The organism is Janthinobacterium sp. TPC_1, assembly GCF_056037845.1.
Window position 1 is genome coordinate 4,567,563 of the sequence record NZ_CP195157.1, and the last position, 57,671, is coordinate 4,625,233.

Consider the following 57,671-nt stretch of genomic DNA (forward strand, 5'->3'; position numbering starts at 1 on the left):
CCCGTGTCGGGGAATTCGGGCTTGTCCGCTTGCCACACATAATATCCCTTGGCATAGCGGCTGGGCCAGGCGGCGGCCGTGATGGCGACGCCGGACACGGCATTGCCGGCGCTGTCGGACACGAACACGGCAAAGTCCTTTTGCAGCACGCCGGCCGAATATTCGCGCAGCAGGCTGCCCGTGCCCAGCTTGATCGACAGCGCTTGCCGCGCCACCGTCAGGCGCACGAGGGCCGCGGCTGCCGCTTGCGCGGCGCCTTCGATGCGGGCCTGGATCAGCACGCCGTCGCGGCCGCTGTCGGCCGGACCCGCCACATACGCGGCCCGCGCCAGGCCGTCGCTGCCCGTCAGCACCCGGCCCGCCTGCCGCAGGTAGCCGCCGCTGGGGTCGCTCAAGATGGTGAACACGACGGGCGCATTCTTGACCAGGTTGTTCGCCGCGCCGTCGCGCACCACGGCGCTGATTGTGCTGATACTGGTGCTGGCGTTGTCGGCCGGGGCCGCCGAAGTGCCCGTATTTGCGCGCAGCACGGCCGGCTCCGCCTGCACGGCCAGCTTGCTTGCTGGGCTCAATGGCGCGACGAATTCCAGCCGCGTCTGCGCCGAAGGGCCGCCCGCCACGGCGGCCGTGACGGTGGCCACGCCCGCGTTGGCCGACTGAATATAGCTGCGCGGCAAGTTGCCGTTGCTAAAGATCAAGCTGGCGGGCAAGGCCTGGCTGCAGGCGCTGTCCGCAAACAGGCTGCCGCGCGTGGTGGACAGGCTGGCGCTGCCCGTTTGCGCCACGCCCGCCTTGTCGTAGCGCACGTCAATGGCCTGGCACGCCAGGGTGGCGATCTCCGGCAGCACGTCCGCGCCGCTGGCGTCCTGGCCCACGGCCGGACTCAGGCGCAAGTCGCTGCCGGCCACGGCATACGCTTGCGTGGCGGCGGCGCCCAGCGCGCTGACGGACACGGCATCCTTGCCCAGGCTGTTTGCCGTCAGGCGCAGCACCAGCTGGCCCTGTGCATTGCTGAGCGCGGCGCCGCCATCCCTGACACGCAGGCCGTTGCCGGTGCCCGTGCTGTAGGCGATGGCGGCGCCGGCCACGGGCCGCTTTGCCGAGTCGCGCACGGTGACGGTGAGGTCGGCGCCCTGGCCCAGCATCAAGGCGGCCGGCCCCAGCAGTTCCACGCTGCTGCCCGTCACCGCCACCGTGCCCTTGCCGCTGCGCGTGCCGACATTCGCCGTCACGGTGATGCTGCGGTTGCCGTTGGCGCCACCGGTGCCCAGCAGCGCGCGCGCCTGGCCATTCTTGTCCGTCACGGCATCGACGCTGCCGAGGATGCCGGAATCGGCGGCAAAGGAAATTTTTGCGTTTGGCAAGGCCAGGTTGGCGCCATCCTTGACGAGGGCCGTGACGGCCACTTCGCTGCCGGCCAGGCCCGCCGAGGCCAGTTCCGTGCTGGAAAACACCAGGTTGACGGCGCTGGCCAGGCTGGCCGGTTCGGGCGGCGTGACGGGCGGAATCACGGGTGGCGTCACGGGCGGGGTGACTGGCGGTTTCACTGGAGGCACGGTGGGCGGCGGGCTGCCGCCGCAGCCTGCCGTGCTGTGCAGCGAGCAGCCGGCGCCGGCCTGGGTATCGGTGCCGCCTCCGCCGCCGCAGCCGGCCAGGAACACGAGGAAGGCAGCCAGCCAGGCGGCGGGCAGGCGGGGCAGTTGGCGCACGGGGGCGTAGGGCACGATGGGTCTCCGGAAGCTTGCCGAGTTGCTCGGCATCAATTTCCCAAGAGTAGCTTTTGCACGCGGCCAGTACTTGATGCAAAGCAAGCTTATGCTGTTGACCGAGCCGAACGGGTTTTTCTGGTGCAATGGCCTGCGTTCTGATAACATAACGCCCCTTTATTCAGGGAAGGGTCGACATGGCCAATGCTTGCGGCGTCGATTTCGGCACGTCAAATTCCACGGTAGGCTGGGCGCGTCCCGGGCAGAGCACCATGCTCGGCCTGGAAGATGGCAAGACGACCCTACCGTCCGTCGTCTTCTTCAATGCGGAAGACGAGGAAGTCAGTTTTGGCCGCGCGGCGCTGGCCGGCTATCTGGCCGGTTACGAGGGGCGCTTGATGCGCTCGCTGAAAAGCTTGCTGGGCACCAGTCTCATCGATGGCCAGACGGAAGTGGGCGGCCGCGCCTTGCCCTTCCGCATGTTACTGGCCCAATTCATCGGCGAAGTGAAGCGCCGCGCCGAGCAGTCCGCCGGCCGCGAATTCACGTCCGCCGTGTTCGGCCGTCCCGTCTTCTTTATCGACGACAATGCGCAAGCCGACCAGCTGGCGCAGGATACCCTGGCCGAAGTGGCCCGTTCCGTCGGTTTCAAGGACGTCGCCTTCCAGTTCGAGCCGATCGCCGCCGCCTTCGACTACGAGTCGCAAATCGACAGGGAAGAGCTGGTGCTGATCGCCGACATCGGCGGCGGCACGTCCGACTTTTCGCTGGTCCGGCTGTCGCCGGAGCGGGCGAAAAAGACGGAGCGCCGCGACGACATCCTCGCCACGGGCGGCGTGCACATCGGTGGCACGGACTTCGATAAATACCTGAGCCTGTCTTCCGTCATGCCTTTGCTCGGCTATGGCAGCCGTCTGCACAACAATAGCGAAGTGCCGTCCAGCTACTATTTCAACCTGGCGACCTGGCACACGATCAACCTGGCCTATACCAAGAAGATCTGGGTGCAGCTGGCCGACGTGTGCCGCGATGCGCGCGAGCAAGATAAAGTGAAACGGCTGCAAACGCTGATCGACGAGCGGGCCGGCCACTGGCTGGCCATGAAGGTGGAAGAGGGCAAGATTGCCCTGTCCGACGCGGCCGAAGTGCAGCTGGAACTGGACCGTTTGTCGCCCGCGCAAAGCTTGTTGCTCAAACGCACGCAATTCGACGACGCCATCGGCCATTTGTGCGGTTCCGTGGAAGAAACCGTGCTGCGGCTGCTGCGCGATGCGGGCGTGGCGCCGCAAGACGTCGACACCGTGTTCTTCACGGGCGGTTCCAGCGGCGTGCGCTTGCTGCGCGAAAAGATCGCCGCCCTGGTGCCGGCCGCGCGCAAGGTCGAGGGCGACCTGTTCGGCAGCATCGGCGCGGGTTTGGCGCTGCTGGACGCGGTACGTAAATTTGGTTGATAATCAGCACCCATTGAGTATCACCCATTGCTGTAGCCACGAAAGCGCCCCATGAATGTGTTTGACAAACCGATCGTCATGATCGACTTCGAGACGACCGGTTTATCTCCCGACATGGGCGACCGCATCACGGAAGTGGCGGCCTTGCGCATCGAGGGCGGGCGGATCACGGACCGCTATGTGACCCTGATCAACTGCAATGCCCGCATTCCCGCGTTCATCACGGGCTTGACGGGCATTACGCAGGCCATGGTGGACAAGGCGCCGCCCGTGGCCGAGGTAGTGCCGCAGCTGCTGGATTTTATCGGCAGCGATGCCTTGTCGGCGCACAATGCCAGCTTCGATGAAAAATTCCTGCGCGCGGAAAGCGCCAGGCTGAACCTGACGCCGGCGCACCAGTCGCTCGTGTGTTCCTTGAAACTGTCGCGCCGCGTGTTTCCCGGCCTGTCCAGCTACAAGCTGGGGCTGCTGTCGAGCCAGTTGGGCATCGCCTTCAAGAGCGCCGCCCACAGGGCCGAGTCCGATGCGGAAGTGGCGGCGCAAGTGCTGATCCATATCGGCCGCCATTTGCGCAGCAGCTACGGCATCGCCGATGTCGACGCGGATTTGCTGGTGTCGCTGAACAAGCTGGCCGCCGCCAAGGTACCGCAATTCCTGCAAAAGCACCCATCACGCCGCTGATCTCCGCATCGCCTATAGGCGGGCTCATCAGAACGATATAATTTTGTTATTTCCTTTGAGCCTGCTCAAGTCCTTTCCCCGCATCGAATTTAAAATTTAAGCAACACACGATTTCGCCGCCCTGGGCCGCCGTTTTGCGCGTGCTGCCGGCAAGCGCAATGTGGATGGGGGCGCACATGGACAAGCACCAGACTGCCAGAGATAGCCACCAGGCGTATATCTGGTTCCGCACGGCTGCCGAGCAGGGCAATGCCTACGCCCAGTTCAACCTGGGCCTGATGTACAAGAAGGGCGAGGGAGGGCGTGGCGCAGGACGATGCGCGCGCCTTTGTCTGGCTGCGCCTGGCCGCGCTGCAGGGCCTGGCTTTCGCGCAAAACCACCTGGGCGCCCTGTATTACCACGGCCGCGGCGTGGCGCAGAGCGACGAGGACGCCGTGCTGTGGTTTCGCCGCGCGGCCGCGCAGGGCGACGCCTCGGCGCAGCAAAACCTGGGACAGATGTACCGCAAGGGACGCGGTGTGCTGCAGAGCGACGAGCTGGCCCTGGCGTGGTTTTACCGCGCCTCCGAGCAGGGCGTGGCCAGCGCGCAATCCTTGCTGGGCGAAGCCTATGCGCAAGGGCTGGGCGCGAAAAAGAACGATGCGCTGGCCCTGGCCTGGTTCCGCAAGGCCGCCTTGCAGGGCGATGCGCAGGCGCAGCTGAACCTGGGTCTCGTCTACAAGCGGGGCCAGGGCGTGGCGCAAAGCGATGCGCAGGCGCTGGCCTGGTTCCGCCAGGCCGCTGCGCAAGGCCTGGCTGTGGCGCAGCGGCAGCTTGGCGTGGCGTATGCGGAAGGCCTGGGCGTGGCGCCCGATCAGTTGCGCGCCTACGCCTGGCTGCAGCGGGCGGCCGAGCAGGATGACGCCGACGCCCAGTTCAACCTGGGCCTGATGCTGGCGCGGGGCCAGGGCGTGGACCGGGACGAGGCGCGCGCCGTCGCCTGGTACCGGCGCGCCGCCCTGCAGGGCCATTGCATGGCGCAATACAATCTGGGCGGCATGTTTGCGGGCGGACGCGGCGTCGCCCGCGACTTGCGCCAGGCGCTGGACTGGTATGCCCGGGCGGCGGACCAGGGCGCGTCGAATGCGCAGTTCAACCTGGGCGTGATGTATGCGAATGGCCAGGGCGTGGCGCGCGACGCGTTGTGCGCCGTGCGCTGGTATCGCACGGCCGCCGAGCAGGGCGATGCCAGCGCGCAAAACAACCTGGGCGTCATGTATGCGAACGGCCATGGCGTGCCGCAAGACGATGGCCTGGCCGTGCAATGGTATGCGCGCGCGGCCGGCCAGGGCCATGCGCTGGCGCAGTACAACCTGGGCGGCATGTACAACAGCGGGCGCGGCGTGGAGAAAGATCCCGTCTGCGGCTACATGTGGCTGGCGCTGGCTGCCGAGGGCGGCGACAGCGGCGCGGCCCGGGCCAGGGAAGCGGCTGCCGCCAGGCTGGAGCCGGCGCAGCTGCAAGAGGCGCAGCAGCGCATGCGGCAATGGCACCAGGTGCGCTTCCCGCCGCTGCCGCCGAGCGACTGAGGCACGGGTGCCGCGCGCGCAGCGATGCGCACCGCATGCGATAATTGCCGAAGAGCATGTCGCGCAGGCGGCGCGGGTGTTGGACACAGTGAAAGGTGGAACATGGTAAGGCAGGCAGGCGAGGATGCATCCGAGCAAAAAGTCATCGACGACATCGCCACGCATGGCTGGCATGGCGTGCATATCAGTGCCGATGAAGAAGGTCCCGGCTATGCCTTCACCATAGGCGCCGGCCACAGCTTCGGCCAGCCTGAATTTCTCATCATGGGCTTGCCGCGCTCCACTGCTCATCAGATACTCGACGTGGCGCTCGATGCCGTGCGCAGCGGCGCCATCACGGATTTTACTGCCACCACGGACGCCTTGCTGGAAGGTCATCCATGCGCCTTCGTGCGCGTGCCCGTCGAGCAATACCGCAACTACGTCGGCTATGCGCGCTGGTATTACCAGGGCGATGATTTTACCGTGTACCAGATCGTCTGGCCTTCGCGCGATGGCCATTTTCCATGGCAGGCGCAAGCGAGCGCGCAGTACGTGGAGAGCCAGCCCCTGCTGGGACCGGCGCCGCTGGCCGCATGACGAGAATCGCAACCGGCACGGCCACCCTGTGCGTGTTCGACCCGGCCCTTCTGCGCCACAAGCTCGGCGATGACTGCGACTGGTGGAGCCTCCCCAGTGCGGAACTGGCGGCCGTGAATGCGGGGCACGTGGCGTTTTTCAACGTGGGCGGCGACGGCGCGTATGACATCGCCTTGCACGCCGAACTTGCCGAGCCCCAGGTAACCGTGCATCTGACTGTCGCCTCGGGCCGCGTCTTCATCGGCGCCGGCGAAGATGTCACGGGTGGCGGCCTGGAACCGGACACGGCTTATGGCGGCCTGTTCCTGGACGTTCCCGTGGGCAATTGCCGCGTGCAGGCGCGCCGCGATGGCGAGCGCATCAGCCTGGCATTCGTGCCCGATGCGCGCGGCAGCAATGCGTTTGACGACCTCGTGCGTATTTGATGCCCCGTTGAGCCCTGGCTAGGCATCCATGCGGGCCACGCCCGTGCCTTGCCGCCGGTCCAGAAACAGGCTGTTGCCGTGGATTTTCTTCGCTTGCTTCTTCGCTTCGGCCGCCTGCGTGGCGATCTGATGGTGCGTGTAGTACTGGTGCGCCTCGACCTTGATCACGCCCAGCGACAGGCTGATCAAGGAATAAAACACTTTCTTGCCTTGCCGGTCTTCGCTGATGTAGCCGCCCCGTTCGCAGTCGCCCGTGCTGTAGTAGGCGAGGATGGCGGCAGCGAAGTCGTCCAGCATGGCGTGGCAGCGCGTTTCCCAGTCTTCGCTCTGGAACAGGATCATGAAATCGTCGCCGCCGATGTGGCCGATGAAGTCGCGGTTCGGGTCGCAATGGCTGCTGAGGATTTCTCCCGTCAACTGGATCACGTCGTCGCCCTTGCGGTAGCCGTACACGTCGTTGAAGGGCTTGAAGTGGTCGAGGTCGCAATAGCAGACCCAGAAGCGGCTGCCGCTGTGCAATAAGCGGTCGATATGCTCGTTGATGGGCACGTTGCCGGGCAGTTGCGTCAGCGGGTTGGCGTAGCGGGCCGCATTGATCTGCATTTGCGTGATTTCGCGCATCAGGTCGTGTCCCGTGCCCATGCCCAGGTAGCGGCCGTGTTCGGTGATGATGAAACCGTTGAACAGGTGGTGGGCGCTCGATTGCACCATGGTGTAGCTGAGTTCCTGCAAGCTCGTTTCGTGGTCGGCGATCAGGGGATTGGCATCCATGAACAGGCTGCACGATTTCTTGCCATACAGTTCGCGCTGGTAGGGACGGGCGAAGTGGTCGATCATTTCGAAGCGGCTGATCAGGCCCAGCGGCACGCCGTCGTCGACGACGGGGATGATCATCAGCTTTGGTTCCTTCAGGAAGATATCGTACACCTCGTTATTGTTTTTCTCGGGCGAGACGGCTGCCACGCGGTGCAGCAGCTTGCGGATGCTGGCGCCGTTCTTTTCCAGGCTGCTGCGCTGCGGATACACGGCCACGCCGTTGCGCCCCAGCGCCTGCACCACTTCGGCCGGCAGCGCCCGCGCCGGCACCGCATTGGGGCGGCCCAGGTGATAGCCCTGGCCGAACGCCACGCCCAGGTCGCGCAAGACCAGCAATTCCGTCTGCGCTTCGATGCCTTCGGCGATCACCAGGGTGCCCGATTTTTCCGCGATTTCCTGGATCGAGCGCACGAATTGCAGTTTCACGGGGTCATTATTGATGCCCTGGATGAAATGCATGTCGATTTTCACGTATTCGGGGCGCAATTCCGACCACAGGCGCAGGCTGGAAAAGCCTTCGCCCAGGTCGTCAATGGCGATCTGGAAACCCATGTTGCGGTAATGCAGCACCGCCTCGCGCATCAGCTCGTAGTCATACGTGGGCTGGTTTTCCGTCAGCTCGATGATGACCCTGTCCGGGTTGATGCCGATGTGCTCGATGTATTCCAGGGTTTCGCCATGGCGCGCATTGCGTAGCAGCAAGCATTCCGGGCTGACGTTGAGAAACAGTTTTCCTGGCAGCTGCAGTTCCGCAAAGCGTTCCAGCACGACTTGCCGGCACAAATGTTCCACTTCCAGCGTCAGGTCATGCGCGCGCGCCACCTTGAACAGATTCATCGGCGCGTGCAGGGGGCTGTCGGACGGCCCCCGTATCAAGCCTTCGTAGCCGATGATGTCGCCGCTGTGCATGTGGATGATGGGCTGGAACAGCGCGCTGAGCTTGCGGCCCGCCAGGATATCGTGCAAGGCATCCGTTCCTTCGATGGTCATGGCGGCCGATGGCGGTTTCAGGTAAGCCACATTCGATGGCATCGCGCCGGGCGGCACGGCGGTGGCGGAAGGGAGGGCGAGAGTGTGCATAGGCGGCTGTGGCGGCACGGCCTCTGGACGGGCCATGAACAAGTTGCCTATGGTAAGGACTATTTATGACGGCTTGATGAAACGTATTTGCTTTTGATAATGTTTCTTGCATGAACGTCAGTTTGCCGATTCCGGCGAAAGCGAGATTTATCACGGCAATTCCTTGGAATTGTCCAAATAAAAGACGGCAAATCCACCGGATAACTGTGCTTTAAAAGTGGCAATCCGCGCTATGATTTCTCTTGGCGAAAGTCAACATGGGCAGCCGCGGCGTGCGTTCGAGCGGCTTGCTTTCCTCGACATCCAACAATGAGACAACAACCCATGCAATTACGTAGTGCAACCCTCATATTCAGCTTGCTGGCCGCTTTCGGTGGCAATGCCCTGGCGCAAAACGCCGCGATGCCAGCGTGCCCGGCCGGCGATGGCGCCCCCGTGACGTATCCGGTCAGCAAAAAAGTCGACCAGCAAGACAGCTATTTCGGCACCACCATCGCTGACCCCTACCGCTGGCTGGAAGACGCCAACAGCGCGGAAACGGGCGAATGGGTCACGGCGCAAAACAAGCTGACGCAGTCGTACCTGGGCACCATCCCCGAGCGCGCCGCGATCAAGCAGCGCCTGACCAAGCTGTGGAATTATGAGCGTTTCTCTACGCCAACGAAGCAGGGCGGCCGCTATTTCTACAGCCGCAATGACGGCTTGCAGAACCAGGCCGTGCTGTACACGGTGAAAAAACTGTCCGACGAGCCGCGTTTGCTGCTCGATCCGAACACCCTGTCCACCGACGGCACGGTGGCGCTGGCCGGCACCTCGATCAGCCCGAACGGCAAATACCTGGCGTATGCCACGTCCGCTTCCGGTTCCGACTGGAACGAGTGGAAAGTACGCGACATCGAATCGGGCAAGGATTTGACGGATCACATCAAGTGGGCCAAGTTCTCGGGCGCTTCGTGGACCAAGGACAATAAAGGTTTCTTTTACAGCCGCTATGACGCGCCGAATGAAGCGACCAAGCTGGCCGATATCAATTACTTCCAGAAATTGTATTTCCACAAGATCGGCACGCCGCAAAGCGACGACGTGCTGGTCTTCGACCGTCCCGACCAGAAGGAATGGGCGTTTGGCGGCAGCACCGTCAGCGACGACGGCAATTATTTGATCATCACGGCCACGCAGGGCACGGAACGCAAGAACCGCGTGTTTTATAAGGACTTGCGCCAGAAGAATGCCAAGGTCGTGGGCTTGCTGGAAGAATTCGACGCATCGTACTCGTTCATCGACAATGACGGCCCCGTGTTCTTCTTCAAGACGGACAACAAGGCGCCGAAAAATCGCGCGTGATCGCCATCGATACGCGCAAACCTGCGCCTGCCGACTGGAAAGAGATCGTGCCGCAAAGCGCGGAAACCCTCGTCGCCGTCAATCTGATCAACAACCAGCTGGTGCTCGATTACTTGAAAGATGCGCAAACGCAAATCAAGATCGTCGGCCTGAACGGCAAGCTGGTGCGCGAAGTGGCCTTGCCGGGCATCGGTTCGGCCGGCGGTTTCGCGGGCAAGCGTGGCGACACGGAAACGTTTTATTCGTTCACCAGCTTCACGACGCCGGCGACCATCTACCGCTACGACATGAAGTCGGGCAAGAGCACGGTGTACCGCCAGCCGAAGGTCGATTTCGACCCGAACGCCTTTGAAACGCGCCAGCAATTCTTCACCAGCCGCGACGGTACCAAGGTGCCGATGTTCATCGTCTCGAAAAAAGGCATGAAGCTCGATGGCACGAATCCGACCTACCTGTACGGTTATGGCGGCTTCAATATTTCGCTGACGCCGAGTTTCTCCGTGGCAAATCTTGCCTGGGTGGAAATGGGCGGCGTCTATGTGATGGCCAACCTGCGCGGCGGCGGAGAGTACGGCGAAGCCTGGCACCAGGCTGGTACCAAGCTGAACAAGCAAAATGTGTTCGACGATTTCATTGGCGCGGCGCAATGGCTGGTGGACAACAAGGTCACCTCGCCATCGAAGCTGGCGATCGGCGGCGGCAGCAATGGCGGCCTGCTGGTCGGTGCGGCCATGACGCAGCGTCCGGACCTGTTCGCCGCGGCGATTCCGCAGGTCGGCGTGCTCGACATGTTGCGTTTCCACAAGTTCACCGTGGGCTGGGGCTGGGTGCCTGACTACGGCTCGTCGGACGACGCCGAGCAGTTCAAGGCGCTGGTGAAATACTCGCCGCTGCACAACCTGAAGGCGGGCGGCTGCTACCCGGCCACCATGATCACGACGGCTGATCACGACGACCGCGTCGTGCCTGCCCACAGCTTCAAGTTCGCCGCCGCCGCCCAGGCAGCGCAAGGCGGCCCGGCGCCCGTGCTGATCCGCATCGACAGCAAGGCCGGCCATGGCGCCGGCAAGCCGACGACCAAGCAGATCGAAGAAGTGGCCGACCGCTGGGGCTTCCTCAGCCGTTCGTTGAAGATGGCGCCGGTAGTGGCGGAGCCGGCCAAGGTGGCGGCGCAGTAAGTCTTATTTAAACCCCAAGACAGACACTGGGGTCGGTCGCATCTCGATCGGAATGTGTCCCATTGGGACACATTCCCCCGTCGGGTCCGACCCCGGCCCTTGTCTCTGGGGCTATTCTAGCCAATACCCCCTCCCCAAACACGGCCTGAAACGGCAAATCCTTGCGCTGCGCATAGCCGATATAGCAATCGCACTTGAAGCGCGGGCAGGAGCGTTCCCGCAGCATCTCAGCCAGATCATCCACATACAGATTCCCCAGCCGCTCGGGCACGAAATGGCAGCGCGCCAGTTCGCCGTCGCCATCGACGGACAGCGACGCCTCGCCCGCCAGGCACGGTTTATTGCGCGAGGGAGACGGGCGGCGGTTTTGCGCAAACCACGGATCGATGGCGTCCAGTTCGGCCAGCTCTGGTTCGCTGTAGTAGCCGGGTCCGCGCCGGTCATAGGCGTTCAGCCACAGGTAGACGTGGGCGGGCAGCGCCGCGCGCAGGGCGCGGATGGCGTCCAGGTGTTCATTCATCGCCACGACGCCGACGGAATAGCGCACGCCCATGGCGTCCAGGCGCGCGCAGCGGGCGAGAAAGCGGGACAAAGTCGTCTGGTCCGGGTGGTAGGTGCACCACAGGCCGACCTTGTCCAGCCCGTCCATCTTATCCAGCCAGTCCAGGGGGCCGGACAGATTCGTCTGCAGCGCCACCTGGTGCACGTGGGGCAGCGCCGCCAGTGTCTGCATCGCGCTCCGGTAGTGGCGCCGCACCAGCGCTTCGCCCCAGGGCGTGAACAGCACGCCAATGGGGCGCGCTTGCGCCGCCACCCAGTCCGTAAAACGCGCCACTTCGCGCGCATCGCGGGCCAGCGCGGCGCGGCTGTCGCGCTTCTTGGCAAACGGGCAGTAGCCGCAGGCATAGTTGCAGCTCGATAGCGTACCGCGGTACAGCAGGGACAGCGTTGCCGCTTGCGCCGTCAGCACGCCTGGCCGCCTTCGGCCATCAGTGCGCGCACCGTCTCGGACGCCAGCCACGGGCCGATGGTGTCGGCGTAGCTGTAGCCCCGCTCGTTCAGCCGCAGCAGCGGACCATTTTCTTCCACCAATTCCAGCGCGTGCAGCTCGGCCAGCTGCGGCAGATCAATCTCGCAGCGCGTGCCGAAGCGGGCCGTGTAGGCGTCGCGGTCCAGGCCCGGTTCCGTCAGCAGCGACTGGATCACGTAGCGGCGGCGCTGTTCTTCGCCATCGAGCTGGTAACCGTGTTCGGCCTGCGCGAAGCGCGCCTCGTCGAGCGCCAGGTAGTTGTCGATGATGTTGATGGTATCAAGCCGCGCCACCGCGTATTCGCTCGAGTAATGGAGGCTGGCCGTGTACGAGCGGGCGCCCGCACCCAGGCCCACCATGCCGTCATTCTGGCAGCAGTACGAAGGCCCGTCTTGTTCCGGCGCATGGGGGGCGCGGAACATGCGCATCGACACCTGCTCGTAGCCCTGGGCGCGCAAATGATCGCGGGCGGCCGCGTACAGGGCCAGGCGGCTGTCGCCGTCCTGCGCCAGCATGATGGGGTTGAGCGATTGCGCGCCCTGGCGGCGCGCCACTTTTCCAAGGCCCGTCTGTTCGCGCACGTACAGCGGATACAGATAGATTTCCTCGGGCCGGAAGGCCAGCGCGCTGTCGATGGAAGCGAGCAGGCTGGCGACGGTTTGCCCCGCGATGCCGTAGATCAGGTCCAGGTTCAGGGTGGGGAAGCCGGCCGCGCGTATCAGGCCGATGGCGTGATGGACGGTGGCGTTTTGCTGGGGGCGGGCCAGCGCGCGCATTTCGCCGGCGGCAAAGCTCTGGATGCCCAGGCTGACGCGGTCGATACCGTGCGCGCGGCAGACGGCAAGGCGTTCGGCCGTGATGGTTTCTGGCGACGCCTCAATGCCGGCCGGCGTTTGTTGCAGGTCAATGCCGAGGATGTCGCGCGCGCCGCACAGCAGGGTGTCCAGCTGCGCGGGCGACAGGTAGGTGGGCGTGCCGCCGCCCAGCGCGAAGCGGGCAAAGCGCCGTTCGCCCAGCGCGCCGGCCAGGGCACGCATCTGCACCAGCACTTGCCGCACATAGCGTTCGACCATGTCGGCGCTGGGGCGGGCCATGGCGAACAGGTTGCAAAAGCCGCAGCGCATCTCGCAAAACGGAATATGGATATACGCGAACAGGGCGGAGCGGTCTTGCCGCGCCCACAGTGGCGCCAGCGGCGCCGCCTGCGGCAAGGCGCGGTAGGCCGCCTTGTGCGGATACGAATAGGAATAGGCCTGGTAGGGCGTGTGGCGCATGCGCTGCGCCAGGGTGCCCGGTTGTTCGGAAGGGTTCACGGTGGGGATTCCTTGGGAAGTGTATCGGGGGCGATGAAGAAGTGCGCGTACGGCACGTTCCACACGCTATCATGGGCCACCCTGTGGCCACGGTAGCCGTCTTCGCCATAGGCGCTGCCGTGGTCCGAGCAGACGATGGCGAACGTGGGCGCGCGCGCGGCGCAGGCGGCAAACAGGGGCGCCAGCGCGCCGTCGACATAGCGCAGGGCGGCAGCATGGCTGTCCAGGCAATCGGCGCGGCAGCCGGGCAGGTAGGCGCGGTTCGGCGTATGCAGGGCGGCCACGTTGATGAATAAAAAGGTGCGCTGCGCACCGTCCGCAAGGCGGTCGATGGCCAGCGCCACCTGCTTTTGCGTCGAGTGGCGGCTGGCCACGCCCATGCCCGCGCTCCAGTGGCTTTCCTGGAACAGCGACGGCAGCACGCAGCCCAGCGCCGTTTGCTTGTTGAAAAAGCCCACGCCGCCGATGCAGATGGTGCGGTAGCCGCGCGCGGCCAGCGCGGCGGGAAGGTCGGCTTCTTCGAACGCAAACGTGTGCGGCGACGTCGTTTCGCTGCCCGCAAAAGCACTGGCGAACAGGCGCGGATGGCGGCCCGGCGCGGCCGGCGTGGGCAAGAAGCCCGCGAAGAAGGCCTGGTGCGCCGCATAGGTGAAAGTGGCGGGCGAGTGCCGGCGTTCCCAGCCTCCCGGCGGCAAGAAGCGCCCCAGCACGGGCAATTCGCCCGCCTCGTACAGCGCTTGCGCTACATCAAAGCGCAGGGTATCGAGCGTGAGGAAGACGATATCGTGGCTGCCGACGACGGCGTGCATGTCGGGGATGGCCGGGGTGTTGTTAAACATGGGTCAGTTGCGCCGTGTAAGTATCGATGCCTTGCCACAGCAAGCCTGGCAGCAGGTCGCCGAAGGCGTTCGCTTCCAGCACATGGGCCTGGCCGTGGCGCACGACGAGGTCGTAGCCCGTCACGTGGCTATGGGGGAAGGCGCGCGCGGCCAGGGCGGCGGTCTGTTCCAGCGCGGCCAGGTCGGCGTCGTCCAGCAGGCCGGACGCGTCGCCGCGCCGGTTGTCGAGGTGCAGATTCGTCATCATGCGGTCGCCTATGCGCGCCACGCGGTGCGCGGGCTGGCCTGCCACGGTCACGACGCGCAGGTCGTAGTGGCTGTCGCCGCAGCGGGGCTTGTTCAGCCACGCTTCCGCGTACAGTTCCTGCGCGGCCAACGCATCGACGAGGGCGGCGATGTCGTGTTCGGATTCGTAGCGCGCCATACGTTTGCTGTTCATCAGGCGCGTTATGCCCTCCGTGCGGTGCAAGGTTGCCGAGGTGGTGGCTTGCTGGCGTCCTGCCTTGTTGCGGCGGTAGGCGACGACGCCGGACGCGGACGAGCCGTAGCGCGGCTTTAAATACACGCGGTCAAGGTGGCGTTCATGCAGCAGCGCCTGCAGATGGTCGTAGCCTTGCACGGGTCCCAGCAAGGCCGGTATGGGCACGCCGTGCGCGGCCAGGTGGCGCTGGCAGGCCAGCTTGTCCGTCATGACGGTGATTTCGCCCGGCGCATTGAATACGCGCGTTTGCGGCAGGTCAAGCAGTTGCGCCACCAGGGCAGTCATGGCGGCCGTAAAACCGGCGAACCACGCATCCATGGCCAGCAGTTCGCCGTGTTCGGGCGCAGCGACCGGCGGACGCTCCAGCAGCCTGCAGCCTGCCTGCAGCAACAGCCGGTGGGCGGCAGGATCGTCGCCGGGCGGTTCGATTTTGAAGATGCCTGGCTGGCGCAATGCTTCATGCAGCAGGGCCGGCTGCGCCAGCCAGTCGCGCCATTCCAGCACCTGCGCGGGCGGCAGGCGCAGTTGCGCGCGCGCCGCCTGCATCAGGCGCACGCGCTTGCTGCCCTGTGTCGCCAGCAGGGTGAGAGGCGTGTGCAAAGGGGGAATCCGCTTATTCGCCGACCGCCACGTAGCGGTAGCTTTCGCCGTCGTCCTCGTCCGCTTCCTGCGGGTCGTCCAGCACCACCTCGAAGGGCAGCGCCTTCAGTTTTTCCTGGTTTTCCTCGGAAATGTAGTGGTGCGACAGGTCCAGGCGCTTCAAGCCGCCCAGTTGCGTGTGATTGAGCACGGCCACGGCGCCCAGGTCGCCGATGGTGCCCAGCGACAGGTCGAGCGTGTCGAGCTGCGCCACCAGCGGTTCCTCGGCCAGCCAGACGGCCAGGTCGTCGGCGATTTCCGCGTCGCGCAAGCCCAGATATTTCAGGGTGGGCACGGTCAGCTGCGCCAGCACCTTGCGGTACAGGTCGACGTCGCCCGAGAAGCCATATTCCTCGGTGCCCAGCCACAGTTCCAGGTGTTCCAGCTGCGGCATGCTCGATTGCGCCAGCGCTTCGGCGATCTTTTGATCGAGGCCGCCCGCTTCGATGGTGAAGCGGCGCAGATGCTGGTGCGCGAACGGTTCGATGACGAGCTCATTGCCGCCGCGGATGCGCAATTCTTCCAGCTGCGGGAAAGCGTCCAGCAGGGGCTTGTAGCTGCCTTGCACGATCCACGAGATTTCGCATTCCTCGTACGTCATGTCGCCGATGAACAGGGCGCGCAAGTTGGGCAGCTGCGGCGCGTGGGCGATCAGCGCGGCCATCACCTCGTCGGCGCCCGATTCGTACGGGTCGCCCCACATGCCGATGATCAGCGCTGCAAGCGCGCCCTTGTCGGCCTTGCCGAGAAAGCCGGCGATCAGCTCGTCCATCTTGCGCTTGTCGTCGTATTCGAGCGACAGGCGGTAGACGATGCCGGGCGAGGCGTCGAAGGGCAGGTCAGGGTCGTACTGGACGACTTTCTTGTTGTGGAAGGTGGTGGTGCTGTCGGAAATGGTCATCGCGTGGGCTCCGTTAAAAACAGTTGGGGCCTGGATGCCGCGCAGGGGCGTAGCAAGGATGGGGCGAGCCGGGATGTGCTGCGGCGCTCTGCAAAGACATCCAGGCCTGGAAATCTTGTCTATTGCGAAATCTTAGCATGGACAAAAGGACTTATTGCGCACGGCTGCGCGGCAACGCCGTGACCGAAAATGCCTTGCAAACAACAATGTTGTCAAATAAGTTTACATTTTTGATATTTAATCGTATCGTGCATTTTTCTTGGAGGGAATAATGAAAATAATCCGGAGAATCGCGCTGCCCTTGTTTTGCGCTTGCGTCAGCACGACAGCGCTCGCACAGGGGGCGCCGGCATCGCCGCCCCGGTTTTCGGTCACGGTGTTCGAGAATGCATCGCTGGCCAGTCTGAGCGTGGGCAGCATCAGCGCCATGGGGCAGATTTACGGCGTGGGCCGGCTCGACGGCGTCGACATGGTGTATGCCACGGCGGGCAGCCAATTGACGGTGGCGCCGAAGGCCGCGGTGAGTAATCTGGTGTTTGCCAGCAATGCGGCAGGGGACAGCCTGATACGCTCGGCCGGCAGCAATGGCAATGCGCTGGTGCACATCCTGTCGGGCGGCGTGGCGACTTCGCTCAATATCGCCGGGCAAACGACCTGGTCCGGCACAATGAATGCTGCAGGGCAAGTTGCCTTCAATGCGGGGTTTGGCAGCTATGCCACCTTCGACTACACGACGAAAGCCTATCTGTACGACCCGCAAACGGGCATACGGGCGCTGGGCACCCTGGGCGGCAAGGACAGCTATGTCACGGGCATCAACGACGATGGCGTCGTCGTCGGCGCTTCCGCGATGGCGCCGACGCCAGGCGGCGCGCAAGGCTTCATGTACAAGGATGGCGTGATGACCAGCGCGACGGGCTGGGGCGGTTACCAGAGCGCGATTTCGGGCATCAACAATGCGGGCCAGATGGTGGGCCATGTCACCCCCGACTGGAACCAGGACCGGACGCGCGGTTTTCTCAAGACCGACGGCAACAACACGTTCCTGAAATCCATCTCCACACCGATCGGCGTGGATGGCTTGGGCCAAGTGCTGGGGGCAAACGCCATGTTCTACAGCAATGGGGTGACTTACAGCCTGGAAAGTCTGGTGCAGGGCGAGGCGGGCTGGAGTTACATGGCCGTCGGCGGCATCAACGAGGCGGGACAGATTTCCGCGCGCCGTTGCCAGTCGCTCATTTGCGAGATTGTCCGCCTCGATCCCGTCAGCGCCGTGCCCGAGCCGCAAACCTATGCCATGTTGCTGGCTGGCATGGCCTTGCTGGGCTTTGCGGGGCGCCGGCGCCGGCAGCGCCCGTGTGATGCCGTAACGTAATACTTTCTGTCATACAGGGTGGAGGATGGGCCGGCGCGCTAGCGGTGGATCACCACCAGCAGCGCCTTGCCCTCCGTTTTTCCCAGATTCCTGATGATATGCGGCTGGTCCGCCGGATAGCGCGCCGTGCCGCCATTCTTGACCTTTTTCTTTGCCGTCCCCACTTCCAGTTCCAGGTTGCCGTGGATCACCGTCAAATGCTCGGTGGTGCCGGGATCGTGCGGCTGCGACGCCAGTTCGCCGCCGGGCGCCAGCGTCACTTCATACCATTCATATTTGCCCGCCAGTTCCATCGGCCCCAGGATGCGCAGCACGTAGCCCGCATGGTCGCCGGGCAGGGTGGGGGTTTCGTGGGCGTCCGTGATGCGGATGGTTTCCACGGCTTTTTCTGCGCTGGACAGCAATTCGCCGATCTGCACGCCCAGGGCGTTGGCCAGGCGCCAGGTGATGGCGATGGTGGGATTGGCTTTTTCGCGCTCGATTTGCGACAGCATGGACTTCGATACGCCCGCGATGCGCGACAAATCCTCGAGTGTCAGGCCGCGCGCCAGGCGCAGCCGTTGCAGGGTGGCACCCACTTCAGGGGGAGAATTGGTCGAAACGCTGGTTTTCATCGGCAGGTGGCTTGCAAAGTTCAATAGGCTTGGGTAATATCCACTATATTGAATTTCAGTTCGAAATAGTGGATTTTGAGGAAAAACACGGAAACGTGTAGACTTCAAACAGCGCTTCACGGTACAGCATTGTGCGCGCACCGGTCAAGCGGCGGCTTTTCCCCTATGGCGGCTGAAACCACACGCACACCACACGCATACATCAGGGACACAAGGAATATCATGAGCGAGCAAGCGAAGAACACCTTTTTCAGCGGTCTGCAACAGAATCTCGATCAACTGCGCCAGCAAGGCTTGTACAAGCCCGAGCGCGTGATCGCCTCGCGCCAGGGCGCCGAAGTGGTGTGCGACGATGGCCGTACCCTGATCAATATGTGTGCAAACAACTACCTGGGCCTGTCCGGCGACCTGCAGACGCAGGAAGCGTCTATTGCCGCCACGCAAAAATACGGCTACGGCCTGTCGTCCGTGCGCTTCATCTGCGGCACGCAAACCGTGCATAAAGAACTGGAACAGGCCATTTCCGCCTTCCTGGGCACCGAAGACACGATTTTGTACGCGGCCGCCTTCGACGCCAACGGCGGCGTGTTCGAACCGCTGTTCGATGAAAACGACGCCATCATCTCCGACGCGCTGAACCACGCCTCCATCATCGACGGCATCCGCCTGTGCAAGGCTGGCCGCTACCGCTATGCGCACAACGACATGGCCGACCTGGAAGTGCAGCTGCAGGCGGCGATTGCCGCCGGCAAGCGCCACAAGGTCATCGTCACGGACGGCGTGTTCTCGATGGATGGCACGATCGCGCAACTCGACAAGATCTGCGATCTGGCCGACAAATATGGCGCGCTGGTGATGATCGACGAATGCCACGCTTCCGGCTTCATGGGCGCGACGGGCCGCGGCACGCACGAACACCATAATGTGATGGGCCGCATCGACATCATCACGGGCACGCTGGGCAAGGCCCTGGGCGGCGCCATGGGCGGTTTTACGTCGGCGCGCAAGGAAGTCATCGACACCCTGCGCCAGAAATCGCGTCCTTATCTGTTCTCGAACACCCTGGCGCCATCGATCGCCGGCGCTTCGCTGTCGGTGCTGGAACGCCTGGCCAAGTCGACGGAACTGCGCGACCGCCTGCATGACAACACGGCCTTCTTCCGCAGCGAGATCGAGCGCATCGGCTTCACCATCAAGCCGGGCACGCATCCGGTGGTTCCCGTGATGCTGTTCGACGCCCCCGTGGCGCAGAAATTCGCCGCCCGCCTGTATGAACTGGGCGTGCTGGTGACGGGCTTCTTCTACCCGGTCGTGCCAATGGGCCAGGCCAGGGTCCGCGTGCAGCTGTCCGCTGCCCACACCCGCGAGCAGCTGGTGCAAGTGCTGGCCGCCTTCGAGCAGGCCGGCAAGGAACTCGGTTTGCTGACCACCACTACCACGACCAATTAACAAGAATTCAGGAAAATAGCATGGAACGCATCTTAGTCATTGGCGCAAACGGCCAAATCGGTAGTGAACTGGTGGGCGCGCTGGCGCAGCAGCACGGCGCGGACAACGTCATCGCCGGCGACATCGGCACGAACAATCTGTACCAGGCCAAGCGCTATGCGCAATTGAATGTGCTGGACAAGGACGGCCTGGCGAAGATCATCGCCGACGAAGGCATCACCCAGGTGTACCAGCTGGCGGCCATGCTGTCGGCCACGGGCGAAGCGGCGCCGTTGAAGGCGTGGAGCCTGAACATGGATGGCTTGCTGAATATCCTGGAACTGGCGCGCGAGCGCGGCGAGGCGGGCAAACCGCTGCGCATCTTCTGGCCATCGTCGATCGCCGCCTTCGGTCCGAACACGCCGCAGGTGAACACGCCGCAAATGACGGTGATGGATCCGACGTCGATGTACGGCATCAGCAAGCTGGCTGGCGAGCGCCTGTGCGAATACTATTTCAACAAGTATGGCGTGGACGTGCGCAGCATCCGCTACCCTGGCATCATCAGCTATAAGTCGCCTCCGGGCGGCGGCACCACCGACTACGCCATCGCCATCTTCCATGCGGCCTTGCGCGGCGAGCGCTATGACTGCTTCCTCGATGCGAACACCACCCTGCCGATGATCTACATGCCCGACGCCATCCGCGCCACCATCGAACTGATGGACGCTCCCGTGTCGCAGATCAAGATCCGTTCGTCCTACAATGTGGCCGGCGTGTCGTTCAGCCCCGAGCAGCTGGCGAAAGCCATCGTGCACATGGTGCCGGACTTCAAGATCAGCTACAAGCCGGACAGCCGCCAGGCCATCGCCGACAGCTGGCCGCAAAGCCTGGACGACAGCAAGGCCAGCGCGGACTGGGGCTGGAAGGCGCGGATCGGCGTCGAGCAGATGGTCACGGACATGCTGGCCAATGTCGATGCGGGGCAGGCGGCCAAGGCGGCCTGAGTCCTGTACCGGCATTCATAAAAACATACTAATATAAAGAGACACCATATGGACATGAGCGTATTTGACCTGTTTAAAATCGGCATCGGGCCGTCGAGTTCCCACACGGTGGGGCCGATGGCGGCGGCGCGGCGTTTTCTGGTCGAATACGGTCCGCTGGACCAGGTGGTGGGCGTCGAGGCGGCCCTGTATGGCTCGCTGGCGCTGACGGGCGTGGGCCATGCCACGGACAAGGCCGTCATTCTGGGCCTGATGGGCGAAACGCCGCAAGACGTGGCGCCTGATGCCGTCGACAGCAAGCTGGCCGCCATCGAGGCGGCCGGAGAAATCGCGCTGCTGGGCACGCATGTGGTGCCGTTTACGGCCGCCACGGGCTTGATCTGGCACAAGAGCGAGTCTTTGCCCGAGCACCCGAACGGCATGCGCTTTACGCTGAAACTGGCTGACGGCAGCCGTGCTGACAAGGTGTATTACTCGATCGGCGGCGGTTTTATCCGCGAAGCGGGCGAAGTGCAAGCTGAGACCCAGGCCGAAGCGGCCGTGGAATCGGCCGCCAGCGCGCGGGTCGTCTTCCCCTTCGATACCATGGAGCAACTGCTGGCGCATGGCGTGGAAAGCGGCCTGTCGATCCCTGAAATGCTGCGCGCCAACGAATGCGTCAAGCGCAGCGAGACGGAACTCGATGAAGGACTGGACCGCATCTGGCACGTCATGCGGGACTGTATCGCGCACGGCCTGGAAACGACGGGCAACCTGCCGGGCGGCTTGAACGTGAAGCGCCGCGCCGCGAAATTGTGGCGCCTGGCGCAGGAAGCGAAGGCGTCGGACAACCGCGCCAACGACTTGCCGCACGACGCCGTGCACCTGGTCAGCCTGTACGCGATGGCCGTCAACGAGGAAAACGCGGCCGGCGGGCGCGTGGTGACGGCGCCGACCAACGGCGCCGCCGGCATCATTCCGGCCGTGCTGCGCTACTATGCGCAGGATTGCCGCCCCAGCGATCCGGTCGGCGGCGTGCGCCGCTTCATGCTGACGGCAGCGGCCATCGGCATGTTGTGCAAACGCAATGCCTCGATCTCGGGCGCGGAAGTGGGTTGCCAGGGCGAAGTGGGCGTGGCCTGCGCCATGGCGGCGGCGGGCCTGGTGGCGGCCCTGGGCGGCACGAACGAGCAGATCGAGAACGCGGCCGAAATCGGCATCGAACACCACCTGGGCATGACGTGCGACCCCATCGGCGGCCTGGTGCAGATCCCCTGCATCGAGCGCAACGGCATGGGCGCCGTGAAAGCCATTACGGCCGCCTCGCTGGCGCTGAAGGGCGACGGCACGCACTTCGTCAGCCTCGACGAAGTCATCGAAACCATGCGCCAGACGGGCGCGGACATGCAGGACAAGTACAAGGAAACGTCGCTGGGCGGTCTGGCCGTGCATGTCATCACCGTGAACCATGCGGCTTGCTGAACATCTGAAAAACACCCCAACGGCAGACGCTGGGGTCGGACCCTGAGGGTCCGACCCCGGATTTTGTCTTTGGGTTGATCCTCACTCCTCCTCGAACAGCTGTTCCAGCCTTCTGGGATAATTATTCAGAAAATCGCGCGTCACGGCGTAGTGTTCCGTGTCTTCATACGCCACTTCATGGATGCCGCCGCCCGTAAACATGAGGATTTTCGCGTTCGGGTAGGCGAGCAGAATCGGCGAGTGGGTGGCGATGATCAGCTGCGAATCGTCCTGCACCAGCTGGTGGATCACCGATAATGCCGCCAGCTGGCGGCTCGGCGACAGGGCCGCCTCGGGTTCGTCCAGCAGATATAAACCCTTGCCCCGCAGCTTGTTGATCAGGGTCGCCATGAACGCTTCGCCGTGCGATTGCGCGTGCAGCGACTTGCCGCCGTAGCTGGCCAGGTATTCGGGCATGTCGTCCATGTAGGTGGCGACGTTGAAAAAGCTCTCGGCACGCAAAAAATAGCTGTCGTCCGGCTTCTTGTAGCTCTTGCTCAGGCGCAAGTGTGCGTGCAAGCCCGATTCCTCGTCCGAGGGCAGGGCGATGCGCACGTTGCGCGTGCCGCCATCCTTGCCGAAGCCCAGCCCCACGGCCAGCGCTTCGAGCATGGTCGACTTGCCGCTGCCGTTCTCGCCCACGAAAAACGTCACGTCGCGGTGGAAATCCATGTGCACGAAGTCGCGGATGGCGGGAATGGTGAACGGATAGTGGTCGAGGTCGACGACGGCGTCAGCGCGCAGCGCAGCGCTTTGCAGATACGGTTTTTTACTCAGCGACATGACCGCTTCCATGAATGACCCGCAGGCGGGCCGACAAACACCAGTGTGGCGCAAATCGGGCGCACGCGCCAGCACGGGCGCCTGATTTTTTGACTTAGGACTCGCGCATGCAATCGCCGAAGTATTCGTGGTAGAAGGCGGTAGGACGATATTTCCCGTCCAGCAGGCCGAAATGACGGCCGATCTGGCGTCCGACCGTCATCAGGGTGTTGGCAGCATTTTTCGTTCCCGCATAGCCCTTTTTCAGCAGCCAGGTGGTGCTGGCGGCGGGCGACATGTCCGCCATGCGTCCGACCAGCAGGGCGTCGACCAGGCAGATTCGCTCGCGCTCGGCGTCTTCCGCATATGCTTCCGTGCTCCCCACTGCCGCATACAGTCCTTCTTTTCCACCGTGGACAATGGTGCTCAGCCGTTCTTCACTGCTGCCAAACAGATCGAATTCGCTTTTGGTATACGGGAAGCAGTAGGCCCTGGCCGTTTCCAGGGGTTTGTTCTGGGTCATGGCGTACCACTTGGCGAAGGTGGCAAGATCATCTTTTTCCTGTCCCCGCCGGAATTGCGCGTATAGAGGAAGGACGTTCTTGAATGAGCAGCCAGTCGGCACCCAGCCCCTTTGCGGCACGCCGTCCTTTGCAACCCTTTCTTTTGCCATAGCGGCTTCCGCAGTTGCCTCTGCCTCTGCAAAACACCGCAAGTCATACCCGAGCATGAACAGACACGCTTCGAAGGCATGGCAGCGGGCGGCCATGTCGGCGCCGTCCGCCTTGAACCAGTCGCACCGTTCCAGCGCGGCGCGCAGGATCCAGCCCAGCTTGACTTGCCATTGCGCCCAGTCCTGGCACGACACGGCCCTGCCGAAGAATTGCGGTGCGCCGGCAAAGCCGCTGTCGATACCCTTGGGATTGCGGATCTGTTTGCCGCGCGCGGCGCCCGAGGGGAAGGCCAGCCAGTGTTTTCTTGCCAGCTTCTTGCCTGCCTGGCTGCGGTATTGCGCGTACAGCATGGCCATGGCGGCGCCCACGCGGGTGTCGTAGATGGGCGAGCCGCTGTCGTCAAGCAGGGCGTGGATCTTGGTCAGGCCCGCGTCGAAGCGTTCCACGCTGTCCGTGTCGAGCGCGTCCAGCGAGGCGTCCGAGTCGAGCGCCATCAAGGGCGCCAGGCGCCTGAAGTAGGCGACCAGGCGGCCTTGCGCGTGCAGGCGCTTGAGGAAGACGATGGCGCCGCGCACGCCGCCCCATTCGAGGACGGCCAGGCAGGCCGCCAGCGCCTGGTCTTCATCGCCGTGCGCGATGGCGGTCTTCAGCCAGCCGCGCAGCAGGCCCAGCGAGGCGCGCGTTTCATGCCAGTTGCCCGAGACGACAGCCTTGCCTTGCGCATCGGTCCAGCGCGTGCTCCACACGTAGTAGTGGCCCAGCACCGCTTCCAGGCCCGTCGCCTGCACGTCCAGGCCGCCCGGCACGAAGCGGCTGCGCGCCATCTTCAGGTGAAAGGGCCTGTCTGGCAATGCGGCCGCCAGCCAGTCGATAAAGTCCCGCACATCGTCCTGCTTGAGAAAATCGTCGCGTTTCATGTGGCATGGCTGTGGCATGGTCGTCGTGGGCGGGCTGGCGTGCCCCGCTAGTCTGGAAAGCGGCCATGATACAGTTGCCGTGCGACAAGGTGTGTCGTTTGACAACAGACGCCCCTCGCGCCGGACGGCTGACGCCCGGGCGAACGCGACGGATTCGCCTTGGGCGCCGCCTCGCACTATAATATCCGCTGCCATTCATGATCAACCGCACTCAGCTCAACTGGACTCTTCAAATCTATGCATTACGTGTCTACCCGCGCTGATAAAGCGCCATCGCAATCGCAACAAGCATCTTTGCAGCAATTTTCCGACATCCTCCTGGGCGGCCTGGCCCCCGATGGCGGACTGTACCTCCCTGAACACTACCCGCAAGTCACTGGTGCCGAGCTCAACGCCTGGCGCACATTGTCGTATGCCGACCTGGCCTACGAAATCCTGAAGAAGTTCGCCACCGATATCCCGGCCGCGGACCTGAAGGCATTGACGGCGAAAACCTATACCAAGGCAGTCTACAAGAACGCCCGCGCCGGCGAAAATGCGGCCGACATCACGCCGCTGCGCGTGCTCGAAGAAAACATCGTCAAGGGCGGATCGACCACCCTGATGCTGCAGGCGCTGTCGAACGGCCCGACCCTGGCCTTCAAGGACATGGCCATGCAGCTGCTGGGCAACCTGTTCGAATACACGCTGGCCAAGCACGACGCCGAACTCAATATCTTCGGCGCCACGTCGGGCGACACGGGCAGCGCGGCCGAATACGCGATGCGCGGCAAGAAGGGCATCCGCGTCTTCATGTTGTCGCCGCACAAGAAAATGAGCGCCTTCCAGACGGCGCAGATGTTCAGCCTGCAAGACCCGAACATCTACAACATCGCCGTCGAAGGCGTGTTCGACGATTGCCAGGATATGGTCAAGGCCGTGTCGAACGACTTGCCGTTCAAGGCGCAACAGAAGATCGGCACCGTCAATTCCATCAACTGGGCGCGCGTCGTGGCGCAGGTCGTGTATTACTTCCGCGGCTACCTGGCGGCCACCACCAGCAACGAGCAAAAAGTGTCGTTCACGGTGCCGTCTGGCAACTTTGGCAATATCTGCGCCGGCCATATCGCCCGCATGATGGGCTTGCCGATTTCGAAACTGGTGGCCGCGACGAATGAAAACGACGTGCTCGACGAATTCTTCCGCACGGGCGTCTACCGCGTGCGCAAGTCGGCGGAAACCTACCACACGAGCAGCCCGTCGATGGATATTTCGAAAGCGTCGAACTTCGAGCGCTTCGTCTACGACCTGGTGGGCCGCGACAGCGACCGCGTGCGCGCCCTGTTCACGAAAGTGGAAACGCATGGCGGTTTTGACCTGTCCGGCAAGCCGGGCAGCGATGGCGACGAGTTCAAGCTGGTGGCCAAGTATGGCTTCAAGTCGGGCAAGTCCACGCACCAGGACCGCCTCGACACCATCCGCGACGTGGCCGACGACTACGGCATCACCATCGACACGCACACGGCCGACGGCATCAAGGTGGCGCGCGAGCACCTGGAGCCGAACGTGCCGATGATCGTGCTGGAAACGGCGCTGGCGGCCAAGTTCAATGAAACCATCCTCGAAGCGCTGGGCGTGGACGCCGAGCGCCCGGCCGGCTTCGAAAACATCGAAGACTTGCCGCAAAAGTTCGTTGTGATGGGCACGGACGTGGAAAAAATGAAGGCGTATATCGCCGCCAATACGGGATTGTGATGACGGACGCCAGCACTGTACGCAAACCCATGCTGTCGGTGGCCGAGGCGCAAGCCTTCATGCTGGGCGCGGCGCGTCCGGTGGCCGAAGTGGAGCACATTGACACCATGCGCGCCAACGGCCGCGTGCTGGCGGCCGCGCAAACGTCGACCCTGAACGTGCCCGAGCGCGACAACACGCAGATGGATGGCTATGCCGTGCGCGCCAGCGATTGCGCCAGCGGCGCGGCCAGCCTGCCCGTGTCGCAGCGCATCGCGGCCGGCCACGTGGGCCAGCCCCTGCAGCCGGGGACGGCGGCGCGCATCTTCACGGGCGCGCTGATTCCGGACGGCGCCGATTGCGTGGTGATGCAGGAGCAGTGCACCTTGCTTGACGGCGTGGTGACGGTCAATCACGTGCCGCACGCGGGCGAATGGGTGCGCCGCCAGGGCGAGGATATCCGTGCCGGCGGCGAAATCCTCGGCGCGGGCCGGCGCCTGCGCAGCCAGGAAATGGGCCTGGCCGCCTCCGTGGGCCTGGCGCAGCTGCCCGTGCTGCGCAAGCTGCGTGTGGCCGTGTTCTTCACGGGCGACGAACTGGCCATGCCCGGTGAGCCTTTGGCGCCGGGCGCCGTCTACAACTCGAACCGTTTTACCTTGCGCGGCTTGCTGGAAAATCTCGGTTGCGAGATCACGGACCTGGGCATCGTGCCTGACAGCCTGGAAGCGACGCGCGCCGTGCTGCGCCAGGCGGCGCAGGGCAATGACCTGATCATCACCTCGGGCGGCGTGTCCGTGGGCGAGGAAGACCATATCAAGCCGGCCGTGGAAGCGGAAGGGCGGCTGAACATGTGGCAGATCGCCGTCAAGCCGGGCAAACCCCTGGCCTTCGGCGAGGTGCGGGACGCCTTCTTTATCGGCTTGCCCGGCAATCCCGTCTCCAGCTTCGTCACCTTTTTGCTGTTCGTGCGCCCGTTCATCCTGCGCCTGCAGGGCGTGGCGGGCAGCCTGGCGCCGCGCAGCTACAAGCTGCCGGCCGCGTTCGAGCGCCTGAAGGCGGACAAGCGCAACGAATTCCTGCGCGCCAGGGTCAATGACGAGGGCGAGCTGGAACTGTTCGCCAACCAGAGTTCGGGCGTGCTGACGTCCACCGTGTGGGGCGACGGCTTGATCGATTGCCCGCCGGGGCTGTCGATCGCGCGCGGCGACATGCTGCGCTTTATCCCGTTTAACGAATTGCTGTACTAAGGAAGTCTTGATGAAGATCAATCTGCGATTTTTTGCCAGCGTGCGCGAGCTGGTGGGCACGGGCCAGGAAGTGCTGGAGGTGGACGAAGCGGCCGCTCCACGGCTGACGGTGGGCCAGGTGAGAACCCTGCTGATCGCCCGCGGCGGCAACTGGGAACATGCGCTGGCGCAGGGCCGCGCGCTGCGCATGGCGCATAATCAGGTGATGTGCGATGCCGATACCGCCATCGGCGAAGGCGACGAAGTGGCGTTCTTCCCGCCCGTGACGGGCGGCTGATCCCGCTTGCCAAATGAGACGGCCACTTCATCGAAGTGGCCGTTTTTTCATGAAGACCTGCTTTTCGGTTTGTCTGCGCTGCACGTGGCGCAGGCGATGGCTTTCTTGTAGCGCCAGTATTTCGAGCCGATGAAGATGGCCGATGCCACCAGCGACCAGGCCAGCGCGCTGAGGATGTCGGCCTGGCTGGTGGTGCCCTTGCTGTACTCGACCACCGTCAGGATGATGAATAAGATCGAGCTGGCCAGCAAATAACGGGAAATCCAGAATCCTGCGCCCATGTGTTTCTCCTCTTGTCGTCGCGTTGTCGCGTGAAGTCAAAGTGCCGATCGCTGCAGCATGTCCGCGCAGTATGCATCATTTTTCGGCATTCTTGCCATCCGCTGGCCTTATCTCGACTAAAATGCCGGGGTTTTCACCGTCTTCCAGCATGCCATGACCCATTCCAGCCTTCCTCCATTTCACATCGCCGTCATCGGCGGCGGCCCCGCCGGCCTGATGGCCGCCCAGGCGGCCAGCGAGCAGGGAGCCAGGGTGGAGCTGTTCGACGCCATGCCGTCCGTCGGCCGCAAATTCCTGCTGGCGGGGCGGGGCGGCATGAATATCACGCATGCGGAAGGCTACCAGGCTTTCGTCTCGCGCTACGGCCGGCAGGCGCACAGCGTGAAACCGGCGCTGGACCAGTTCGGCCCGCAAAAGGTGCGCGACTGGGTGCACGGCCTGGGCGTCGACACCTTCGTCGGCTCCTCGAACCGCGTCTTCCCCACCGATATGAAGGCGGCACCGTTGCTGCGCGCCTGGCTGCACCGCCTGCGCGAAGCGGGCGTGCAATTTCACATGCGCCACCGCTGGACGGGCTGGCAGGACGGCCAGCTGGCGTTTGCCACACCGGATGGCGAACGCCTGCACTCCTTTGACGCCGTGATCCTGGCGCTGGGCGGCGGCAGCTGGGCACGCCTCGGTTCCGATGGTGCCTGGGTGCCGCTGCTGCAAGGGCGGGGCGTGGCCGTGGCAGCTTTGGCGCCGGCCAATTGCGGCTTCGACGTGGACTGGAGCGCGCATTTCAGCAGCCGCCATGCGGGCGAACCGCTGACGACCGTGGCCATTTCGGCGCGCGACATCGACGACTGCATGATCAAGCGCCAGGGCCAGTTCGTCATCACGGCGGGCGGCGTCGAGGGCAGCCTGATCTATGCCTTGTCGGCCGCCTTGCGCGAGCAGATCGCGCGCGACGGCCACGCCACGATCTGGCTGGACCTGGCGCCCGACCACAGTCATGAACGCGTGTTCGCGGAAGTGACGCGCCCGCGCGGCGCCCGCTCCATGTCCAGCCACCTGAATAGCCGGCTGGGAATAAAAGGCGTGAAATCGGGCCTGCTGCGCGAATGCCTGAGCGCTGCCGACTTTGCCGACGAGGCCAGACTGGCGGCCGCCATCAAGCTGCTGCCCGTCACGCTCAAGCGCCCGCGTCCCATCGATGAAGCCATCAGCAGCGCCGGCGGCGTGGATTTCGATGGCATCGACGGCAGCATGCTGCGCGCCATGCCGGGCGTGTTCGTGGCTGGTGAAATGCTGGACTGGGAAGCGCCCACGGGCGGCTACCTGCTGACGGCCTGCCTGGCGCAAGGCAAGGCGGCCGGCGAGCAGGCCGTCAGTTGGCTGGAAGGGAATTTTTGAAATTACAACAGCATTTGATCGTTAGCGCCACGACGCAGTTCACAATCGTAGCGAGCGGCCCCGAGTTGTGGCTGAGAAGCGCAGCTGTACTCTAGTACAGCGAGCATCGCAGGCCGCAAATCGCGCCGCGCAGTAGATTGTGAACTGCGTCATCATCAATGCCAGATGATGTCGCCTGACCCGCTTTTCTGGGTCTCGCGCTGGCGCGGGTTGCCGTGCACGTGGATGTCGCCGCTGCCGCGCAAGGTCAGGTTGCTGGCGTCGCGCACGAAGACGGTGCTCTCGCCCGAGCCTTGCAGGCTGACGCTGGCCTTGTCTGCCGCCAGGTGTTCGGCATCGATGTCGCCCGAGCCGCTCAGGTCGGCACGCAGGAATTTCGTGTTGCCGCTGGCGGCGATGCGTCCGGAACCCACCATTTCCAGCACCACGCTGTCGCTGTTGCCGGCATTGATGTCGAGGTCGCCACTGCCGTTGACGGTCGCTTGCACCTGCTTGTAGCGTCCCGTAAAACTGACGTCGCCCGAGCCCGTCAATTCCAGTATAAAGCTGTCGCCGGAAAAGCCCGTGATCCTGCTGTCGCCATTGCCGTGCACTTCCAGCCGCGCGAGGGCTGGCAGCACCAGTTCCACCTGCAGCGGCTGGCGATGGTGGAACAGCATGCCTTTCGGGCCGATATGCAGGGTCGTGCCATCGGCCGTCGTGTCGACGTTCGACAGCAGACGCTGCTCGCCGCTCACTTTCAGCGACGGCGTGGCGCCGCGGCGCAGCACCAGGTCGATGGGGCCGGCCAGGTCGATGCTGGTGATGTCGGCGGAGATCGGGCGCGTTTCGCTGCGCACGGCGCGGCCGGCAGCACTGCTGGGATTACTGATCCCCTTGGCGCGCAGCGCCGCATACGACATGGCGATCAGGACCAGGGCCAGCAGGAGCATGGACAGGCCGACTTTGAGTAAGCGTTTCATGGCAGCCTTTCTAGTGACCTTTGAGGAGGGAGACATTCATGGCGATGTAGCGCTTGACGCCGATCAAGGTATAGCGCGTTACCACCAGACTGAGCAGGAAGATGGCGATGCCGCCGAGCAGCATGCCCACGCCGAAGACGGTTTGCGTGGTGCGCGCATCGCGGTCCATGTCGGTGGAGATGCGGATGCCGCCACCGGCCAGCGCTTCGGCCCGCTCCATCACGCGCGAGGAAGCGCTCGGCGCCTCGGGTTCGGTTTTGACGGGGCCGGGCAGATGGTCGACTTCGATGCCCGTGTCGCCGATGGTGATGCGCGTTTCGCGCCGCTCGCCGCCCTCGCCGCCATCGTCGTCATGGATAAAGACGTGGCGCAGGGGGCCGTCGAGCACCAGTTCGTTGGCGCCGGACAAGCCGCTGGCCGTGATGGCGATGCCGGCCAGGTAAAAGCTCAGGCCGACCGCATACAGGGTGGCCAGCAGAGCCGCGTAGACGGCGGCAGGCACGACCATGAACAGGTTGAAGATGGCCAGGCCCACCAGCGAGACGAGCAGGCGCAGCAGGTTGACGGGGGTTTTCTTTTGTTCGAAAGCCTGGCGGTGGGTGCTGCTGCGCAAGGTGAGGGCGATTTTTTTCGGGTCGCCCAGGTCCTCGGCGATCTCGTGCTCGCTGCGGCCGGCCGCAGCGCCTTCGATGAAGGTCTGTTCGTAGTAATCGAGCGTCTTGGCCACCAGGTCTGGCGGCAAGCCCGCCAGCGCGCGCCGCAGCGCCTCGAGATAATCTTGCTTGTTCATCATATTCTTCCTGTTCCTGCGCGCCGCTTAGCCCAGCGCCGGCAGCAGCATGCTTGCCTGGCTCAGCATCAATGGCGCTTGTGGCGCCTGTTGTCCGTGAATCACGATCAAGGTGGCCAGCACCACACCCGTCAGCAGCGCCAGGGCTTTCAAGCTGTTGTTTTCAAGTGCAAGGTGGTGTGCATGGTATTCCTCTGTGGCATGGCCGTTGTCGATGATCGGACTGTACCCAAGCGCACGTGAACGCACCAGCACGGTGCGACAGAATGCAATTTCGCGGGGACCAGCGACACCAGGGGAGGATGCACCGTCAAGTCTGTTTTGCCGCCTTGGCCGTGGTGACGGCCCTGGCGGCCGCCACGCCGCTGCGCACGGCTGCCTCGATGGTGGCCGGATAGTCTTGCGTCCGGTCCTCATTGGCCGTGTAGTCGCCGGCCAGCAACAGGCCCGGCATGCCGCTGGCATTGCCGGGGCGCAGCAAATCCGGCGTGCAGGCAAAGGTGGCGCGCTTTTCCGTGATCAACTGGGTCCAGACGGGTTGCGCCAATTCAGGGCGCTGCAGCACCTGCGCCAGCTGCGCGGCAATCGCCTGCGCCAGCGGCCCGTGGCCTTGCTCGGCGGCAGGACCGGAGGCGCTGATGACGACGGCCAGCAAGCCTGCCTGCTTGCTGTCGAGCTGGCCCCGGTCGAAGACGAACTGGCCCCAGTGCTGTTGCTCCGGCGCATCGACGAGCGCGTAAAACGGCAAGTCCAGGCGCACGCCGGCGTCGTATTGCAGATAGCAGGTGCTGATGGCTTCCGGCGTGAACGCCTGCATGCGGGCAATGGCATCGGCCAGGCGCGCGTCCTGCACGGCATGCAGCAGGCTCGCGGCCTGCACGGACGAGGTGGCCACGATGACGGCGTCAAAGCCGTCCCCGTCATCGACGCCGTCATCAAGCCGCCAGCGGCCATCGGGCAGGGCGTGCAAGGCAGCCACCTTGGCGCCCGTGCGGACTTCTCCGCCATGCCGTTCCACATAGCGGGCGGCCGCGTCGGGCAGCAGGGCGGAGAGATCCGCCTTCGGGATCAGCATGTCCGAGGCGCGCCGGCGCGATGCCCCCAGGCTGTCGCGCAGCACGTTGATGAAGACGCGGGCCGAGGCCCGCTCGGGCGGCGTGTTCAGTGCGGCCAGGCACAGCGGGTGCCACATCAGCCGGTTCAAGGTATCCGTCTGGTCGAAGCGCTGCAGCAATTCGGTTACCGTGCAATCGTGGTACAACTGCCAGCCCATCCATCGCATGGCGGTGGAAAATCGCAGCAGGGCCAGCTTGTCGGCGCCTTGTAGACCTTTGGCGCGCAGCAGGGCCCATGCCAGGTGCAACGGCGCGGGCAGGCGCGGCGCGATGAAATCCATGCCGCCTGAGTTCACCGGATAGCGCATCTGCAGGGGCACGGTGAGGATCAGTTCGGCAGGGTCTTGGCCCGCGAGCTTGATCAGGCGCAAGGTTTCCGTGTACGCGCCCAGCAAGATGTGCTGGCCGTTGTCGAGCACAGTATTTTCCCGTTCGACGCGGCGCGCGCGGCCGCCCAGGGTGCGCGCCGCTTCGAAGACGCTCACCGAGTGGCCGGCGCGCGCCAGTTCCATGGCCGCCGCGCAGCCGGCCCAGCCGGCGCCGATGACGGCGTAGCGTTGCTTCACGCGAATATCAGCCACGGACCCAGGTCTTCCACGCCAGCCACAGTTTGCGGATCGGCGTGAGCGAGATGCGCTGCTTCAGCACGTGGTAGCCGTCGCGCTCGACTTCATTGAGCAGGGTGCGGTAGATGGCGGCCATGATCAGGCCCGGGCGCTGGGCGCGGCGGTCTTCGGCCGGCAGCAGGGCGAACGCTTCGTCATACGCCTTTTGCGCGCGCGCCACCTGAAAGCGCATGAGGTTTTCAAAGTTTTCGCTGTGGCGCGCGTTCAGCAAATCGGCTGCCGTCACGTTAAATTGCTGCAACTCGCTGATCGGCAGGTAGATGCGCCCCTTGCGCGCATCTTCGCCCACGTCGCGGATGATGTTGGTCAGCTGGAAGGCATGGCCCAGCTTTTCCGCGTACAGCAGGGTTTCCGGACGGGTCGCGCCAAAGATGCTGGCCGACAAGATGCCCACCACGCTGGCCACATGCCAGCAATAGCGGCTCATGGCCTGGTAATCGAGGTAGCGGGTCTGGTTCAAGTCCATTTCCATGCCGTCGATGATGGCCTGCAAATGTTTTTCTTCCAGTTTATAAATATCGAGGTGCGGCTGCAGCGCGCGCATCACGGGATGCGTGGGGTTGCCCTCGTACATGGCCTTGACTTCCTTGCGCCACCACACCAGCTTGGTGCGTGCCACGGCTTCGTCCGTGCATTCGTCGACCGTGTCATCGACTTCGCGGCAAAACGCATACAGGGCCGTGATGGCCTTGCGGCGTTCGGCCGGCAGGAACAGGAAGCTGTAGTAGAAGCTGGAGCCGCTCTGGGCGGCCTTTTGTTGGCAGTATTCGTCGGGAGACATAGTCAAAAGAGCAAGGGTTGCAGATCGAAGCCGCTATTCTATCGTCTTACAGAGTGGGCGACGGGGGAAAAGCCGTTTTTACTTGCGTCTCTTGATGCAGGCTTTTGCGCGACATGCGCAGGGCGCGCCAGAAAATGATCAGCCAGTCGCGTTTTTCCAGCTTGGGACGGCGCCGGAACACGTCGTAATTGACGGCTTCGATGGCTTCCAGGATGCGCAGGCCCCCTTGCACTACCAGGCGCAGTTCCCAGCCGATGCGTCCCCGCAAACGCAGGGCCAGCGGCGCGCCGGACAGCATCAGGGCGCGCGTGCGGGCCACTTCGAAGCGCATCAGGGCGCTCCACTTGCCGTGCGCCTCGGGCCGCTCGAAGGCGGCGGCGGAGACGGCAAAGCGGCTCAGGTCTTCCATCGGCAGGTAGATGCGTTCCTTTTGCTGGTCGATGGCGACGTCTTGCAAGAAATTAATTAATTGCAAGGCTGAACATATCGCATCGGAATCGCGTACATTCTGTTCATCGGCCGCGCCGTACAGGTGCAGCATCAGCAGTCCCACGGGGTTGGCGGAGCGGGCGCAGTAATCGAGCACGTCGTCATAGCTGGCGTAGCGCGTCGTTTCCACATCCTGTTTGAAGGCCGACAACAGATCGTGGAAGGGCTTCAGCGGCAACTGGAACCGGGCGATGACGGCGGCCAGGCGTTCGAACATGGCGGCGTTCTCGCCGGCATGGCCTTCCTCGCGGGCGATGCGGCCCAGTGCCTCTTCGTAGGCGTGCAAGGCGGCCAGGCGTTCGGCCGGCGTGGCGTCGCCTTCATCGGCCAGGTCGTCGGCACTGCGGGCGAAGGCATAGATGGCTTCGACGGCGGGCACCAGGCGGCGCGGCAGTAAAAATGATGCTACAGGAAAATTTTCGTAATGGTCTACAGGCATTGAACACGCTTCTTTAGTCTTGCAGTTTTTTAATCTCGAGATTAATGACGCAAAAGTCACTAAAAACTTTTACGCACGATTATAATTAATAACCAGAAAGTCATTAGCGGGAAATCGTTCCCCGCCATGACCAAGCTGATATTGTCACAAATTTAAGGATATCGCGTGCGAAAAAGTTTGGCTTGGCCCAAAGGGCAAGCAAAAAGTTTCTCCGCATAAAAAAATATTACAGCCCGCATAGTAAAGGAAAATACCTTGTTTGCCCTGAAAACCCTGCGCCGCGAGACCGGCGCACCCGCACTGCCCGCCCTGCGGCTGATTGCTGCCGCCGCCCTGGCGCTGACCCTGGCGGCCTGTTCCAAGCCTGCCGTCAAAGTGGAAGACGTGCGCCCCGTGCGCGCGATCGTGTTGTCTAGCAGTAATGTCGACGTGAGTGCCGAGCTGGCGGGCGAGGTCGTGCCCCGCGTCGTGTCGCAGCTGGGTTTCCGCGTGGGCGGCAAGATCGTCGCGCGCAAGGTGGACGTGGGCGCCAGCGTGACGAAGGGGCAAGTGCTGATGCAGCTCGATCCCGCCGACTTGCAGCTGTCGCAGGCGCAGGCCAAGGCGTCGCTGGTGAGCGCGGAAACGAGCCGCGACCTGGCCCGCGCGGAACTGAAGCGCTACCAGGATTTGCGCGAGAAGAATTTCGTCAGCCAGGCCGTGCTCGATGGCAAGGATGCCACCTACAAGGCGGCGCAGGCGAACGTGGAAGCGGCGCAAGCCCTGTACCGTGGCCAGGCCAACCAGTCCGGCTATGCCAGCTTGGTGGCTGACGTCGATGGCGTGGCGTCGTCACGCGCATCGAGGCCGAAGTGGGGCAGGTGGTGGCGCCAGGCGCGCCCGTGGTGCAGGTGGCCAAGAGCGGCGAGAAGGAAATCGTGATCGGCATTCCCGAAGACAAGGTCGAGACCTTGCGCAAGGTCAAGGATGTCACCGTGCGCCTGTGGGCCGATCCGAAGCAGGGCTTGCCGGGCAAGATACGCGAAGTGTCGCCCGTGGCCGATGCCGCCACGCGCACCTACCTGGCCAAGGTCAGCATCCCGGACGCGCCGCAGGCACGCCTGGGCATGACGGCCGTGGTGCAGTTCGCCTCGCAAACGGCCACGCCGCAGATCAAGGTGCCGCTGACGGCCCTGTTCAACGAAAAATCGCAAAGCTCCGTGTGGGTGGTGGTGAAAACGGCACCGTGAAGCTCGTGCCGGTGACGGTGGGCGGCGTGGCGGGCAATGAACTGCTGCTGACCTCGGGCGTGAAAGCGGGCCAGACCGTGGTCACGGCCGGCGTCAACCTGCTCAAGCCTGGCCAGAAAGTGACCATCCTCGGCGCCGGACTGGCCAGCAAGCCCGATGTCGCCGCTGCCCCTGTCAGCGTGGGTGCGGCCAAATGAAGGGCGGCTTCAATCTGTCGCGCTGGGCCCTCGAACACATCCCGCTGACGCGCTACCTGATGGCCGTGCTGCTGATCGGCGGCATGCTCAGCTATGCCAGCCTGGGCCAGGATGAAGATCCCCCGTTCACCTTCCGCGCCATGGTGCTGCAAGCCTACTGGCCAGGCGCCACGGCCTTGCAGATGGCCGAGCAGGTGACGGACAAGCTGGAAAAGAAGCTGCAGGAAACGCCGTACATCGACGAAATCACCAGTTATTCGAAGCCCGGCGAAACCTTGATCCTGCTGGAGCTGCGCGAATCGGCGCCGCCCAAGGAAACAGCCGCCGCCTGGTATCAGGTGCGCAAGAAGATCGGCGACATCAAGGGTACCTTGCCGGCCGGCGTCGTGGGCCCGTTCTTCAATGACGAGTTCGGCGACACCTACGGTTCCATCTTCGCCCTGTCCGGCGACGGTTTTACCTACGCGGAAATGAAGGATTACGCGGACAAGGTGCGCCAGGAATTACTTTCTGTTGGGCAGGTATCGAAGGTGGAACTGTTCGGCGTGCAAGATGAAAAGATCAATATCATCTTTTCGCACAAGAAATTCGCCCAGTTGGGCATTCCTTTCGATGCCATCGTGCAGCAATTGTCCGAGCAAAACAGCATCAACGCCACGGGCGTGCTGGTGACGCCGACGGACAACCTGCAGGTGCGCGTGACGGGCGCCATGCTTACCGTCAAGGACTTGGAAAACCTGGAATTGCGCGCCAACGGCACCACTTTCCGCCTCGGCGACTTTGCCACCGTGAAACGTGAATTCGTCGATCCGCCGAAGGACAAGATGCGCTTCAACGGCAAGGAAGTGATCGGCCTGGGCGTATCGATGGAAAAGGGCGGCAACATCATCGACATGGGCAAGGCCTTGCAGGCAACGGTGACGCGCATGAAGAGCGAATTGCCGGTCGGCATAGAGCTGCAGCGCGTGTCGAACCAGCCGGAAGCCGTGTCCGCGTCCGTGGGCGAGTTCGTGCATACCCTGATCGAAGCCATCCTGATCGTGCTGGCCGTCAGCTTTGTCGCGCTGGGCTTGCACACGAAGCCGCTGCGCATCGACGTGCGTCCCGGCCTGGTGGTGGCGCTGACCATCCCGCTGGTGCTGGCCGTCACCTTCCTGTGCATGCGCCTGCTTGACATCGACTTGCACAAGATTTCGCTCGGCGCCCTGATCATTGCCCTGGGCTTGCTGGTCGACGACGCCATCATTGCCGTCGAGATGATGGTGCGCAAGATGGAAGAGGGCTTCTGCGCTTTGACGCGGCCACGTTCGCCTATACCTCGACGGCCATGCCCATGCTGACGGGCACCCTGATCACGGTGGCGGGCTTCTTGCCCATCGGCCTGGCCAAGTCGGCCGCCGGCGAATACACGTTTTCCCTGTTCTCCGTCAATGCGCTGGCCCTGATCATTTCGTGGGTGGTGGCCGTCGTCTTCACGCCCTACATCGGCTACGTCTTGTTGAAGGTCAAGCCGCACGCGCATAACGACCATGAATTGTTCGATACGCCGAACTTCCGCCGCTTCCGCCGCACCGTGGCCTGGTGCGTGGAATGGCGCAAGACGACGATTGCCGCCACCCTGGCCATCTTCGCGCTCGGTATCTATGGCTTTAACTTTATTGAAAAGCAATTCTTTCCCGATTCCAGCCGTCCGGAACTGATGGTGGAACTGTGGTCGCCCGAAGGCACGACGTTCGCCGCGAATGAAAAGCAGGTCAAGAAGTTCGAGGCGTTCGTCGGCAAGCTCGACGGCGTGGAAAGCGTGACCAGCTATGTGGGCACGGGCAGTCCCCGTTTCTATTTGCCGCTGGACCAGATCTTTCCGCAGACCAACGTGTCGCAAGTGGTGATCCTGCCGAAGAGCCTGGCGGACCGCGAGCAGCTGCGCCAGAAGATCATCGACGTCTTCAAGAAGGATTTCCCGGAAGTGCGGGGCAGGGTAAAACTGTTGCCGAACGGACCACCGGTGCCGTATCCCGTGCAATTTCGCGTCACGGGGCCGGAAGTGGCGGGTGTGCGCGCCATTGCCGACCAGGTCAAGGATATCCTGCGGGCCAATCCGAACACCGTGGGCGTCAATGACAACTGGAATGAATCGGTGAAAGTGCTGCGCCTGGACCTGGACCAGGACAAGATGCGCGCGCTGGGCGTCACCTCGAAAACGGTGATGCAGGCGGCCAATACGATACTGTCGGGCACCGTCATCGGCCAGTTCCGCGAAGACAACAAGCTGATCGATATCCAGGTACGCCAACCGCTGGAGGAGCGGGCGACGATTTCCGTGCTGAACGACACGAATATCCCGACGGCAACGGGCAAGTCCGTGCCCATCTCGCAGCTGGCCCGCGTGCATTTTGTGTGGGAACCGGGCGTCGTCTGGCGCGACAAGCGCGAATGGGCCATTACCGTGCAATCGGACGTGGTCGACGGCATCCAGGGCGCCACCGTATCGACGCAACTGGCGCCGCAGCTGGACGCCTTGCGGGCCAAAATGCCGGACGGCTACCGCATCACCGTGAAAGGCGTGGCGGCCGACAGCGGCGAGGCGGAAGCGTCGATCGCGGCGAACTTGCCGCTGGCCATCTTCATCATCTTCACCTTGCTGATGCTGCAGCTGCACAGTTTCTCGCGTTCGCTGCTGGTGTTCCTGACGGGGCCGCTGGGCGTGGCGGGCGCCGCGTTTGCCTTGCTGCTGCTGCACCGTCCGCTGGGCTTCGTGGCCAACCTGGGCGTCATCGCGCTGTTCGGCATGATCATCCGCAATTCCGTGATCCTCGTCGACCAGATCGAGCAAGACATCAAGGATGGCTCCACGCCGTGGGACGCCATCATCGACTCGGCCGTGCGCCGCTGCCGCCCCATCGTGCTGACGGCGGCAGCCGCCGCGCTGGCCATGATCCCGCTGTCGCGTTCGGTCTTCTGGGGCCCGATGGCCGTCGCCATCATGGGCGGCCTGATCCTGGCGACGGCCCTGACACTGCTGTTCCTGCCGGCCCTGTATGCGGCCTGGTTCCGGGTCAGGAAGCCGGAGCCGGTGACTGCAAAAGAAGGCTAGGAGCCAGCACCAAGGTGCAGTCATAAAAAAGGCGGCATTCCTCTGGGAAATCCAGTAGAATGCCGCCTTTGCTTTACCGAGCGCTTGCTCCGGGCTTGCTCAATGAGTCCGCGGTAGCCAGATCGCTCCCGAGTTGTTAAAATCAGGGGCGGCAGCCTGTGGCAAGTAGCACAAAGTAGTACAAAATGCGATGTGGTGGAATTGGTAGACACGCTGGTCTTAGAAGCCAGTGCTTCGGCTTGGGAGTTCGAGTCTCCCCATCCGCACCAATCCGGGTTGTTCCAGCCCGGACGTGCAGCACCATCAAGATTTTCCCTGATTTCCCCTCACTGTATCATCCCAGTGCGCCCAGTGCCGCCAGTTGCCTGCTCGACTGTTGCACCATCCGCATGATCAGCGCCTGCGCCTGCGGGTAGCCAGTGTTGCCCATCAATGTTTCATCCGCGGTCAGCGGCCAGAGTGCCTGCAAGACGCGCTGGCGCGCCTGCGGCCAGTCGTGCTCCTGCGCCGGGGGCGCCGGCGGCAGTTCCCGGTCCAGCATGTGCAGCGCCTGCCGCGTCATCGCCAGCTCTTGCTGCGCCAGCGCGGCCAGCGCTTCGCTGCGCGGTGGCGGCTGCTGCAGGAGAAAGGTGTCGAGCTTGCGGCTCTGGCGTTCGTACAGGTCGAGCAGCAGGTGCAGGGTGGCGCCGGCAGGCCGCCGTTGCGTGTCGAGCGCATCGAGTACGTCCAGCAGCCAGCGCGTCATCTGGCGTCCGGCCAGTCCCAGCTCCGGCCAGGTAGTGCTGTGCAATTGTTCGCCCAGGTAGCGGGCGCGGTCGATGGCGCGCCGGCTGCCGCTCATGTGCTGGCCGATGGGGCCGTACCGGGGCGCCAGCGTGGCTTCCTGCCGCTCGGCCTGCAGGCACAGCAAGGCCAGATGGACGTACACGTGGAAGGCGGCCAGGGTGCGGTGGGCATCCCAATAGTGATTATTGTCATCATCGGGCGCATTCCATAGCGAGCAGACCCTGGCGCCATCGTCGCGCGCATAGTCGGGGGCCAGCAGGCTATGGCCGTGGCGGAAATCGTACAGCTTCTGGTGCAGCGATTCGTGCAGCAAGTGCTCGGCCAGCCACCAGGGATTGCCGATCAGTTCCTGGTTCAGGAACACGCTGCCATTGACGCGGAATTGCGAACTCGATGCCTTGCGCGCCACGTGCCCAGCTTGGGGAACAGGGCGATCAATTGCACGTGAGACAGCGCGCTGGCCGTCAGACGGGGCAGCAGGGTTTCCAGCAGGCGCAGGCCGCGGCGCAGCAAAACCCTTTCCTGCGGCGTGGGCGTGGCCAGCGGCGCGCCATAGTTATCTTCCATTACGGCAAGAAAGGCGCGCGCATATGGCGTGCCTTCCTGCCAGGCATGCCATATATAGGTGTCCTCGCTCTGCGGGCTGCCCTCGTCGTGCAGCCGGGCCACAGGCGGCAGATGGGCCACCAGCGGCCCGCCGGGCAAGCCCGCGCGCAAGTGCTCGCCCGCCGCCTGGAACAGCGCCGCGCATTGCGGCAGGGGCAAGCCGTAGTCGTCGCCCAGGTGCAACTGGCGCATGGCGTGCTGGACGGCGCAGCGCAGCACCGTGTCGCCCAGCAGCTGGCGCTGGCGCGCGGACGGCGCCGCATCGAGCTGGCGAGCCAGGCTTTCCGCCGCGGGCGCTGCTGCGGCCCAGCTTGTGCAGCCGCCGCCGGTAGGCGACGGCCAGCTGGTCGCGGATGTAGCCGCTGTCGCCAAAGGCACGGTGGGACGCCAGTGCCGTTTCCACGGCGCCCAGCACGCCGGTGTCCGCTGGCGCGGCGCGCAAGCTGTGAACGGGCTGCACGGCGCGGCCGGGTCAGGCGACGGTGGGGTGGTCGTGGTCGTGGTGACCGTCACCCTTCATGCGCAATTCCATTTCATCGACTTCCGTCTGGATTTTTTGCAGGTCGTCATCCGTTACGCCGTCGAGCAGGCGGCTGAGGACCATTTGCAGCTTGGCTTTGGCGTTGCTGGAACCGCCGGGTGCGCTATCGCTCATGATGTTTTCTCCATTAAATGCACTTGGAGAGGGGCGAAGCGGCTTAGGTTTGCCTGAAAAATGGCCAAATTGAGGTAAATCAAAGGTTTTTTGGCCGAAATCTTCGCCAAGAGCGCATTTCTTTGTTTCGGACGGGGCGGGGCGACAGTTCGCATATACTAATGAACGAAGCAGGCTGGAAAGCCTGTCTCTGGCGAAATAAAGAATGCCGGGGCAAGAGTAAAGACAGGGCCACCCAGGCTGTAGCGACTCGTTCGCCGCCGCTGGTATCCTCTGTGGCCGGGCTGCAAAGCCAGCCACTTTCCCGAAGTCCTTTGTTATAATGCCACGCTTTACCGAATGATGGCCGGCCCTGCATTTACTGAGAAGCGGGGCTGGACGCTCGGAGCCCTGTCGCAGTACTGGAAGCGGCGGATTGTTTGGTGCCTGGTGCGGGTTTTCCCTCAGCCGGGTAGACCAGGTCCATTGTCCTGCTTGCAGTGCTTTTACAGATGAATATGCGAGCGAGTGAAGCTGGACCCATGTCTTGCCGTCAGCGATGGCGCAAGGGGTCGGGTCTTCTTTTCTCGCACCAACAGTGTTTATTTTTTGGACGATTTTTTACATGGCAACTGCAGTCGAAACCTTGGGCAAACTCGAACGTCGTATCACGATCTCCTTCCCGCTGACGGACGTCCGCACGGAAGTTGAGAAGCGCCTGAAAGTGCAAGCCCGTACGGCTAAGGCACCGGGCTTCCGTCCGGGCAAAGTGCCGTTGAAAATGGTCGCAGCACAATACGGCTACCAAATTGAATCGGAAGTGCTGAATGACAAAGTCGGCCGCGCGTTCAACGACGCTGCCAACGAAAACAATCTGCGCGTGGCCGGTTTCCCGAACATCGTGCCGAAAGAAGAAGCAGCCGAAGGCCAGCTGGCTTTCGACGCCACCTTCGAAGTGTATCCGGAAGTCGCCATCGGCGACCTGACGGCCGTTGAAATCGAAACCGTGCAAGCCGACGTGTCGGAAGCCGAAATCGACAAGACCATCGATATCCTGCGCAAGCAGCGCGTGCACTTCCACACCAAGGGCGAAGCTGGCGAACACGGCGACGGCGGCGAGCCGATCGCTGCCAACGGCGACCGCGTGACCGTCGACTTCGTCGGCTCGATCGACGGCGTTGAATTCCCAGGCGGCAAAGCTGAAGGCTACGCTTTCGTGCTGGGCGAAGGCCGCATGCTGCCGGAATTCGAAGCAGCGACCCTGGGCCTGAAAGTGGGCGAGTCCAAGACTTTCCCATTGTCGTTCCCAGAGGACTACCACGGTAAAGACGTTGCCGGCAAAACCGCTTCGTTCACCATCACGCTGCAAAAGCTGGAATGGGCGCACCTGCCGGAAGTCGATGCCGAATTCGCAAAGTCCTTGGGCGTTGCCGATGGCGACCTGGCCAAAATGCGCGAAGACATCAAAGTCAACCTGCAACGCGAAGTCGCTGGCCGCGTGAAAGCACGCAACAAGGAAGCCGTCATGGACGCGCTGATCAAAGTTGCTGAGCTGGAAGTGCCAAAAACGCTGATCGCTCAGGATTCCGAGCGTCTGGCCGAAATGACCCGCCAGGACATGGCGCAGCGCGGCATGAACGTCAAGGACGTGCCTTTCCCAGCAGAAACTGTTCGCGGAAAAAGCCGAGCGTCGCGTACGCCTGGGCCTGATCCTGTCGCAACTGGTGGGCGACAACAAGCTGCAGGCTACGCCTGAGCAAGTCAAGGCGCAAATCGAAGATTTCGCCCAAAGCTACGAAGATCCACGCGAAGTGCTGAAGTACTACTACAGCGACCGTCGTCGTCTGGGTGAGATCGAAGCCCTTGTATTGGAAGAAAACGTCGTCACTTACGTGTTGGGCCTGTCGAAAGTCACGACGAAAGCAGTTGCTTTCGACGAACTGATGGGAAGCAACGCACAAGCGTAAACCAGTTGGTATCCGGATGCCGCTCCCGGCCGCAAGGCCGGGGCGGCGCCCTCTAACTGCTTCACAAGGAAATGAAATGACAGGTATGAACCGTAATCCGGCGCTGGACACAGAGATGCTCGGCCTGGTGCCGATGGTGGTGGAACAAAGCGGTCGCGGCGAGCGCTCGTATGATATTTACTCGCGCCTGCTGAAGGAACGCTTGATTTTCATGGTCGGCCCGGTCAATGACCAGATGGCCAACCTGGTTGTCGCCCAGCTGCTGTTCCTGGAAAGCGAAAATCCGGAAAAGGAAATCTCGCTCTACATCAACTCGCCAGGTGGTTCGGTCTCGGCCGGCATGGCCATCTACGACACCATGCAGTTCATCAAGCCGGACGTCTCGACCCTGTGCACGGGCATGGCTGCCTCGATGGGCGCTTTCCTGCTGGCCGCTGGCGCCAAGGGCAAGCGTTTTTCGCTGCCGAACTCGCGCATCATGATTCACCAGCCGTCCGGTGGTTCGCAAGGCATGGCGTCCGATATCGAGATCCAGGCGAAGGAAATCCTTTACCTGCGCACCCGCTTGAACGGCATCATGGCCGAGCGCACGGGCCAGACGATCGAACAGATCGCCAAGGACACCGACCGCGACCGTTTCATGTCCGCCGACGAGGCCGTTGAGTATGGTTTGATCGACAAAGTGTTGACCAGCCGCGCTTGATGAGCCCCTACCGGTATTGCTAAGTACGTAAGTAAACGCCCGGGCGATCAAACGTTCGGGCGTTTCGCTTTTATTTCGGGTAGCATGGAGCTTGTGCACGTTGTTGACTTGCACCATGGGTAGCTGCCTTTCCGGCAACTACCGCACTCCGGCTTGCGATTTTGCAATATTGTTAATGCAGTTCCAACCAAAATGCCTTATGTCAGACAAAAAATCCTCTAGCGGCGAAAAATTACTGTATTGCTCGTTCTGCGGCAAAAGCCAGCACGAGGTGAAGAAACTCATCGCCGGCCCGTCCGTGTTCATTTGCGACGAGTGCATCGACCTGTGCAACGACATCATCCGTGATGAAACGTCGAGCATCGAGACGGTGACCGGTACCAAATCCGACCTGCCGACGCCGCAAGAAATTGCCGCCTTGCTCGATCAGTACGTGATCGGCCAGCAGACTGCCAAGCGCATCCTGTCGGTGGCGGTGTACAACCATTACAAGCGCCTCAAGCACCTGGGCAAGAAAGACGACATCGAACTGGCCAAGAGCAACATCTTGCTGGTCGGTCCTACCGGCTCGGGCAAGACCCTGCTGGCACAGACCCTGGCGCGCATGCTCAACGTGCCGTTCGTGATCGCCGACGCCACCACCCTGACCGAAGCCGGTTACGTGGGCGAAGACGTGGAAAACATCATCCAGAAGTTGCTGCAAAGCTGCAACTATGACGTCGAGAAAGCCCAGCGCGGCATCGTCTACATCGATGAAATCGACAAGATTTCGCGCAAGTCCGACAATCCATCCATCACGCGCGACGTGTCGGGCGAGGGCGTGCAGCAAGCCTTGCTCAAGCTCATCGAAGGCACGATGGCTTCCGTGCCGCCACAAGGCGGCCGCAAGCACCCGAACCAGGATTTCGTGCAGATCGACACGACCAACATCATGTTCATCTGCGGCGGCGCCTTCGACGGCCTGTCGAAAGTGATCGCCAACCGTTCCGAAAAGAGCGGCATCGGCTTCTCGGCCACGGTGCGCAGCAAGTCGCAAAGCTCGGCCAGCGAACTGATGTTGCAAGCGGAGCCGGAAGACCTGGTCAAGTTCGGCCTGATCCCGGAACTGGTGGGCCGTCTGCCCGTCATCGCCACCCTGGCGGAATTGACGGAAGAGGCGCTGATTCAGATCCTCGTCGAGCCGAAGAATGCGCTGATCAAGCAGTATTCGAAGCTGCTGGAGATGGAAGGCGCGGAACTGGAGATTCGTCCGGCCGCCCTGCATGCCATCGCCCGCAAGGCGCTGGCGCGCAAGACCGGTGCCCGTGGCCTGCGTTCCATCCTGGAACATGCTTTGCTGGACGTCATGTACGAACTGCCGAGCGAACAAAATGTGGTGAAGGTCGTCATCGACGAAAATACCATCACCAGTGGCGCCAAACCTTTATTGATTTATCAAGAGACTGCCAAGGCCTCCGGAGAAAATTGATTACTGCTGAGACAAATGCATAAAAAGGGTTTTGATTCCTTAAAGCATGGCAGTACAATTTAAATCAATGAGTGCAGGCTTCAATCGGAAAGCCACTCGCGGCGCTTAGCTGCGCGTGGCTTTTTTACTGTGAAAACTGCATTTATTACCGTCATGCGGGTGTGTTTTGCGAAATAGACAGAAAAATGTTTGTTTCACAGAATTATTTATTCTCGCCGGTCTTGTGTTTTGGCAGCGAGCGCCAACATCGTAAACACGCTTTCTATAAGGTACGCCATGACAACTTCCAAATTAACTGAGCAAACTCAACTGCCGTTATTGCCGTTGCGGGATGTCGTCGTTTTCCCGCATATGGTGATACCGCTGTTCGTTGGCCGTCCAAAGTCGATCAAGGCGCTGGAAGCTGCGATGGAGCAGGGCAAGAGCATCATGCTTGCCGCTCAAAAAGCAGCCGCGAAGGACGAGCCGTCTCCTTCGGATATCTATGAAATTGGCTGCGTTGCCAATATTCTGCAAATGCTGAAGCTGCCCGATGGCACCGTCAAGGTGCTGGTCGAAGGCGCGCAGCGTGCCCGTATCAACCACATCAGCGATGCGCCGACGCACTTCATCGCCGACCTGACGCCGCTCGAGTCCGAGCCGGGCGACGAGTCGGAAGTCGAAGCCATGCGCCGCGCGATCGTGCAGCAGTTCGACCAGTACGTCAAACTGAACAAGAAGATCCCGCCGGAAATCCTCGCTTCGCTGTCGGGTATCGACGATGCCGGCCGCCTGGCCGACACGGTGGCCGCGCATCTGCCCCTGAAGCTTGAGCAAAAACAAGTCATCCTGGAAATTTTCAGCGTGGCCAAGCGCCTCGAGCACCTGCTGGGTCAGCTCGAAGGCGAGCTCGACATCCTGCAGGTGGAAAAGCGCATCCGCGGCCGCGTGAAGCGCCAGATGGAAAAGTCGCAGCGCGAGTACTACCTGAACGAGCAAGTCAAGGCGATCCAGAAAGAACTGGGCGAGGGCGAAGATGGTGCCGACCTCGACGAGCTGGAGAAAAAAGTCGCTTCGGCCAAGATGCCGAAGGAAGCGCTCGACAAGGCTACCAACGAGCTGAAGAAGCTGAAACTGATGTCGCCGATGTCGGCCGAAGCCACCGTCGTGCGCAACTACATCGACACCCTGGTCAACTTGCCTTGGAAAAAGAAATCCAAGGTCAATAACGACCTGGCGAACGCTGAAAAAGTGCTCGAAGGCGACCACTACGGCCTCGACAAGGTCAAGGAACGCATCCTGGAATACCTCGCGGTGCAACAGCGCGTCGACAAGCTGAAAGCGCCTATCCTGTGCTTCGTCGGTCCTCCGGGCGTGGGCAAGACCTCGCTGGGCCAGTCCATCGCCCGCGCGACGAACCGCAAGTTCGTGCGCATGGCCCTGGGCGGCGTGCGCGACGAAGCCGAGATCCGCGGCCACCGCCGCACCTACATCGGCTCGATGCCGGGCAAGATATTGCAATCGCTGTCGAAAGTCGGCGTGCGCAATCCTTTGTTCCTGCTCGATGAAGTCGACAAGATGGGCGCCGATTTCCGTGGCGATCCTTCGTCAGCCCTGCTGGAAGTGTTGGACCCGGAACAGAACCACACGTTCTCCGACCATTACATCGAAGTCGATTTCGACCTCTCCGACGTGATGTTCGTGGCGACGTCGAACTCGTACAATATTCCGCCAGCCTTGCTTGACCGCATGGAAGTGATCCGTCTGTCCGGTTACACGGAAGATGAAAAGACCAGCATCGCGCAGCGTTACCTGCTGCCGAAGCAGATCAAGAACAATGGCTTGAAGGAAGACGAAATTTCGGTGGCCGAGTCGGCCCTGCGCGACATCATCCGCTACTACACGCGGGAAGCCGGTGTGCGTTCGCTCGAGCGTGAAGTGTCGAAGATCTGCCGCAAGGTGGTCAAGATGCTGCTGCTGAAAAAATCCGACAAGAAAGTCATCGTCAACTCGAAGAACCTGGACAAGTTCCTCGGCGTGCGCCGCTACGATTTTGGTGTCGCAGAGAAAGAAAACCAGGTGGGCCAGGTGGTCGGTCTGGCATGGACGGAAGTGGGCGGCGATCTGCTGACCATCGAAGCCGTGTCGATGCCGGGCAAGGGCGGCATCATCCGCACGGGTACCCTGGGCGACGTCATGAAAGAGTCGATCGAGGCAGCCCGCACGGTGGTGCGCAGCCGGGCACAGCGCCTGGGCATCAAGGCGGACGTGTTCGAGAAGAGCGACATCCACATCCACGTGCCGGAAGGCGCGACACCGAAGGACGGTCCTTCGGCTGGCGCGGCCATGACGGTGGCGATGGTGTCGGTCTTCACGGGCATTCCCGTGCGCGCCGATGTGGCGATGACGGGCGAGATCACCTTGCGCGGCGAAGTGTTGCCGATCGGCGGCTTGAAAGAAAAGCTGCTGGCGGCCCATCGCGGCGGCATCAAGACGGTCCTGATTCCAGAGCAGAATGTGAAAGACCTGGCCGAAATTCCGGACAACGTCAAGAACAAACTGGAGATCGTTCCCGTGCGCTGGATCGACAAAGTGCTGGAAATCGCCCTCGAACGCATGCCGGAAGCACTGGCTGAAGTGGCTGCGGTGGAGGCTGTCACGGCCGCCGCGGCGAAGCCTGATGCGGCTGGCGAGGTGGTAAAACACTAACGTTTTACCCCTGTTTTCCCCAAACAAGCGCTTTTAGAGCGCTTGTTTTATATTGAAACGTGAATTGCGCCCCCAAAGCGCTTGACACATATACAGTGTGGCTTGTTTAATACGCCTGCACATTTTTTTCGCCGGACAGCTGTGGTGCCAAAAGTGCCGCAACGATACGGTAAACGTTTTATACCTTTGTAATTGGGGATGCTAGTGAACAAGACTGAATTGATCGACCACATTGCTGAAAAAGCTGACATTTCCAAAGCCGCCGCTGCGCGCGCACTCGACGCTGTTATCGGCGGCGTGACGGAAACTTTGAAAAACAACGACAGCGTGACGCTGGTTGGTTTTGGCACTTTCTCGGTCAGCGAACGCGCTGAACGTACCGGCCGCAATCCGCGTACCAAAGAAGCGATCACGATCGAAGCAGCAAAAGTTCCAAAATTTAAAGCTGGTAAAGCTTTGAAGGATGCTGTAAACTAACGGACTTCGGTGAGGTGACAATCACCGGAAACATTTGGCGGCGCCTCCGGGTGCCGCGATTTCAGGGTTGATGTTCTTCGAATAACAGCCCTGGATACAAATGCAAGCAGTACTGTGTATTTTTCGGAGTGGTAGTTCAGTTGGTTAGAATGCCGGCCTGTCACGTCGGAGGTCGCGGGTTCGAGTCCCGTCCGCTCCGCCAAAAAAATACGCTCTTAAGGAGTGGTAGTTCAGTTGGTTAGAATACCGGCCTGTCACGTCGGGGGTCGCGGGTTCGAGTCCCGTCCGCTCCGCCAGAATATAGAAGCCCGCGCTGCTGAATAAGTAGCGCGGGTTTTTCTTTTCCGGCGACCGATTATCTCGGCGCGCCTGCTTTCTAAAATCCCTTCCTGCCGTTTTGAATAAAAACACCTGCGTTTAAATCCCCTTTAAGCTGCGCCGGGTTAAATGCCCGGATCCTGCGCCTTGCCGTCCCCGCAGCGCCAGGGCAGGGCGCGCGCCCTGATTTACCCTTGCTATAGCGCTATGGGCATTGTAGAATCAGGAGATAATGGCTTGGGCGTCAGAATCCTGCTTTAGTTCCAGCGCCAAGTTGTTGAATCTAAAGGGGAAGTGGACATCTGTCCCGTCCATTCCGCCGAAGAAATCAAGGCGAACGCATGTTCGCCTTTTTTTATAGTGATCCACTCATCCCGAATTGGCTGACCATGTTTGAATTTATTCGTACCCATCGACGCTTGATGCAGTTTCTCTTGATGCTGGTCATCGTCCCGTCTTTTGCACTGGTCGGTATCAGCGGCTACCAAAGCTTCGGCGACGGCGCGAACACCATCGCCAAGGTCGGCGACCAGGTCGTTACGCAGCAGCAATATGAAGAAGCGCAACGCCAGCAGATCGATCGCTACCGCCAGATGATGGGCGAGCAGTTCGACCAGAAAATGTTCGATACGCCGGAAGCGCGCCAGAGCATCCTCGACAACCTGATCGCCGAGCGCGCCGTGGCCGCCGAAGTGGGCCGTAGCCACCTGGTCATCAGCGATGCCGTGCTGCAAAAGGAAGTGCTGGAAATCCCAGGCTTGACCTTGCCGGACGGTAAATTCGACCTGGAACGCTACAAGGCCATGCTGGCTGCCCAAGGCATGACGCCGCAGATGTACGATGCGCGCCGCCGCAGCGACCTGGCCCTGCAGCAACTGGCCGGCGCCGTGCAAGGCACGGCCTTCGCGCCGAACACCGTCTCCAAGCGCCTGTCCGACATCACCTCGGAAGAGCGTGAAGTGCAGGAATTGCTGCTGCCGATCGCCCAGTACGTGCCGGAAGTCAAAGTGACGGACGCCATGATCAAGGCTTTCTATGATAAGAACAGCAAGTTCTTCGAAATCCCGGAACAAGCGAAGATCGAATACGTCGTGCTGGACGACAGCGCTGCCGGCGAGCAAGTCGACGTCAGCGACGCCGACGTGACCGCCTACTATGCGAAGAACCAGAAAGCCTACACGACGCCAGAAGCGCGCCAGGCCAGCCACATCCTGGTAGCCGTCAAGAAAGACGCCTCGGCCGCCGACAAGGCAGCCGCGAAGGCCAAGGCGGAAGCCATCCTGGCCGAAGTGCGTAAAACGCCTGCCAGCTTTGCCGCCGTAGCCAAGGCCAAGTCGGAAGATCCGGCCTCCGCCGAACAGGGCGGCGACCTGGGCGTGATCGGCAAGGATGGCTTGCCGGCACCGCTGCTGAGCGCCGTCAGCAAGCTCAAGCAAGGTGAAATCAGCGATGTCGTCGCTTCCGATTTCGGCTTCCACATCCTGACCGTCACCTCGCTCAAACCACAGCACGTGCGTGCACTCGATGAAGTACGGGGCGAAATCACGGCCGACCTGCGCAAGCAATTTGCTGCCAAGAAATACTCGGAAATGGCGGAAACGTTCACCAACACGGTCTACGAGCAATCGGACAGCCTGAAGCCGGTGGCCGACAAGCTGAAGCTGAAAGTGGAAACCGCCGCCAACCTGTCGCGCACGCCGTCGCCGGCACTGGGCAAGGCGCCGTTCAACAACGCCAAGTTCCTGGCCGCCATCTTCTCGAACGATTCGCTGAAAGACAAGCGCAACACGGAAGCCGTCACCGTCGCGCCGAACGTGCTGATCGCCGGCCGCGTGGTGGAATTCAAGCCCGCCTCGAAGCGTCCGCTGGCCGAAGTCGAAGCGATGATCCGTCAGCGCGTGACGCTGGAAGAAGCGGAAAAGCTGGCCAAGAAAGCGGGCGAGACCAAGCTGGCCGCCTTGAAGGCTTCCGGCGACGCGACCGGTTTCGGCGCCGCCCAATGGGTATCGCGCAGCAAGCTGGACGGCATCAACCGCGCCGCCATCGCGCAAGTCATGAAGGCGGACACGAGCAAGCTGCCAGCCTATGTGGGCGTGGACTTGCCAGCCCTGGGCTACGGCATCTACCGCATCGCCAAGGTGCAGCAGCCGGCGCAAGTGGACGCGGCGCGCCGCCAGCAAGAGAAAGACCAGATCAGCGGCATCCTGGCACAACAGGAAATGTTCGATTACGTCGAATACCTGAAAGCCAAGGCCAAGGTGAAGATCGTCAAACCGGTCACCGCCCCAGCCGCCGCAGCGCCGGAAGCGCCGTAAGATTTAGTTTCCACGCATAAAAATAGCCGCTCCCAGAGCGGCTATTTTTTTGTCTGCGGAATCGACAGGCTTACTTGGCTTTCAGCAACGGCGCCAGTTGCGGCCAGATGTTTTTCAGGATGGTCGGATGCGCCTTGGCGTTCGGGTGCATGCGGTCGGCCTGGAACAGCTGAGGCTGGTCGGCGATGCCTTCGAACATGAAGGGGACGAGCGGCGCCTTCCATTCCTTCGCCAGCTTGCCGTACACGCCATAAAATTGTTCACCGTAGGCGCGGCCATAGTTGGGCGGCATGCGCATGCCCACCAGCACCACTTGCGCGCCCGATTTTTTGGCTGCCTCGCCCATGGCGCGCAGATTCGCTTCGGCGGCCGCCACGGGCAAGCCGCGCAAGCCGTCGTTGGCGCCCAGTTCGATCAGCACGACGTCGGGCTGGTGCTTGGTCAGCAGGGCCGGCAGGCGGGCGCGGCCGCCGCTCGTGGTCTCGCCGCTGATGCTGGCGTTGACGATGCGCGTGTCGTTCTGCTGTGCGGCCAGCCGCTGTTCCAGCAGCGCCACCCAGCCGGTGCCGCGCGCCAGCCCATACTCGGCCGAGAGACTATCGCCGAGCACCAGCAGCGTTTTTGGTGCAGAATAGGCGTTCGTCATGCCTGACATCAGGAGCAGGGCTGCCGCAGGAAGCAAGGACAGGGTGCGCCGCCGTGCGCGGTTGGCGTCCTCGACACTTATTTGTTCACGAAATTTTTTAAGATAGATCAGCATGCCCGAATTCCCTAAAGCGACTTCCACCAGTTTTCTCCCGTCAGAGACAGCCGCACGGCGAGCGGACCAGCGGCCCGCCGCAAGCAACAGCCAAAACAGTCAAAACAGCCAAAATGCCCGGCCGGCCATCGAAGTGGTCCAGCTGGCCAAGCGCGTACCCGATGCCGATGGTGAGCTGACCATCCTGCATCAAGTCGATTTTACCGTGCAAACGGCGGAGACGCTGGCCATCGTCGGCGCCTCCGGTTCCGGCAAGTCGACTTTGCTGGGTTTACTGGCGGGACTGGACACGCCCAGCGACGGCAAGGTGGTGCTCGATGGCACCGATATCTTCGCCCTCGATGAAGACGGCCGTGCTGGTTTCCGCAAGGAAAAGCTCGGTTTCGTGTTCCAGTCCTTCCAGCTGCTGGCCCACCTGACGGCGCTGGAAAACGTCATGCTGCCGCTGGAATTACGCGGCGACCCCGATGCGAAGGAAAAGGCGCAAGCCATGCTGGGCAGAGTCAACCTGGGCAGCCGCCTGAAACACTATCCGAAATACCTGTCCGGCGGCGAGCAGCAGCGCGTGGCCCTGGCGCGCGCGTTCGTCACGGAGCCGCCGCTGCTGTTCGCCGACGAGCCGACGGGCAGCCTGGACGCCGCCACTGGCGAAGCCGTGATCCAGCTGATGTTCGAGCTGAACCGCGAACGGGGCTCGACCCTGGTGCTTGTCACGCACGACAGCTCGATCGCGGCCCGTTGCGGCCGGACGATTACGATTGCGGCAGGGCGGCTGGTATAGCGTTTTAACTATGCCGACAAGGCATTGATCAGCTTGCGGATTGCCGGTATCAATTCCCCCGCCGTCAAGCCGATCGGGCCGCTGCCGGCGGCCACCAGCGCGTCCGCCGCCGCGCCGTGCAGCCACACGGCGCCGAGCGCCGCTTCCCATTCCGGCCAACCCTGCGCCAGCAGGCTGCCGCACAGGCCGACAGCACGTCACCCGTGCCGGCCGTGGCCAGCGCGGGGCCGCCCGTGTTGTTGACGACGACGCTGCCATCGGGCGCGGCGATCACCGTGCCCGAACCTTTGAGTACCACGATCACGCCCAGCTGCGCCGCCAGCTGGCGCGCCGCGCCCAGGCGGTCGGCCTGCACCTCGGCTGCCGTCAGGTCGAGCAGGCGCGCCGCCTCCAGCGGATGGGGTGTCAATATCGTCGCTCCCGCGCCCGTGCGCACGGCCAGCGCCGATTGCAGCTCCGGCTCGGCCGCCATCAGGTTCAGCGCATCGGCGTCGAGCAGCAGGGGGCTGTCGCTGTCAATGGCACGCTGCAGCAGCTCCACCGTATCGACGTCGTCGCCCAGGCCCGGCCCCGCCACGAGCGCGGCAAAGTGCAGACCCGAAAAATCCACGTCCTGCGCGCGGCGGCACATCAGTTCCGGCTGGCCGCTGTCGAAGGCGGGCGGCGCGTCGGGAAAGGCGATGTAGACTCTTCCCGCGCCCGCATGCAGGGCCGTGCGGGCCGCCAGGATGGGCGCGCCGGCCATGCCTTGCGCGCCGCCGATGACGGCCACGCTGCCGTAGCTGCCCTTGTGCGTGTTCTGCCGGCGCGGCTGCAACTGGCGGGCGAACAGGTGCAGGCCGCCCAGCTGGGCCCTGGCGGGCGGCAGCAGCGATGGGTCGATGGCCAGCGCCGCCACTTCCACTTCACCCGCATAGTCGCGGCCATTTGCCGTGTGCAGGCCCGGCTTGTCGCCGATGAAGGTGAGCGTATGCGTGGCGCGGATGGCGACGCCGTCGATGGCGCCCGTGTCCGCATGCAGGCCGCTGGGCACGTCGAGCGCCAGCACGGGGCAATCGAGCTTGTTGACCAGCTGCGCCATGTCGCGGCATTCGCCGTCCAGGGGGCGCGAGGCGCCGATGCCGAACAGGCCATCGATGACGAGGTGCCAGGGCGCGGCGCCCACGGCGGCCGACGCCATGGACGTTGCCGCGTCCATGAAGCGCGCGGCGCTGTTGCGGGCGCGGCTCAGGGCCTGTTCGCGTTCGGGCGACGTGGCCGCTGCTTCGGGCGCCAGCCATATCAGCACCTCGGTGCCGCTGGCGGCCAGGTGCGCGGCCGCTTCCAGCGCATCGCCGCCATTGTCGCCGGGGCCGGCCAGCACCAGCACGCGCCGGTGGCCCGCGTCGCCGTCTTCCTGCCCGTGCAGCAGCTTCAGGGCGGCACTGGCGGCGGCCTGGCCCGCGCGCTGCATCAGCAGCCCTTGCGGCAGGCCGCGCAGGGCGGCTTGTTCGATGGCGCGCAGTTCGGCGATGGCGTACAGCGGTGTTGCGGAGTCGATCAGTGTCATGGCGCGTGTTCCGTTAGTCAGCATGCCTTCAACATAAGGCCGAAGCGGGCGAAAGGCAAGGCGCGCACGCCTGAAACGCGCCCCTGTTTGGCGGCTACAATAGCCATCTCACATAGTGGAGCTCAACACATGGACTGGCAATTCTGGATCGACCGGGGCGGCACCTTTACGGACATCGTGGCGCGCCGTCCTGACGGCAGCCTGGCCACGCACAAGCTGCTGTCGGAAAACCCGGGCCAGTACCGCGACGCGGCGCTGGCCGGCATGCGCCAGCTGATGGGCCTTGCGCCCGGCGCGCCCCTATCAGTGGAACGGGTGGGCGCCATCAAGATGGGCACGACGGTCGCCACCAATGCGCTGCTCGAACGCAAGGGCGAGCCGACCGTGCTGGCCATCACGCGGGGTTTCCGCGACGCCTTGCGCATCGCCTACCAGAACCGCCCGCAGCTGTTTGCGCGCCAGATCATCTTGCCCGAACTGCTGTACGGCGACGTGATTGAAATCAATGAAAGAGTGGGCGCCCATGGCGAGGTGGTCACGCCGCTCGACGAGACGGCCGCCCGGGCCGCGCTGGAACAGGCTTACGCGCGCGGCGTGCGCGCCATCGCCATCGTGCTGATGCACGGCTACCGCCATCACGCGCACGAGGCGCGGCTGGCCCAGCTGGCGCGCGAGGCCGGTTTTACGCAGGTGTCCGTGTCGCACGAGGTCAGCCCCATGATGAAACTGGTGGCGCGCGGCGACACCACGGTGGTCGACGCCTATCTGTCTCCCATCCTGCGCCGCTACGTCGACCAGCTGGCAATGGAGCTGCCCGGCGTGCACCTGCAATTCATGCAGTCGAACGGCGGCTTGACGGATGCGCGCGCCTTCCAGGGCAAGGACAGCATCCTGTCCGGCCCCGCCGGCGGTATCGTCGGCATGGTGCGCGCCAGCGCGCTGGCCGGCTTCGACAAGGTCATCGGCTTCGACATGGGCGGCACGTCCACCGACGTGTCGCACTACGCGGGCGAATTCGAGCGCGTGTTCGAGACGCAGATCGCTGGCGTGCGCATGCGCGCACCGATGATGAGCATCCACACGGTGGCGGCGGGCGGCGGCTCCATCCTGCATTTCGACGGCGCCCGCTACAAGGTGGGGCCGGACAGCGCGGGCGCCAATCCCGGCCCCGCCAGCTACCGGCGCGGCGGCCCGCTGGCCGTCACCGACTGCAACGTCATGCTGGGCAAGCTGCAGCCCGCCTTCTTCCCCCGTGTCTTCGGCCCCGGCGCCGATGAGGCGCTGGACACGGCCACCGTGCGTACCCAGTTCGAAGCGCTGGCGCGCACGGTAGATAGCACGCCGGAGCAGGTGGCCGAAGGCTATGTCGCCATCGCCGTGGGCAATATGGCCAACGCCATCAAGCAGATTTCCGTGCAGCGGGGCCACGACGTCACCGACTATGCGCTCACCAGCTTTGGCGGCGCGGGCGGCCAGCATGCCTGTCTGGTGGCCGATGCGCTGGGCATGCGCACGGTCTTCATCCACAGCCTGGCGGGCGTGATGTCGGCCTACGGCATGGGCCTGGCCGACCAGAGCGCCATGCGCGAGCGGGCCATCGAGGCGGCACTGGGCGTGGACCTGGCGGGCGATTTCGCGGCCCTGGGCGAACTGGCGCGGCGCGACTTGCTGCGCCAGGGCGTGGCGGGGGAGCGCATCGCGCTCGTGCATCGCGTGCACCTGCGCTATGAAGGCACGGATACGGCCCTCGTCGTGCTGTCCGATACGCTGGCCGGCATGCAGGCGCAGTTCGAAGCGGCGTACAAAAAGCGCTTTTCGTTCCTGATGCCGGCGCGCGCGCTGATCGTCGAAGCCATTTCCGTGGAAGCCATCGGCGCCTCCGATGCGCCGGAACCGGCCGCGCCCGCGTATGCGTCCCGTGAAGGCGCACTGGCGCCCGTGCAGACGGTGGCCATGTACTGCGCCGGCGCGTGGCGCGACAGCGGCCTGTATGGGGCGGACAGCCTGCGTCCCGGCGACGCCATCGATGGCCCGGCCATCGTCAGCGACGCCAACGCCACCACCGTCATCGAACCGGGCTGGCGCGCGGAAGTGACGGCGCACGGCCATTTGATCTTGCGCAGAGTCGTCGCCGTGCGGAGCGTGTCGCCATCGGGACGAATGCCGATCCCGTCATGCTGGAAATTTTCAATAATCTGTTCATGTCGATCGCAGAGCAGATGGGCCTGCGCCTGCAGAATACGGCCCATTCCGTCAACATCAAGGAGCGGCTCGATTTCAGCTGCGCCATCTTCGACGCCCAAGGCCAGCTGATCGCCAACGCGCCGCACATGCCCGTGCACCTGGGCTCGATGGGCGAGAGCATCCGCACCGTCATGACGCGCAATGCGGGCGCCATGCGGCCCGGCGACGTGTACATGCTGAACGACCCGTACCACGGCGGCACGCACTTGCCCGACGTGACGGTGATTTCTCCCGTGTTTGACGAAAACGGCGCTGCCATCCTGTTTTACGTGGGTTCGCGCGGCCACCATGCGGACATCGGCGGCACGACACCAGGCTCGATGCCGCCCGACTCCACGCGCATCGAGGAAGAGGGTGTGTTGATCGATAATTTCAAGCTGGTCGACGGCGCCACGGGCGCGATGCGCGAAGATGCAACCCTGGCCTTGCTGGCGGGCGCCAGCTGGCCGGCGCGCAATCCGCAGCAGAATGTGGCCGATTTGCGCGCCCAGGTGGCGGCCAACCAGAAGGGGGCCGAAGAACTGCGCAAGATGGTGGCGCATTTCGGCATCGAGGTCGTGCAAGCCTACATGGGCCATGTGCAGGACAACGCCGAGGAAGCCGTGCGCCGGGTCATCACCACCCTGAAGGATGGCAGCTACGCGCTGAACCTGGACAACGGCGCGCAGATCAAGGTGGCGGTTTCGGTCGACGTGGCTGCACGCAGCGCCGTCATCGACTTCACGGGCACGTCCGCCCAGCTGCCGAACAATTTCAATGCGCCGTCCGCCGTCTGCATGGCGGCCGTGCTGTACGTGTTCCGCACCCTGGTCGACGACGAGATACCGCTGAACGCGGGCTGTCTGAAGCCTTTGACCGTGATCATCCCGCCCGGCTCCATGCTCAATCCGCAGTACCCGGCCTCCGTTGTGTCGGGCAACGTGGAAACCTCGACCTGCATCACCAACGCCCTGTACGGCGCGCTGGGCGCGATGGCCGCCTCGCAGGGCACGATGAACAATTTCACGTTCGGCAGCGAGAAATACCAGTACTACGAGACGATTTCGGGCGGATCGGGCGCCGGCCCCGGTTTCGACGGCACGGACGTGGTGCAGACGAACATGACCAATTCGCGCCTGACGGACCCGGAAATCCTCGAGTGGCGCTTCCCCGTGCGGCTCGACAGCTACAGCATCCGTGCCGGTTCCGGCGGGGCGGGGCGCTGGCATGGCGGCAATGGCGGCGTGCGCCGCGTGCGCTTTCTGGAACCCATGACGGCGGCGATTTTGTCGAACAACCGCATTATTCCCCCGTTCGGCATGGACGGCGGCGAGGCGGGCGCGCTGGGGCGCAACTACGTCGAGCGCGTGGACGGCACGGTGGAACAGCTGGCGCACATCGGCAAGACCGATATGTGCCCCGGCGACGTGTTCGTCATCGAGACGCCTGGC

The 57,671-nt window shown here is 63.2% G+C and carries 45 protein-coding genes, 3 tRNA genes and 5 pseudogenes (2 of these 53 cut by a window edge); 30 read left to right on the plus strand and 23 right to left on the minus strand.

The genetic code is table 11. From position 1 onward, the window contains the following. On the minus strand, window positions 1-1,724 hold the 5' portion of the coding sequence (locus ACQVLG_RS22265) for an Ig-like domain-containing protein (RefSeq protein ID WP_474291033.1). It extends 367 nt beyond the left edge of the window; only the first 1,724 of its 2,091 coding nucleotides appear in the window; the start codon lies at window positions 1,722-1,724; its stop codon lies beyond the left edge, outside the window. A gap of 179 nt (window positions 1,725-1,903) precedes the next feature. On the opposite strand from ACQVLG_RS22265, the gene ACQVLG_RS22270 reads away from it, so the two are divergent. From ACQVLG_RS22270 to ACQVLG_RS22290, 5 genes are all read left to right on the plus strand, one after another. After that, window positions 1,904-3,157 carry an Hsp70 family protein gene (locus ACQVLG_RS22270; RefSeq protein ID WP_474291034.1) on the plus strand — a complete coding sequence of 418 codons (1,254 nt, stop codon included), beginning with the start codon at window positions 1,904-1,906 and terminating at the stop codon, window positions 3,155-3,157. Window positions 3,158-3,208: 51 nt separating this feature from the next. Further along, the gene (locus ACQVLG_RS22275; protein ID WP_474291035.1) at window positions 3,209-3,838 is read left to right on the plus strand and encodes a 3'-5' exonuclease; all 630 of its coding nucleotides are present in this window, start codon (window positions 3,209-3,211) and stop codon (window positions 3,836-3,838) included. 303 nt (window positions 3,839-4,141) lie between these two features. Beyond that, entirely contained in the window at window positions 4,142-5,407 is a 1,266-nt protein-coding gene (locus ACQVLG_RS22280; RefSeq protein ID WP_474291036.1) for a tetratricopeptide repeat protein, read from the plus strand. Between the two features lie 102 nt (window positions 5,408-5,509). Continuing rightward, entirely contained in the window at window positions 5,510-5,986 is a 477-nt protein-coding gene (locus ACQVLG_RS22285; RefSeq protein ID WP_474291037.1) for a DUF4262 domain-containing protein, read from the plus strand. After that, a complete protein-coding gene (locus ACQVLG_RS22290) occupies window positions 5,983-6,411 on the plus strand; it encodes a DUF6386 family protein (protein ID WP_474291038.1) in 429 nt (142 codons plus the stop codon). Before ACQVLG_RS22285 ends, ACQVLG_RS22290 begins: the two co-directional genes overlap by 4 nt. Window positions 6,412-6,429: 18 nt before the next feature. Here the strand turns inward: ACQVLG_RS22290 and ACQVLG_RS22295 are convergent, their stop codons facing one another. Beyond that, window positions 6,430-8,217, minus strand: coding sequence for a GGDEF domain-containing protein (locus ACQVLG_RS22295; protein ID WP_230538355.1), 1,788 nt, complete (start codon window positions 8,215-8,217; stop codon window positions 6,430-6,432). A 492-nt stretch (window positions 8,218-8,709) separates the two neighbouring features. Between ACQVLG_RS22295 and ACQVLG_RS22300 the strand changes: the two are divergent. Together ACQVLG_RS22300 and ACQVLG_RS22305 are read left to right on the plus strand one after the other, a co-directional pair. Further along, window positions 8,710-9,911, plus strand: a pseudogene (locus ACQVLG_RS22300) (prolyl oligopeptidase family protein); the annotation flags it as partial. Window positions 9,912-10,193: 282 nt separating this feature from the next. Continuing rightward, entirely contained in the window at window positions 10,194-10,829 is a 636-nt protein-coding gene (locus tag ACQVLG_RS22305; protein ID WP_474295762.1) for a prolyl oligopeptidase family serine peptidase, read from the plus strand. Between the two features lie 7 nt (window positions 10,830-10,836). Here the strand turns inward: ACQVLG_RS22305 and ACQVLG_RS22310 are convergent, their stop codons facing one another. The 6 genes from ACQVLG_RS22310 to ACQVLG_RS22335 form a co-directional block, all read right to left on the minus strand. Then, window positions 10,837-11,799: an STM4011 family radical SAM protein gene (locus ACQVLG_RS22310; protein ID WP_474291039.1), complete on the minus strand. Its 963-nt coding sequence runs from the start codon at window positions 11,797-11,799 to the stop codon at window positions 10,837-10,839. After that, complete coding sequence (locus ACQVLG_RS22315; RefSeq protein ID WP_474291040.1) at window positions 11,793-13,172, minus strand: STM4012 family radical SAM protein; 1,380 nt, start codon at window positions 13,170-13,172, stop codon at window positions 11,793-11,795. The genes ACQVLG_RS22310 and ACQVLG_RS22315 overlap by 7 nt, the downstream gene beginning before the upstream one ends. Then, the gene (locus ACQVLG_RS22320; RefSeq protein ID WP_474291041.1) at window positions 13,169-14,011 is read right to left on the minus strand and encodes an STM4013/SEN3800 family hydrolase; all 843 of its coding nucleotides are present in this window, start codon (window positions 14,009-14,011) and stop codon (window positions 13,169-13,171) included. Before ACQVLG_RS22320 ends, ACQVLG_RS22315 begins: the two co-directional genes overlap by 4 nt. After that, complete coding sequence (locus ACQVLG_RS22325) at window positions 14,004-15,092, minus strand: STM4014 family protein (protein WP_474291042.1); 1,089 nt, start codon at window positions 15,090-15,092, stop codon at window positions 14,004-14,006. The genes ACQVLG_RS22320 and ACQVLG_RS22325 overlap by 8 nt, the downstream gene beginning before the upstream one ends. Before the next feature lie 13 nt (window positions 15,093-15,105). Continuing rightward, window positions 15,106-16,032, minus strand: a complete 927-nt coding sequence (locus ACQVLG_RS22330) for an STM4015 family protein (RefSeq protein ID WP_474291043.1) — start codon at window positions 16,030-16,032, stop codon at window positions 15,106-15,108. 237 nt (window positions 16,033-16,269) lie between these two features. Beyond that, a complete protein-coding gene (locus ACQVLG_RS22335; RefSeq protein WP_474291044.1) occupies window positions 16,270-16,461 on the minus strand; it encodes a hypothetical protein in 192 nt (63 codons plus the stop codon). Between ACQVLG_RS22335 and ACQVLG_RS22340 the strand changes: the two genes are divergently transcribed. Continuing rightward, complete coding sequence (locus ACQVLG_RS22340) at window positions 16,460-17,407, plus strand: PEP-CTERM sorting domain-containing protein (protein WP_474291046.1); 948 nt, start codon at window positions 16,460-16,462, stop codon at window positions 17,405-17,407. The genes ACQVLG_RS22335 and ACQVLG_RS22340 overlap by 2 nt on opposite strands. A 38-nt stretch (window positions 17,408-17,445) precedes the next feature. Here ACQVLG_RS22340 and ACQVLG_RS22345 read toward each other — a convergent pair whose 3' ends face one another. Continuing rightward, window positions 17,446-18,021: a helix-turn-helix domain-containing protein gene (locus ACQVLG_RS22345; protein WP_230538158.1), complete on the minus strand. Its 576-nt coding sequence runs from the start codon at window positions 18,019-18,021 to the stop codon at window positions 17,446-17,448. 222 nt (window positions 18,022-18,243) lie between these two features. On the opposite strand from ACQVLG_RS22345, the gene kbl reads away from it, so the two are divergent. The 3 genes from kbl to ACQVLG_RS22360 are packed head-to-tail and all read left to right on the plus strand — an operon-like array spanning window position 18,244 to window position 21,917. Beyond that, window positions 18,244-19,470, plus strand: coding sequence for a glycine C-acetyltransferase (kbl, locus tag ACQVLG_RS22350; protein WP_070218655.1), 1,227 nt, complete (start codon window positions 18,244-18,246; stop codon window positions 19,468-19,470). A 20-nt stretch (window positions 19,471-19,490) separates the two neighbouring features. Then, window positions 19,491-20,456, plus strand: a complete 966-nt coding sequence (locus tag ACQVLG_RS22355) for an NAD-dependent epimerase/dehydratase family protein (RefSeq protein WP_474291047.1) — start codon at window positions 19,491-19,493, stop codon at window positions 20,454-20,456. A 48-nt stretch (window positions 20,457-20,504) separates the two neighbouring features. Further along, a complete protein-coding gene (locus ACQVLG_RS22360; protein ID WP_474291048.1) occupies window positions 20,505-21,917 on the plus strand; it encodes an L-serine ammonia-lyase in 1,413 nt (470 codons plus the stop codon). An 81-nt stretch (window positions 21,918-21,998) separates the two neighbouring features. Here the strand turns inward: ACQVLG_RS22360 and ACQVLG_RS22365 are convergent, their stop codons facing one another. Both ACQVLG_RS22365 and ACQVLG_RS22370 read right to left on the minus strand, forming a co-directional pair. Further along, on the minus strand, window positions 21,999-22,739 hold the full coding sequence (locus ACQVLG_RS22365) for an AAA family ATPase (protein WP_230538155.1): 741 nt from the start codon (window positions 22,737-22,739) through the stop codon (window positions 21,999-22,001). A 94-nt stretch (window positions 22,740-22,833) separates the two neighbouring features. Beyond that, window positions 22,834-24,309, minus strand: a complete 1,476-nt coding sequence (locus ACQVLG_RS22370) for a hypothetical protein (RefSeq protein WP_474291049.1) — start codon at window positions 24,307-24,309, stop codon at window positions 22,834-22,836. A 237-nt stretch (window positions 24,310-24,546) separates the two neighbouring features. Between ACQVLG_RS22370 and thrC the strand changes: the two genes are divergently transcribed. The 3 genes from thrC to moaD are packed head-to-tail and all read left to right on the plus strand — an operon-like array spanning window position 24,547 to window position 27,546. After that, complete coding sequence (thrC, locus tag ACQVLG_RS22375; protein ID WP_230538153.1) at window positions 24,547-26,043, plus strand: threonine synthase; 1,497 nt, start codon at window positions 24,547-24,549, stop codon at window positions 26,041-26,043. Further along, on the plus strand, window positions 26,043-27,269 hold the full coding sequence (locus tag ACQVLG_RS22380; RefSeq protein WP_474291050.1) for a molybdopterin molybdotransferase MoeA: 1,227 nt from the start codon (window positions 26,043-26,045) through the stop codon (window positions 27,267-27,269). The genes thrC and ACQVLG_RS22380 overlap by 1 nt, the downstream gene beginning before the upstream one ends. Window positions 27,270-27,279: 10 nt before the next feature. Beyond that, the gene (gene moaD, locus ACQVLG_RS22385) at window positions 27,280-27,546 is read left to right on the plus strand and encodes a molybdopterin converting factor subunit 1 (RefSeq protein ID WP_474291051.1); all 267 of its coding nucleotides are present in this window, start codon (window positions 27,280-27,282) and stop codon (window positions 27,544-27,546) included. Between the two features lie 47 nt (window positions 27,547-27,593). Here moaD and ACQVLG_RS22390 read toward each other — a convergent pair whose 3' ends face one another. Beyond that, window positions 27,594-27,827 carry a hypothetical protein gene (locus ACQVLG_RS22390; protein WP_474291052.1) on the minus strand — a complete coding sequence of 78 codons (234 nt, stop codon included), beginning with the start codon at window positions 27,825-27,827 and terminating at the stop codon, window positions 27,594-27,596. Between the two features lie 154 nt (window positions 27,828-27,981). Between ACQVLG_RS22390 and ACQVLG_RS22395 the strand changes: the two genes are divergently transcribed. After that, on the plus strand, window positions 27,982-29,223 hold the full coding sequence (locus tag ACQVLG_RS22395; RefSeq protein ID WP_474291053.1) for a TIGR03862 family flavoprotein: 1,242 nt from the start codon (window positions 27,982-27,984) through the stop codon (window positions 29,221-29,223). A 155-nt stretch (window positions 29,224-29,378) separates the two neighbouring features. On the opposite strand, the gene ACQVLG_RS22400 is transcribed toward ACQVLG_RS22395, so the two are convergent. The 6 genes from ACQVLG_RS22400 to hpnC all read right to left on the minus strand — a co-directional run bounded on the left by ACQVLG_RS22400 (window position 29,379) and on the right by hpnC (window position 34,425). Next, a complete protein-coding gene (locus ACQVLG_RS22400; RefSeq protein ID WP_230538146.1) occupies window positions 29,379-30,185 on the minus strand; it encodes a head GIN domain-containing protein in 807 nt (268 codons plus the stop codon). A 10-nt stretch (window positions 30,186-30,195) separates the two neighbouring features. Next, window positions 30,196-30,975, minus strand: coding sequence for a DUF1700 domain-containing protein (locus ACQVLG_RS22405; RefSeq protein WP_474291054.1), 780 nt, complete (start codon window positions 30,973-30,975; stop codon window positions 30,196-30,198). A gap of 27 nt (window positions 30,976-31,002) precedes the next feature. Further along, window positions 31,003-31,128 carry a hypothetical protein gene (locus ACQVLG_RS22410; RefSeq protein WP_474291055.1) on the minus strand — a complete coding sequence of 42 codons (126 nt, stop codon included), beginning with the start codon at window positions 31,126-31,128 and terminating at the stop codon, window positions 31,003-31,005. Between the two features lie 157 nt (window positions 31,129-31,285). Further along, a complete protein-coding gene (hpnE, locus tag ACQVLG_RS22415; RefSeq protein ID WP_474291056.1) occupies window positions 31,286-32,656 on the minus strand; it encodes a hydroxysqualene dehydroxylase HpnE in 1,371 nt (456 codons plus the stop codon). A 7-nt stretch (window positions 32,657-32,663) separates the two neighbouring features. After that, the gene (gene hpnD, locus ACQVLG_RS22420; RefSeq protein ID WP_139092815.1) at window positions 32,664-33,497 is read right to left on the minus strand and encodes a presqualene diphosphate synthase HpnD; all 834 of its coding nucleotides are present in this window, start codon (window positions 33,495-33,497) and stop codon (window positions 32,664-32,666) included. Window positions 33,498-33,543: 46 nt separating this feature from the next. Next, window positions 33,544-34,425, minus strand: coding sequence for a squalene synthase HpnC (gene hpnC / locus ACQVLG_RS22425; RefSeq protein WP_474291057.1), 882 nt, complete (start codon window positions 34,423-34,425; stop codon window positions 33,544-33,546). Between the two features lie 255 nt (window positions 34,426-34,680). On the opposite strand from hpnC, the gene ACQVLG_RS22430 reads away from it, so the two are divergent. The 5 genes and pseudogenes from ACQVLG_RS22430 to ACQVLG_RS22450 all read left to right on the plus strand — a co-directional run bounded on the left by ACQVLG_RS22430 (window position 34,681) and on the right by ACQVLG_RS22450 (window position 39,214). Next, on the plus strand, window positions 34,681-35,346 hold the full coding sequence (locus ACQVLG_RS22430; RefSeq protein WP_474291058.1) for an efflux RND transporter periplasmic adaptor subunit: 666 nt from the start codon (window positions 34,681-34,683) through the stop codon (window positions 35,344-35,346). Further along, entirely contained in the window at window positions 35,307-35,654 is a 348-nt protein-coding gene (locus tag ACQVLG_RS22435; RefSeq protein WP_474291059.1) for a hypothetical protein, read from the plus strand. The genes ACQVLG_RS22430 and ACQVLG_RS22435 overlap by 40 nt, the downstream gene beginning before the upstream one ends. Continuing rightward, on the plus strand, window positions 35,651-35,851 hold the full coding sequence (locus ACQVLG_RS22440; RefSeq protein ID WP_474291060.1) for a hypothetical protein: 201 nt from the start codon (window positions 35,651-35,653) through the stop codon (window positions 35,849-35,851). The genes ACQVLG_RS22435 and ACQVLG_RS22440 overlap by 4 nt, the downstream gene beginning before the upstream one ends. Beyond that, window positions 35,848-38,945, plus strand: a pseudogene (locus tag ACQVLG_RS22445) (efflux RND transporter permease subunit). Before ACQVLG_RS22440 ends, ACQVLG_RS22445 begins: the two are co-directional and overlap by 4 nt. Before the next feature lie 187 nt (window positions 38,946-39,132). Then, window positions 39,133-39,214 (plus strand) — tRNA-Leu (locus ACQVLG_RS22450). Between the two features lie 65 nt (window positions 39,215-39,279). Here ACQVLG_RS22450 and ACQVLG_RS22455 read toward each other — a convergent pair. From ACQVLG_RS22455 to ACQVLG_RS22465, 3 genes are all read right to left on the minus strand, one after another. Then, complete coding sequence (locus ACQVLG_RS22455) at window positions 39,280-40,140, minus strand: hypothetical protein (protein WP_474291061.1); 861 nt, start codon at window positions 40,138-40,140, stop codon at window positions 39,280-39,282. Further along, window positions 40,086-40,715, minus strand: coding sequence for a hypothetical protein (locus ACQVLG_RS22460; protein ID WP_474291062.1), 630 nt, complete (start codon window positions 40,713-40,715; stop codon window positions 40,086-40,088). Before ACQVLG_RS22460 ends, ACQVLG_RS22455 begins: the two co-directional genes overlap by 55 nt. A gap of 94 nt (window positions 40,716-40,809) precedes the next feature. Continuing rightward, a complete protein-coding gene (locus ACQVLG_RS22465) occupies window positions 40,810-40,992 on the minus strand; it encodes a hypothetical protein (RefSeq protein WP_230538138.1) in 183 nt (60 codons plus the stop codon). Window positions 40,993-41,596: 604 nt separating this feature from the next. Here ACQVLG_RS22465 and tig point away from each other — a divergent pair. From tig to ACQVLG_RS22505, 8 genes and pseudogenes are all read left to right on the plus strand, one after another. Then, window positions 41,597-42,938, plus strand: a pseudogene (tig, locus tag ACQVLG_RS22470) (trigger factor). Between the two features lie 85 nt (window positions 42,939-43,023). Beyond that, the gene (gene clpP, locus ACQVLG_RS22475; RefSeq protein WP_369811567.1) at window positions 43,024-43,641 is read left to right on the plus strand and encodes an ATP-dependent Clp endopeptidase proteolytic subunit ClpP; all 618 of its coding nucleotides are present in this window, start codon (window positions 43,024-43,026) and stop codon (window positions 43,639-43,641) included. Between the two features lie 199 nt (window positions 43,642-43,840). Beyond that, window positions 43,841-45,109 (plus strand): ATP-dependent Clp protease ATP-binding subunit ClpX, encoded by a 1,269-nt coding sequence (clpX, locus tag ACQVLG_RS22480; RefSeq protein ID WP_076568804.1) that lies wholly within the window; start codon window positions 43,841-43,843, stop codon window positions 45,107-45,109. 276 nt (window positions 45,110-45,385) lie between these two features. Continuing rightward, window positions 45,386-47,797 carry an endopeptidase La gene (lon, locus tag ACQVLG_RS22485; protein WP_474291063.1) on the plus strand — a complete coding sequence of 804 codons (2,412 nt, stop codon included), beginning with the start codon at window positions 45,386-45,388 and terminating at the stop codon, window positions 47,795-47,797. A 204-nt stretch (window positions 47,798-48,001) separates the two neighbouring features. Further along, entirely contained in the window at window positions 48,002-48,274 is a 273-nt protein-coding gene (locus ACQVLG_RS22490) for an HU family DNA-binding protein (protein ID WP_010398442.1), read from the plus strand. Window positions 48,275-48,399: 125 nt separating this feature from the next. Beyond that, window positions 48,400-48,476 (plus strand) — tRNA-Asp (locus tag ACQVLG_RS22495). A 17-nt stretch (window positions 48,477-48,493) separates the two neighbouring features. Continuing rightward, a tRNA-Asp gene (locus ACQVLG_RS22500) sits at window positions 48,494-48,570 on the plus strand. Window positions 48,571-48,981: 411 nt separating this feature from the next. Continuing rightward, on the plus strand, window positions 48,982-50,907 hold the full coding sequence (locus ACQVLG_RS22505) for a SurA N-terminal domain-containing protein (RefSeq protein WP_474291064.1): 1,926 nt from the start codon (window positions 48,982-48,984) through the stop codon (window positions 50,905-50,907). A gap of 70 nt (window positions 50,908-50,977) precedes the next feature. Here the strand turns inward: ACQVLG_RS22505 and ACQVLG_RS22510 are convergent, their stop codons facing one another. Then, on the minus strand, window positions 50,978-51,667 hold the full coding sequence (locus tag ACQVLG_RS22510) for an arylesterase (RefSeq protein ID WP_474295764.1): 690 nt from the start codon (window positions 51,665-51,667) through the stop codon (window positions 50,978-50,980). A 133-nt stretch (window positions 51,668-51,800) separates the two neighbouring features. On the opposite strand from ACQVLG_RS22510, the gene ACQVLG_RS22515 reads away from it, so the two are divergent. Next, window positions 51,801-52,448, plus strand: coding sequence for an ABC transporter ATP-binding protein (locus ACQVLG_RS22515; RefSeq protein ID WP_070218863.1), 648 nt, complete (start codon window positions 51,801-51,803; stop codon window positions 52,446-52,448). A gap of 8 nt (window positions 52,449-52,456) precedes the next feature. On the opposite strand, the pseudogene ACQVLG_RS22520 reads toward ACQVLG_RS22515, so the two are convergent. Further along, window positions 52,457-53,997 (minus strand): annotated as a pseudogene (locus tag ACQVLG_RS22520) (NAD(P)H-hydrate dehydratase). Window positions 53,998-54,126: 129 nt separating this feature from the next. Here ACQVLG_RS22520 and ACQVLG_RS22525 point away from each other — a divergent pair. Then, window positions 54,127-57,671 (plus strand): annotated as a pseudogene (locus ACQVLG_RS22525) (hydantoinase B/oxoprolinase family protein) (it continues 27 nt past the right edge of the window).

Excerpts from the sequence above, each read along its gene's own strand:
- ACQVLG_RS22290 (WP_474291038.1), top strand. The coding sequence starts at position 5,983 with ATGACGAGAATCGCAACCGGCACGGCCACCCTGTGCGTGTTCGACCCG.
- hpnD (WP_139092815.1), bottom strand. The coding sequence starts at position 33,497 with ATGTCTCCCGACGAATACTGCCAACAAAAGGCCGCCCAGAGCGGCTCC.
- moaD (WP_474291051.1), top strand. The coding sequence starts at position 27,280 with ATGAAGATCAATCTGCGATTTTTTGCCAGCGTGCGCGAGCTGGTGGGC.
- thrC (WP_230538153.1), top strand. The coding sequence starts at position 24,547 with ATGCATTACGTGTCTACCCGCGCTGATAAAGCGCCATCGCAATCGCAA.
- ACQVLG_RS22370 (WP_474291049.1), bottom strand. The coding sequence starts at position 24,309 with ATGAAACGCGACGATTTTCTCAAGCAGGACGATGTGCGGGACTTTATC.
- ACQVLG_RS22320 (WP_474291041.1), bottom strand. The coding sequence starts at position 14,011 with ATGTTTAACAACACCCCGGCCATCCCCGACATGCACGCCGTCGTCGGC.
- ACQVLG_RS22390 (WP_474291052.1), bottom strand. The coding sequence starts at position 27,827 with ATGGGCGCAGGATTCTGGATTTCCCGTTATTTGCTGGCCAGCTCGATC.
- kbl (WP_070218655.1), top strand. The coding sequence starts at position 18,244 with ATGAGCGAGCAAGCGAAGAACACCTTTTTCAGCGGTCTGCAACAGAAT.
- ACQVLG_RS22275 (WP_474291035.1), top strand. The coding sequence starts at position 3,209 with ATGAATGTGTTTGACAAACCGATCGTCATGATCGACTTCGAGACGACC.
- ACQVLG_RS22305 (WP_474295762.1), top strand. The coding sequence starts at position 10,194 with ATGGCCAACCTGCGCGGCGGCGGAGAGTACGGCGAAGCCTGGCACCAG.
- ACQVLG_RS22400 (WP_230538146.1), bottom strand. The coding sequence starts at position 30,185 with ATGAAACGCTTACTCAAAGTCGGCCTGTCCATGCTCCTGCTGGCCCTG.
- clpP (WP_369811567.1), top strand. The coding sequence starts at position 43,024 with ATGAACCGTAATCCGGCGCTGGACACAGAGATGCTCGGCCTGGTGCCG.
- ACQVLG_RS22330 (WP_474291043.1), bottom strand. The coding sequence starts at position 16,032 with ATGACCATTTCCGACAGCACCACCACCTTCCACAACAAGAAAGTCGTC.
- clpX (WP_076568804.1), top strand. The coding sequence starts at position 43,841 with ATGTCAGACAAAAAATCCTCTAGCGGCGAAAAATTACTGTATTGCTCG.
- ACQVLG_RS22355 (WP_474291047.1), top strand. The coding sequence starts at position 19,491 with ATGGAACGCATCTTAGTCATTGGCGCAAACGGCCAAATCGGTAGTGAA.
- ACQVLG_RS22405 (WP_474291054.1), bottom strand. The coding sequence starts at position 30,975 with ATGAACAAGCAAGATTATCTCGAGGCGCTGCGGCGCGCGCTGGCGGGC.
- ACQVLG_RS22360 (WP_474291048.1), top strand. The coding sequence starts at position 20,505 with ATGGACATGAGCGTATTTGACCTGTTTAAAATCGGCATCGGGCCGTCG.
- ACQVLG_RS22380 (WP_474291050.1), top strand. The coding sequence starts at position 26,043 with ATGACGGACGCCAGCACTGTACGCAAACCCATGCTGTCGGTGGCCGAG.
- ACQVLG_RS22365 (WP_230538155.1), bottom strand. The coding sequence starts at position 22,739 with ATGTCGCTGAGTAAAAAACCGTATCTGCAAAGCGCTGCGCTGCGCGCT.
- ACQVLG_RS22395 (WP_474291053.1), top strand. The coding sequence starts at position 27,982 with ATGACCCATTCCAGCCTTCCTCCATTTCACATCGCCGTCATCGGCGGC.
- hpnC (WP_474291057.1), bottom strand. The coding sequence starts at position 34,425 with ATGCCTGTAGACCATTACGAAAATTTTCCTGTAGCATCATTTTTACTG.
- ACQVLG_RS22335 (WP_474291044.1), bottom strand. The coding sequence starts at position 16,461 with ATGGCGCTGATGCTGCCCACGCTCAGACTGGCCAGCGATGCATTCTCG.
- ACQVLG_RS22295 (WP_230538355.1), bottom strand. The coding sequence starts at position 8,217 with ATGACCATCGAAGGAACGGATGCCTTGCACGATATCCTGGCGGGCCGC.
- ACQVLG_RS22505 (WP_474291064.1), top strand. The coding sequence starts at position 48,982 with ATGTTTGAATTTATTCGTACCCATCGACGCTTGATGCAGTTTCTCTTG.
- ACQVLG_RS22510 (WP_474295764.1), bottom strand. The coding sequence starts at position 51,667 with ATGCTGATCTATCTTAAAAAATTTCGTGAACAAATAAGTGTCGAGGAC.
- ACQVLG_RS22340 (WP_474291046.1), top strand. The coding sequence starts at position 16,460 with ATGGGGCAGATTTACGGCGTGGGCCGGCTCGACGGCGTCGACATGGTG.
- lon (WP_474291063.1), top strand. The coding sequence starts at position 45,386 with ATGACAACTTCCAAATTAACTGAGCAAACTCAACTGCCGTTATTGCCG.
- ACQVLG_RS22465 (WP_230538138.1), bottom strand. The coding sequence starts at position 40,992 with ATGAGCGATAGCGCACCCGGCGGTTCCAGCAACGCCAAAGCCAAGCTG.
- ACQVLG_RS22270 (WP_474291034.1), top strand. The coding sequence starts at position 1,904 with ATGGCCAATGCTTGCGGCGTCGATTTCGGCACGTCAAATTCCACGGTA.
- ACQVLG_RS22285 (WP_474291037.1), top strand. The coding sequence starts at position 5,510 with ATGGTAAGGCAGGCAGGCGAGGATGCATCCGAGCAAAAAGTCATCGAC.
- ACQVLG_RS22345 (WP_230538158.1), bottom strand. The coding sequence starts at position 18,021 with ATGAAAACCAGCGTTTCGACCAATTCTCCCCCTGAAGTGGGTGCCACC.